The organism is Rahnella sp. GSA61A, assembly GCF_019969905.1.
Lineage (GTDB): Bacteria > Pseudomonadota > Gammaproteobacteria > Enterobacterales > Enterobacteriaceae > Rahnella > Rahnella aceris.
Genome location: NZ_JAHXYO010000026.1, coordinates 1 through 57,671, shown reverse-complemented (window position 1 = coordinate 57,671; position 57,671 = coordinate 1). Strand labels below are relative to the sequence as shown.

General features: G+C 53.1%; 47 protein-coding genes (1 of these 47 running past the window's edge). 28 read left to right on the top strand and 19 right to left on the bottom strand.

What is annotated here, in order from left to right:
• Positions 1-1,008: the start of a DNA translocase FtsK gene (locus LC431_RS23320; RefSeq protein WP_013574776.1), read on the bottom strand. 2,439 nt of this gene lie to the left of the window's left edge; 1,008 of the gene's 3,447 nt are visible here — the first part of the coding sequence; the start codon lies at positions 1,006-1,008; its stop codon lies off the left edge, out of view.
• Between the two features lie 120 nt (positions 1,009-1,128).
• Complete coding sequence (gene lrp, locus LC431_RS23315) at positions 1,129-1,623, bottom strand: leucine-responsive transcriptional regulator Lrp (protein WP_013574775.1); 495 nt, start codon at positions 1,621-1,623, stop codon at positions 1,129-1,131.
• A 732-nt stretch (positions 1,624-2,355) separates the two neighbouring features.
• On the opposite strand from lrp, the gene trxB reads away from it, so the two are divergent.
• The 5 genes from trxB (at position 2,356) to infA (ending at position 8,061) form a co-directional block, all read left to right on the top strand.
• Complete coding sequence (gene trxB, locus LC431_RS23310; RefSeq protein ID WP_015689578.1) at positions 2,356-3,324, top strand: thioredoxin-disulfide reductase; 969 nt, start codon at positions 2,356-2,358, stop codon at positions 3,322-3,324.
• A gap of 148 nt (positions 3,325-3,472) precedes the next feature.
• The gene (gene cydD, locus LC431_RS23305; RefSeq protein ID WP_223510374.1) at positions 3,473-5,239 is read left to right on the top strand and encodes a cysteine/glutathione ABC transporter permease/ATP-binding protein CydD; all 1,767 of its coding nucleotides are present in this window, start codon (positions 3,473-3,475) and stop codon (positions 5,237-5,239) included.
• A 2-nt stretch (positions 5,240-5,241) separates the two neighbouring features.
• Positions 5,242-6,963 carry a cysteine/glutathione ABC transporter ATP-binding protein/permease CydC gene (gene cydC / locus LC431_RS23300; protein WP_015689577.1) on the top strand — a complete coding sequence of 574 codons (1,722 nt, stop codon included), beginning with the start codon at positions 5,242-5,244 and terminating at the stop codon, positions 6,961-6,963.
• A gap of 51 nt (positions 6,964-7,014) precedes the next feature.
• Positions 7,015-7,749 carry a leucyl/phenylalanyl-tRNA--protein transferase gene (gene aat, locus LC431_RS23295; protein ID WP_013574771.1) on the top strand — a complete coding sequence of 245 codons (735 nt, stop codon included), beginning with the start codon at positions 7,015-7,017 and terminating at the stop codon, positions 7,747-7,749.
• Positions 7,750-7,842: 93 nt separating this feature from the next.
• Positions 7,843-8,061 (top strand): translation initiation factor IF-1, encoded by a 219-nt coding sequence (gene infA, locus LC431_RS23290; RefSeq protein WP_002211347.1) that lies wholly within the window; start codon positions 7,843-7,845, stop codon positions 8,059-8,061.
• A 221-nt stretch (positions 8,062-8,282) separates the two neighbouring features.
• Here infA and clpA read toward each other — a convergent pair whose 3' ends face one another.
• Together clpA and clpS are read right to left on the bottom strand one after the other, a co-directional pair.
• Positions 8,283-10,565 (bottom strand): ATP-dependent Clp protease ATP-binding subunit ClpA, encoded by a 2,283-nt coding sequence (gene clpA, locus LC431_RS23285; RefSeq protein ID WP_112151150.1) that lies wholly within the window; start codon positions 10,563-10,565, stop codon positions 8,283-8,285.
• A 27-nt stretch (positions 10,566-10,592) separates the two neighbouring features.
• A complete protein-coding gene (clpS, locus tag LC431_RS23280) occupies positions 10,593-10,913 on the bottom strand; it encodes an ATP-dependent Clp protease adapter ClpS (RefSeq protein WP_013574769.1) in 321 nt (106 codons plus the stop codon).
• Between the two features lie 393 nt (positions 10,914-11,306).
• Between clpS and cspD the strand changes: the two genes are divergently transcribed.
• Both cspD and LC431_RS23270 read left to right on the top strand, forming a co-directional pair.
• Positions 11,307-11,528, top strand: coding sequence for a cold shock-like protein CspD (gene cspD / locus LC431_RS23275; protein WP_013574768.1), 222 nt, complete (start codon positions 11,307-11,309; stop codon positions 11,526-11,528).
• Between the two features lie 292 nt (positions 11,529-11,820).
• Positions 11,821-12,810, top strand: a complete 990-nt coding sequence (locus LC431_RS23270) for a VirK/YbjX family protein (protein ID WP_037036068.1) — start codon at positions 11,821-11,823, stop codon at positions 12,808-12,810.
• Here the strand turns inward: LC431_RS23270 and LC431_RS23265 are convergent.
• Complete coding sequence (locus LC431_RS23265) at positions 12,807-14,540, bottom strand: ATP-dependent endonuclease (protein WP_223510373.1); 1,734 nt, start codon at positions 14,538-14,540, stop codon at positions 12,807-12,809. The two genes, LC431_RS23270 and LC431_RS23265, sit on opposite strands and share 4 nt — an antisense overlap.
• Before the next feature lie 189 nt (positions 14,541-14,729).
• Here LC431_RS23265 and LC431_RS23260 point away from each other — a divergent pair, with 189 nt between their 5' ends.
• The 7 genes from LC431_RS23260 to LC431_RS23230 all read left to right on the top strand — a co-directional run bounded on the left by LC431_RS23260 (position 14,730) and on the right by LC431_RS23230 (position 24,304).
• Entirely contained in the window at positions 14,730-15,629 is a 900-nt protein-coding gene (locus LC431_RS23260) for a lysine exporter LysO family protein (protein WP_013574765.1), read from the top strand.
• A gap of 166 nt (positions 15,630-15,795) precedes the next feature.
• Positions 15,796-17,448 (top strand): hydroxylamine reductase, encoded by a 1,653-nt coding sequence (gene hcp / locus LC431_RS23255; protein ID WP_013574764.1) that lies wholly within the window; start codon positions 15,796-15,798, stop codon positions 17,446-17,448.
• A gap of 6 nt (positions 17,449-17,454) precedes the next feature.
• On the top strand, positions 17,455-18,468 hold the full coding sequence (hcr, locus tag LC431_RS23250) for an NADH oxidoreductase (RefSeq protein ID WP_223510372.1): 1,014 nt from the start codon (positions 17,455-17,457) through the stop codon (positions 18,466-18,468).
• Between the two features lie 295 nt (positions 18,469-18,763).
• A complete protein-coding gene (gene poxB / locus LC431_RS23245; RefSeq protein WP_217244196.1) occupies positions 18,764-20,485 on the top strand; it encodes a ubiquinone-dependent pyruvate dehydrogenase in 1,722 nt (573 codons plus the stop codon).
• A 77-nt stretch (positions 20,486-20,562) separates the two neighbouring features.
• Positions 20,563-21,576, top strand: a complete 1,014-nt coding sequence (gene ltaE / locus LC431_RS23240; RefSeq protein WP_013574761.1) for a low-specificity L-threonine aldolase — start codon at positions 20,563-20,565, stop codon at positions 21,574-21,576.
• 82 nt (positions 21,577-21,658) lie between these two features.
• Positions 21,659-23,113: a DUF2867 domain-containing protein gene (locus LC431_RS23235; RefSeq protein WP_112151154.1), complete on the top strand. Its 1,455-nt coding sequence runs from the start codon at positions 21,659-21,661 to the stop codon at positions 23,111-23,113.
• Positions 23,114-23,269: 156 nt separating this feature from the next.
• The gene (locus LC431_RS23230) at positions 23,270-24,304 is read left to right on the top strand and encodes an NAD(P)-dependent oxidoreductase (RefSeq protein WP_013574759.1); all 1,035 of its coding nucleotides are present in this window, start codon (positions 23,270-23,272) and stop codon (positions 24,302-24,304) included.
• A gap of 22 nt (positions 24,305-24,326) precedes the next feature.
• Here the strand turns inward: LC431_RS23230 and LC431_RS23225 are convergent, their stop codons facing one another.
• Together LC431_RS23225 and LC431_RS23220 are read right to left on the bottom strand one after the other, a co-directional pair.
• Complete coding sequence (locus tag LC431_RS23225; protein ID WP_255611247.1) at positions 24,327-25,175, bottom strand: N-acetylmuramoyl-L-alanine amidase; 849 nt, start codon at positions 25,173-25,175, stop codon at positions 24,327-24,329.
• Positions 25,172-25,498, bottom strand: coding sequence for a heavy metal-binding domain-containing protein (locus LC431_RS23220; protein WP_013574757.1), 327 nt, complete (start codon positions 25,496-25,498; stop codon positions 25,172-25,174). Before LC431_RS23220 ends, LC431_RS23225 begins: the two co-directional genes overlap by 4 nt.
• A 187-nt stretch (positions 25,499-25,685) precedes the next feature.
• Between LC431_RS23220 and LC431_RS23215 the strand changes: the two genes are divergently transcribed.
• The 9 genes from LC431_RS23215 (at position 25,686) to sanA (ending at position 34,409) form a co-directional block, all read left to right on the top strand.
• Positions 25,686-26,267, top strand: a complete 582-nt coding sequence (locus tag LC431_RS23215) for a lipoprotein (protein WP_013574756.1) — start codon at positions 25,686-25,688, stop codon at positions 26,265-26,267.
• A gap of 210 nt (positions 26,268-26,477) precedes the next feature.
• Positions 26,478-27,206: an arginine ABC transporter ATP-binding protein ArtP gene (gene artP, locus LC431_RS23210; RefSeq protein WP_015689572.1), complete on the top strand. Its 729-nt coding sequence runs from the start codon at positions 26,478-26,480 to the stop codon at positions 27,204-27,206.
• A 47-nt stretch (positions 27,207-27,253) separates the two neighbouring features.
• Positions 27,254-27,985, top strand: coding sequence for an arginine ABC transporter substrate-binding protein (gene artJ, locus LC431_RS23205; RefSeq protein ID WP_013574754.1), 732 nt, complete (start codon positions 27,254-27,256; stop codon positions 27,983-27,985).
• A 12-nt stretch (positions 27,986-27,997) separates the two neighbouring features.
• Positions 27,998-28,714 carry an arginine ABC transporter permease ArtQ gene (gene artQ, locus LC431_RS23200; RefSeq protein ID WP_013574753.1) on the top strand — a complete coding sequence of 239 codons (717 nt, stop codon included), beginning with the start codon at positions 27,998-28,000 and terminating at the stop codon, positions 28,712-28,714.
• Entirely contained in the window at positions 28,714-29,382 is a 669-nt protein-coding gene (gene artM / locus LC431_RS23195; RefSeq protein WP_112151156.1) for an arginine ABC transporter permease ArtM, read from the top strand. The genes artQ and artM overlap by 1 nt, the downstream gene beginning before the upstream one ends.
• Before the next feature lie 227 nt (positions 29,383-29,609).
• On the top strand, positions 29,610-30,344 hold the full coding sequence (locus LC431_RS23190) for an arginine ABC transporter substrate-binding protein (protein WP_013574751.1): 735 nt from the start codon (positions 29,610-29,612) through the stop codon (positions 30,342-30,344).
• 173 nt (positions 30,345-30,517) lie between these two features.
• On the top strand, positions 30,518-31,402 hold the full coding sequence (cdd, locus tag LC431_RS23185) for a cytidine deaminase (RefSeq protein ID WP_015689569.1): 885 nt from the start codon (positions 30,518-30,520) through the stop codon (positions 31,400-31,402).
• Between the two features lie 158 nt (positions 31,403-31,560).
• A complete protein-coding gene (locus LC431_RS23180; protein ID WP_013574749.1) occupies positions 31,561-33,258 on the top strand; it encodes an NAD-dependent malic enzyme in 1,698 nt (565 codons plus the stop codon).
• Positions 33,259-33,485: 227 nt separating this feature from the next.
• Complete coding sequence (gene sanA / locus LC431_RS23175; protein ID WP_223510371.1) at positions 33,486-34,409, top strand: outer membrane permeability protein SanA; 924 nt, start codon at positions 33,486-33,488, stop codon at positions 34,407-34,409.
• A 139-nt stretch (positions 34,410-34,548) separates the two neighbouring features.
• Here sanA and mglC read toward each other — a convergent pair whose 3' ends face one another.
• The 7 genes from mglC to LC431_RS23140 form a co-directional block, all read right to left on the bottom strand.
• Complete coding sequence (gene mglC / locus LC431_RS23170) at positions 34,549-35,559, bottom strand: galactose/methyl galactoside ABC transporter permease MglC (protein WP_013574747.1); 1,011 nt, start codon at positions 35,557-35,559, stop codon at positions 34,549-34,551.
• Between the two features lie 18 nt (positions 35,560-35,577).
• Positions 35,578-37,110: a galactose/methyl galactoside ABC transporter ATP-binding protein MglA gene (mglA, locus tag LC431_RS23165; protein ID WP_112151158.1), complete on the bottom strand. Its 1,533-nt coding sequence runs from the start codon at positions 37,108-37,110 to the stop codon at positions 35,578-35,580.
• Between the two features lie 226 nt (positions 37,111-37,336).
• Positions 37,337-38,335: a galactose/glucose ABC transporter substrate-binding protein MglB gene (mglB, locus tag LC431_RS23160; RefSeq protein WP_013574745.1), complete on the bottom strand. Its 999-nt coding sequence runs from the start codon at positions 38,333-38,335 to the stop codon at positions 37,337-37,339.
• A gap of 250 nt (positions 38,336-38,585) precedes the next feature.
• A complete protein-coding gene (gene galS / locus LC431_RS23155) occupies positions 38,586-39,617 on the bottom strand; it encodes an HTH-type transcriptional regulator GalS (RefSeq protein ID WP_015689566.1) in 1,032 nt (343 codons plus the stop codon).
• Between the two features lie 270 nt (positions 39,618-39,887).
• A complete protein-coding gene (yeiB, locus tag LC431_RS23150) occupies positions 39,888-41,042 on the bottom strand; it encodes a DUF418 domain-containing protein YeiB (RefSeq protein ID WP_015689565.1) in 1,155 nt (384 codons plus the stop codon).
• Positions 41,043-41,217: 175 nt separating this feature from the next.
• Positions 41,218-41,883 (bottom strand): GTP cyclohydrolase I FolE, encoded by a 666-nt coding sequence (gene folE, locus LC431_RS23145; RefSeq protein ID WP_013574741.1) that lies wholly within the window; start codon positions 41,881-41,883, stop codon positions 41,218-41,220.
• Positions 41,884-42,008: 125 nt separating this feature from the next.
• Positions 42,009-43,136, bottom strand: coding sequence for a YbfB/YjiJ family MFS transporter (locus LC431_RS23140; RefSeq protein ID WP_013574740.1), 1,128 nt, complete (start codon positions 43,134-43,136; stop codon positions 42,009-42,011).
• 198 nt (positions 43,137-43,334) lie between these two features.
• Between LC431_RS23140 and LC431_RS23135 the strand changes: the two genes are divergently transcribed.
• From LC431_RS23135 to fghA, 3 genes are read left to right on the top strand one after another with little or no spacing between them, the layout of a single operon-like run.
• Complete coding sequence (locus LC431_RS23135; RefSeq protein WP_013574739.1) at positions 43,335-44,264, top strand: LysR family transcriptional regulator; 930 nt, start codon at positions 43,335-43,337, stop codon at positions 44,262-44,264.
• A 43-nt stretch (positions 44,265-44,307) separates the two neighbouring features.
• Positions 44,308-45,432, top strand: a complete 1,125-nt coding sequence (locus tag LC431_RS23130) for an S-(hydroxymethyl)glutathione dehydrogenase/class III alcohol dehydrogenase (RefSeq protein WP_013574738.1) — start codon at positions 44,308-44,310, stop codon at positions 45,430-45,432.
• Positions 45,433-45,443: 11 nt separating this feature from the next.
• Positions 45,444-46,301: an S-formylglutathione hydrolase gene (fghA, locus tag LC431_RS23125; RefSeq protein ID WP_013574737.1), complete on the top strand. Its 858-nt coding sequence runs from the start codon at positions 45,444-45,446 to the stop codon at positions 46,299-46,301.
• Between the two features lie 63 nt (positions 46,302-46,364).
• Here the strand turns inward: fghA and gsiD are convergent, their stop codons facing one another.
• The 5 genes from gsiD to LC431_RS23100 all read right to left on the bottom strand — a co-directional run bounded on the left by gsiD (position 46,365) and on the right by LC431_RS23100 (position 52,821).
• Positions 46,365-47,285 carry a glutathione ABC transporter permease GsiD gene (gsiD, locus tag LC431_RS23120; protein ID WP_037036082.1) on the bottom strand — a complete coding sequence of 307 codons (921 nt, stop codon included), beginning with the start codon at positions 47,283-47,285 and terminating at the stop codon, positions 46,365-46,367.
• Between the two features lie 8 nt (positions 47,286-47,293).
• On the bottom strand, positions 47,294-48,214 hold the full coding sequence (gene gsiC, locus LC431_RS23115; RefSeq protein WP_015689564.1) for a glutathione ABC transporter permease GsiC: 921 nt from the start codon (positions 48,212-48,214) through the stop codon (positions 47,294-47,296).
• A gap of 108 nt (positions 48,215-48,322) precedes the next feature.
• Positions 48,323-49,879 (bottom strand): glutathione ABC transporter substrate-binding protein GsiB, encoded by a 1,557-nt coding sequence (gene gsiB, locus LC431_RS23110; RefSeq protein WP_223510370.1) that lies wholly within the window; start codon positions 49,877-49,879, stop codon positions 48,323-48,325.
• Between the two features lie 72 nt (positions 49,880-49,951).
• Positions 49,952-51,820, bottom strand: a complete 1,869-nt coding sequence (locus tag LC431_RS23105; protein ID WP_013574733.1) for a dipeptide ABC transporter ATP-binding protein — start codon at positions 51,818-51,820, stop codon at positions 49,952-49,954.
• Complete coding sequence (locus tag LC431_RS23100) at positions 51,817-52,821, bottom strand: isoaspartyl peptidase/L-asparaginase family protein (protein WP_153375101.1); 1,005 nt, start codon at positions 52,819-52,821, stop codon at positions 51,817-51,819. The genes LC431_RS23105 and LC431_RS23100 overlap by 4 nt, the downstream gene beginning before the upstream one ends.
• A 277-nt stretch (positions 52,822-53,098) precedes the next feature.
• On the opposite strand from LC431_RS23100, the gene tsgA reads away from it, so the two are divergent.
• Together tsgA and LC431_RS23090 are read left to right on the top strand one after the other, a co-directional pair.
• Positions 53,099-54,298 carry an MFS transporter TsgA gene (tsgA, locus tag LC431_RS23095; protein WP_013574731.1) on the top strand — a complete coding sequence of 400 codons (1,200 nt, stop codon included), beginning with the start codon at positions 53,099-53,101 and terminating at the stop codon, positions 54,296-54,298.
• A gap of 402 nt (positions 54,299-54,700) precedes the next feature.
• Positions 54,701-57,520 (top strand): autotransporter outer membrane beta-barrel domain-containing protein, encoded by a 2,820-nt coding sequence (locus LC431_RS23090; protein WP_223510369.1) that lies wholly within the window; start codon positions 54,701-54,703, stop codon positions 57,518-57,520.
• The last annotated feature ends 151 nt before the right edge of the window (positions 57,521-57,671 follow it).

The window sequence follows — 57,671 nt, the reverse complement described above, 5'->3', positions numbered from 1 at the left end:
AGGCGATTGCTGAACGGGCTGCGGATGGCGCGGAACTGGTGTTTCTTCCGGGATCTCGAAATTGTATAACGGCGGAATGGCCGTTGCCGGTGCTGGCTGCGGTGAAATATTAGCAACCGGCGGCTCAGCAGCATAAGGATCCGCTGCCTGTACCGGTTCAGCAACAGCCGCGCTCGCAGCAGGTGCGGTAGCCTCAGAAGAGGCCTGCGCCACAGGTTCATTCACCGAAGGCGCAGAGAACAGCACGTCATCTTCATCAGCTTCGGAAGCGGCGGCAGTTGCAGGAGCCGCTGCAGCAGCGACGGCCGGCGCGACTTTAGCAGCCGGTTTTGCGTCATCGTCTTCCAGTAGCGGAGCGTCCTCCTCGTCGTAATCATAATCATCGTCACGACGGGACCGGTTGGTCACGATATTCGTTACACCCAGCACGGCACCACCGATCTTTTCGGCGATCGTCAACCAGGACCAGCCGGTAAATAAGGTCAGGCCCGCAGCCCAGACGCATAACAGCACCAGAGTCGCCCCCACATTATTAAAGTAAGGTGTCATTGCGGTACTGAGCAAACTGCCGATTACACCGCCGGAAGCGAAGTAATACAGGTCATCAACATTGACGGCAGCAAGACCACAAGACGTGACAATGAGCGCCAGCGTGCCAATAAGGCGCAGCGAAAGGGCAAAATAATCGACGAAATCCTGTTTATCCCGCTGACGGAAAGCCGCCCAGCAGAGACACAGAATAATAGGTGGAATAGCGTAACCAAATACGCCAAAGATGAAGAACAGCGTGTCGGCCATCCATGCACCTACACCACCGCCCCAGTTATGAATTGGCCCATGCCAGGCTGTCTGAGACCAGCTTGGATCAGAGGGGTTAAAACTCACCAATGCCGCCATTAAATAAGCAGCAAAAATCGCTACCACAACCAGCAAAGCCTCCAGAAGACGGCGGCCATTGCTCAGTTTTTTCAGGGTAACTTCTTTATCTTCTGTATATTCCTGGCTCAAGAAAGGCTCTCCAGGTTCCTGTGAACTGAGAAAAAGCAACAGCGCCGAGACTCCCCGGCGCCATAGCTGTATAGATACACAGGAGTGTAGCTAAAATGACAAGGTTTTGCACCAGAACAATTACCGGGTCTTAATGACCAGGCGATTTGTCTGTTTCACTTCTTCCATCACCACGTAGGTGCGGGTGTCGTTAACACCTGGCAGACGAAGTAAAGTCTCACCTAACAGCTTACGGTAAGCAGACATATCAGGTACGCGGGTTTTCAACAGGTAGTCGAAGTCCCCTGAAACCAGATGACACTCCTGAATATCTTCGAGTTTTTGTACTGCCGCATTGAACTGTTCAAACACATCCGGGGCGCCGCGATTGAGGGTAATCTCAACAAATACCAGCAACGATGCGTCCAGATAATGCGGGTTGAGCAATGCAGTATAACCATTGATGAAGCCCTGACGTTCAAGACGACGAACGCGCTCCAGACATGGAGTTGGAGATAATCCCACACGTTTGGAAAGCTCGACGTTTGAAATCCGGCCATCCTTTTGCAATTCGTTGAGGATGTTACGGTCAATACGGTCGAGATCTTTTCCCGGACGTTTTTTGTTGTCTACCATTATTATTGTCTCTCTGCTGTCCTTCCCTGCACCTGCCATACCCCAGCCAACTTCAATGTCTAAGGGTTGTCCCAAGCGAAGACCCGATGATTAAGGTTTACGCATCCAAAAGCCGCGTTGATCCCCTGTCAAAAGGAACACGGCCATAAAACGGATACTCAAAAGAAATAACCTTGTGAAATTAATAGATTGAAAACCACCAACCTGATTCACTAAACCCTGCTGCAACATAAAAACCAAAAAGCAATACCAGGACGGGTCCGTAGCAGCCAATTGCATAAATTCAAGTCACAGACAGGCAGTTAATTTCTTCTTCCCCTGATGTTTTCGCAAATGCACAGCGGATTGTCAAAGTAAAAGAAGCAAAATCAGAAGAACGTGCCAGATTGAAAAGCGGACGCCCCCTTTTTAGCTGTCTTTTATCTATGAACAATAACAACGCATCTCACCCATTATTTCGGCCAAATCCCTACAAACAATCCTGAATTGTGGCTAAATTAACGCGTTCTGATGAACAACGTTCACAACGATCGGTCGCCGGAATGCTGGTTTTTCATCCTATCCATCAAACAGTTATCTGCCTCATCAATATTGGCGAAATCCTTTTTACGCGGGTTACGCAGTAAAAACTATCAGACAAATCGTTAACAACATCTGAGTTTACTTTTTTTACTGCGCCGTTTTCCCTACAATCGGTTTATCGCTTGTCGCCATCGCGGAGATGAATTACGCATGAGTACGGTTAAACACAGTAAGTTATTGATCTTGGGTTCCGGTCCGGCGGGTTATACCGCAGCGGTTTATGCTGCGCGTGCAAACCTCAATCCGGTATTAATTACCGGTGTGGAAAAAGGCGGTCAGCTGACCACCACTACCGAAGTGGAAAACTGGCCAGGCGATCCGGAGGGTCTGACCGGTCCGGGCTTAATGGAACGTATGCATGAGCATGCCACCAAATTTAATACTGAGATCATTTTCGACCACATCAACAAAGTCGATTTGCAGAACCGTCCGTTCCGCCTGACTGGTGACAGCGGTGAATACACCTGTGACGCGCTGATCATCGCAACCGGCGCTTCAGCACGTTATATCGGTCTGCCTTCTGAAGAAGCTTTTAAAGGTCGCGGCGTGTCAGCCTGCGCAACCTGTGATGGCTTCTTCTATCGCAACCAGAAAGTCGCGGTTGTCGGCGGTGGCAACACCGCTGTTGAAGAAGCTCTTTATCTGGCCAATATTGCCTCTGAAGTGCATCTGATTCACCGTCGTGACAACTTCCGAGCGGAAAAAATTCTGGTGGATCGTCTGAACGACAAAGTGGCCAGCGGCAATATCGTTCTGCATACCCATAAGACCCTGAATGAAGTGGTCGGCGATCAGATGGGTGTGACAGGCGCGAGCCTGCTCGACGTGCGCACTGATGAGAAATCGCAAGTGGATGTGGCGGGCGTGTTCATTGCTATCGGTCACAGCCCGAATACCGGCATTTTTGAAGGCCAGCTGGAACTGAAAGATGGCTACATCAAAGTGCAGTCCGGCTCTCATGGCAACGCCACCCAGACCAGTATTCCGGGCGTCTTCGCAGCGGGCGATGTTATGGATCATATCTACCGTCAGGCGATCACTTCTGCCGGAACCGGTTGTATGGCCGCACTGGATGCAGAACGCTATCTGGACGGTTTATCTCAAGCCCCGGATTTATAATTACGCCTGCGGCTAGTTATCGGACCAAGAGTCCATACAAAGAGTAACGAATAAGGCGGCTTAATTGCCGCCTTATTGTTTTCAGTGTTGAGCCAAGCATGTAACATGAGCGCCCTCCCATCCGGATTGCTGCACAGACTGATGCCTGATGAATAAAACACGACAACAAGAACTTATCCGCTGGTTAAAACAACAAAGCTCACGCGCCAAAGGCTGGATCCGTCTGTCTATGATGCTGGGTTTACTTTCCGGTTTGCTGATCCTCGCGCAAGCCTGGCTGATGGCCGGATTACTGCACAGCCTGATCATTGACCACACACCGCGTGATGCCCTGCTGCAAAGTTTCCTGTTAATGGCGCTGACGTTTGTTCTGCGCGCTGTAGTCACCTGGCTGCGTGAACAGGTGGGCTTTATTTGCGGACGTGTTATCCGTCAGGAAATGCGCAAGCTGGTGCTGGATCGTCTCGAGAAGCTGGGACCTGCCTGGATCCAGGGAAAACCGGCGGGCAGTTGGGCCAGCATTATTCTTGAACAAATCGAAGATATGCAGGATTACTATTCCCGTTATCTGCCGCAGATCGCTCTCGCAGGTATTATTCCCCTCCTCATCCTGGTCAGTATTTTCCCGATTAACTGGGCCGCCGGGCTTATTTTGCTGGTGACAGCGCCGCTGATCCCGCTGTTTATGGCACTGGTCGGTATGGGGGCCGCTGATGCGAACCGTCGTAACTTTGTCGCGCTGGCGCGTCTGAGTGGGAATTTTCTCGACAGCCTGCGCGGTCTTGATACGCTTCGCCTTTTCCATCGCGGCACAGCGGAAATCGACCAGATTAAGCGTTCAACTGAAAACTTCCGCGCCCGCACGATGGACGTTCTGCGTCTGGCCTTTTTATCTTCCGCTGTACTCGAATTCTTCGCCTCTATTTCTATCGCCGTTGTCGCGGTTTACTTCGGCTTCTCCTATCTCGGTGAACTCAATTTTGGCAGTTACGGCACGCCTGTGACCCTGTTCGCTGGCTTTCTGGTACTGATACTTGCCCCTGAGTTTTTCCAGCCTCTGCGTGATCTGGGCGCGTTTTACCACGCCAAAGCGCAAGCCATCGGCGCAGCAGAAAGTTTAGTCACGTTTCTGAGCGCAGAAAGTGCCGATATGGGTGACGGCGAGCAACCCTGGCCAGCCGGGCAGACAGTGGCACTGGCAGCCCGCGACGTCATTATTCAGTCACCGCAAGGCAAAACGCTGGCCGGTCCGTTAACGTTTAGCATTCAGACCGGACAACGTATCGCGATTGTCGGCCTGAGCGGCGCGGGGAAAAGCTCCCTGCTCAACGCCCTGCTGGGCTTCCTGCCTTACCAGGGTTCCCTTATTGCCAGCGGTATTGAACTGAAATCATTGCGTAGTGACGAATGGCGTAAACAGCTGAGCTGGGTGGGCCAGAACCCGTATCTGCCCGAACTTACCCTGCGCGCCAACATTCTGCTTAATCAGCCGGAGGTCAGTGACGAACAGCTTCAGTCCGCCATTGAACGTGCGTATGTGAATGAATTTCTACCCTTGTTACCGCTGGGGCTGGAAACTGAACTGGGTGACAGTGCTGCGCGGTTATCTATCGGACAGGCGCAACGCGTCGCCGTTGCCCGCGCCCTGCTCTCACCATGCAGTTTGTTACTTCTCGATGAGCCGACCGCCAGCCTGGATGCGCACAGCGAAAAACGTGTAATGAGCGCGCTGAGCGAAGCCTCAAAAGCGCAGACTTCACTGCTTGTAACGCATCAACTGGAAGATACCCGTGACTACGACGAAATCTGGGTGATGGAGAAAGGCCTGATCGCTGAGCGTGGCACCTTCGCGCAACTGGTGACTCAGAACGGTTTATTCGCCAGTCTGCTTTCCCGGCGGAATAAGGAGCTTTAATGATGAAAACCCTTCTGCCTTATCTCGCCCTGTACCGCCGCCACGGGTTCCGTCTGTCACTGGGTGTCATTCTGGCCATCGTCACCTTACTGGCGAGCATCGGGCTGCTGACGCTCTCTGGCTGGTTCCTGGCAGCCTCGGCAGTGGCCGGTGTCGCCGGTTTATACAGCTTCAACTATATGCTGCCCGCAGCCGGTGTGCGCGGTGCTGCGATATTTCGTACCGCAGGCCGCTATGCTGAACGTCTGGTCAGCCACGACGCGACCTTCCGTGTGCTGGCGCATTTGCGGGTGTTTACATTCACAAAAATTCTGCCGCTGTCACCAGGGGGAATTGCACATTTCCGTCAGGCTGACCTGCTTAACCGCCTGGTCGCCGATGTCGATACGCTCGATCACTTATATCTGCGGGTCATTTCTCCGCTGGTGAGTGCGCTGGTGGTGATCATTCTGGTGACCTTCGGCCTGAGCTTCCTCGACGTGAAACTGGCGCTGACGCTGGGCGCGATTATGCTGGTGCTGATGCTGCTCCTGCCGGTGATTTTCTACCGCGCGGGAAAACCTGCCGGACGTGAACTGACGGCGCTGCGCAGTAACTACCGGATGCAACTGACATCGTGGTTACAGGGGCAGTCTGAACTGGTGGTTTTCGGCGCTCAGTCGCGGTTCCGCCAGCAACTCAATGATATCGAACAGCGTTGGATGTTGCGCCAGCAGCAGCAGGCAAAACTCACGGGCCTGTCTCAGGCAATGGTGATCGCGGCGGCCGGTCTGACCGTCACACTGATGCTATGGCTGGCTGCCGGTGGTATCAACCAGTTCCCGCAACCGGGCGCACTGATCGCACTGTTTGTCTTCACCCCGCTGGCGGCATTCGAAGCGCTGGGACCTGTAGCCGCCGCATTCCAGCATCTCGGGCAGGTTATCGCCTCAGCTCAGCGCGTCAGCCAGATCATCGACCAGCCCGCAGATGTGACCTTCCCGTCTCAGGGCCCGCTGGCCGGTGAACGGGTTAGTCTGTCGCTGAAAAATGTGACTTTCAGCTATCCGGGGCAACCCTTGCCGGTGCTGAAAAATATCAATCTGGATGTCCGTGCCGGTGAGCACATCGCCCTGCTTGGTCAGACCGGTTGTGGCAAATCCACCCTGCTGCAACTGCTGACTCGCGCCTGGGATATCAGCAACGGTACGTTGGAAATCAACGGTCATCCGGTTGCTGATTATGATGAAGCGACACTGCGCAAAATGATCACCGTCGTCAGCCAGCGTGCGCACGTCTTTAACACCACGCTGCGCGAAAACCTGCGCATGGCATCGCCGCAGAGCACCGACGAACAAATCGCCGATGCTCTGAAACAAGTTGATTTACATGTCCTGCTGGAAAACGAAGGCCTGAATGCCTGGCTCGGTGAAGGCGGACGTCAGCTTTCCGGCGGCGAACAGCGTCGTATCGGGCTGGCGCGAGCTTTGTTACATGACGCGCCACTGTGGTTGCTGGATGAACCCACGGAAGGGCTGGATGCAGAAACGGAACAACACATTTTGGCACTGCTGCACAAGCATTGTCAGAATAAGACGCTACTCTTAGTGACGCACCGTTTGCACGGTCTGGAAGCCCTCGACAGGATATGTGTTATGGAAGAGGGGCAGATTGTGGAACAAGGCGATCACCAGACGTTAACCGCGGCACAAAGTCGTTATGCAAGGTTCCTTGCCCGCGCCTGACGGGGTTGTTTGTGGTTTTACGGCGGACGTGTCCGCCGGATAAGGAGATCTATGCGGTTAGTTAAGCTTGAGGCCAATTCATTGAATTTCCCGGAACCTGAAACCGCATTGCAGGAGCCGAATGGCCTGCTGGCTATCGGGGGCGATCTTACCGCTCCCCGCCTGCTTTCCGCGTACCAGCATGGCATTTTCCCCTGGTTCGAGCCGGGGGAAATGATCCTCTGGTGGTCACCTGACCCCCGCGCAATTTTGGTCCCGGGAGAACGCCACGCCAGCCGCAGTCTGAAACGTTTTATGCGCAAGATGCCGTTTCGTTTCACCCTCAACCAGCAATTTGAGCAGGTGATCCATGCGTGCGCCATGCAGCGTGAAGATGGCACCTGGATCGGGCCGCTGGTGCAGCGTGGTTATCAGGAATTGCATGAAGCCGGACGCGCGCACTCGGTTGAAGTCTGGGAAGGTGATGAACTGGTTGGCGGTTTGTACGGCGTTTCTGTCGGCGGATTATTTTGCGGTGAGTCGATGTTCAGCCGGCGGGAGAATGCCTCTAAGTGCGCGCTTATGCTTTTTTGCCAACATTTTTCCCGCAATGGAGGAGAACTGATTGACTGTCAGGTGCTCAACCCTCACACTGCGTCGCTGGGTGCGAGAGAGATCCCCCGCCGCCAATTTTTGCAGCAGTTATCCGCACTTTCGCAACGCGCGTTAGCACCGGATTGCTGGTTGCCACAAGACTTATCCCCACATGATGAAGACCTGCCGGTGTTCCCGAAGGATAGGGAATAGGTGCGGTCATGGACCATACTTCTTTACATAATGTGGGTTTTTCGGCATTATCTTGCCGGTTAAAAACTATGGTAGTTAGACCTAGAGGATTCGATGGCCAAAGAAGACAACATTGAAATGCAAGGCACCGTACTTGATACGCTGCCAAACACTATGTTCCGTGTAGAATTAGAAAACGGACACGTAGTTACCGCTCACATCTCCGGTAAAATGCGTAAGAACTACATCCGCATCCTGACGGGCGACAAAGTCACTGTAGAGCTGACCCCGTACGACCTGAGCAAAGGCCGCATTGTCTTCCGTAGCCGTTAATAAGCGGCTCACTCATCGCTGATTTTCCGGCGATACCTGAGGATACCCTTTTCGCCCTTCCTGCTGTTGCAAGGGCGTTTTGTGGTATCCGCAATCCGGCGTTTTGTTCCATTATCCTTTCTGAAATCCCTCACTAATTACTGCAATTAAATAAAGAATTTCAGAAAGAAAAAAGGCGATGTTTTCACATCGCCTTTTGTTTTTTCATGCTTTATGAAAAATTAATGCACCGCACCTTCCGGTTTTTTCTTCTGCGCACTCATAAAGTGATAAGTGAGCTTGTCAGCCGCCTTATCCAGTGCCACAGAGACGGAACCGCCATCCACCAGTGAACCAAACAGCAGCTCGTTAGCGAGTGGTTTTTTCAGGTTTTCCTGAACGGTACGGGTCATCGGACGCGCACCCATCGCACGGTCATAGCCTTTCACTGTCAGCCAGTCGCGAGCCTCGTCGCTGACTTCCAGAGAAACGCCTTTCGCATCCAGCTGCGCCTGCAGTTCGACGATAAACTTGTCGACAACCTGCTGGATAACTTCCGTAGACAGATGGTTGAACCAGATAACGTTGTCCAGACGGTTACGGAATTCCGGCGTAAAGGTCCGTTTGATCTCTTCCATCGCATCAGGGCTGTTATCCTGATGCACCAGACCAATCGATTTACGTTCCGTTTCACGCACACCGGCGTTAGTGGTCATCACCAAAATCACGTTACGGAAATCTGCTTTGCGACCGTTGTTATCGGTGAGCGTACCGTTGTCCATTACCTGCAGCAGCAGGTTGAAGACATCCGGATGCGCCTTCTCTATTTCATCAAGCAGCACGACGGCGTGCGGATGTTTAATCACCGCATCCGTCAGCAAACCGCCCTGATCAAAACCGACATATCCCGGAGGCGCACCGATCAGACGGCTGACCGTATGACGTTCCATGTATTCCGACATATCAAAACGCAGCAGTTCGATATCCATCGCTTTCGCCAACTGAACCGTCACTTCGGTTTTCCCCACCCCGGTTGGACCGGCGAACAGGAACGAACCGACAGGCTTGTGATCCTGACCCAGACCGGCGCGGCTCATCTTGATCGCTTCGGTCAGTGCTTCAATGGCCGGATCTTGTCCGAAGACCAGCATTTTCAGGCGGTCGCCCAGACTTTTCAGGACATCACGGTCTGTCGCAGACACAGTTTTTTCCGGAATGCGGGCAATACGCGCTACGACACTTTCGATATCGCTGACATTCACGGTTTTCTTGCGTTTGCTGACCGGCATTAACCGGCTACGTGCGCCCGCTTCGTCAATCACGTCGATGGCTTTGTCCGGCAGATGACGGTCATTAATGTATTTGACCGACAGCTCGACCGCCGCACGCACCGCTTTTGCGGTGTAGCGCACATCGTGATGCGCTTCGTACTTGGTTTTCAGGCCGTTAATAATCTGGACGGTTTCTTCAACGCTTGGCTCAGTAATATCAATTTTCTGGAAACGCCGTGCCAGAGCGCGATCTTTCTCAAAGATATTGCTGAATTCCTGATAGGTAGTCGAACCGATCACGCGGATTTTGCCGCTCGACAGCAACGGTTTGATGAGGTTTGCCGCGTCCACCTGACCACCTGACGCCGCACCGGCACCGATAATCGTGTGGATTTCATCAATAAACAGAATGCTGTTTTTATCCTGCTCCAGCTGTTTCAGCAGAGATTTGAAACGTTTCTCGAAATCACCGCGGTATTTGGTACCCGCCAGCAACGAACCAATATCCAGAGAATACAGGGTGCATTCTGCCATCACTTCCGGCACATCGCCCTGCTCGATTCGCCATGCCAACCCTTCGGCAATGGCCGTTTTACCTACGCCGGATTCGCCCACCAGCAGCGGGTTGTTTTTACGGCGACGGCAGAGCACCTGAATGGCGCGCTCCAGTTCTTTGTCACGGCCAATCAGCGGATCGATACCACCTACGCGCGCTAACTGGTTAAGATTAGTGGTGAAGTTCTCCATACGATCTTCCCCCGCCGACTGTTCTTCGTTAACTGGGTTTTCCGCATTGTTTTGCGCCTGGCTACCCGATTCATCTTTACGGGTGCCGTGCGAGATAAAGTTCACCACATCAAGGCGGCTGACATCATGTTTACGCAGTAAGTAGGCAGCCTGAGATTCCTGTTCGCTGAAAATCGCGACCAGAACGTTGGCGCCGGACACTTCACTGCGGCCAGAAGATTGCACGTGGAATACCGCACGTTGCAGAACGCGCTGGAAACTCAGCGTAGGCTGGGTGTCACGTTCCTCTTCACTGGCAGGTAAGGTGGGTGTGGTTTGCTCGATGAAGGCTTCCAGTTCCTGGCGCAGGGCCACTAAATCAACTGTACAAGCTTCGAGCGCTTCACGGGCAGCAGGGTTGCTGAGCAACGCCAGCAACAGGTGCTCCACGGTCATAAACTCATGCCGGTGCTCACGGGCTCTTGCGAAAGCCATGTTGAGACTGAGTTCAAGTTCTTGATTGAGCATAGGCACCTCCCAAATAGATTGCCTTAATCAGGCTTTTTCCAGCGTACACAGCAACGGATGCTCATTCTCCTTGGCGTACTCATTTACGTGTGCGACCTTGGTTTCCGCGACTTCGGCAGTATAAACGCCGCATATCGCTTTACCTCTGTAGTGCACCTGGAGCATCAGTTGCGTTGCACGTTCAATATCATAAGAAAAGAACTTTTGCAGAACGTCAATCACAAATTCCATTGGAGTGTAATCGTCGTTGTTTAATATAACTTTATACATAGATGGCGGTTTTACCTCATCCTTTTGCTTATCCGCCGCCAAATGTTCAAAATTTAGCCAGTCTTGATTATTACCCATTGCCTGTTCATCACCTGTGAAGATCGTATTGGAAGCCAAATACACAAACGGGAAGACTTTCTGCAGAGCCTCGCGCTGTTATTACCGTATTTTACCATCTCTGGCCTCACCTTGCCGCTGCACAAAATGTCTACGTACGTCAGACAACGCCGGGCAAAACTTAACAAAATATGTCAATAGCGTTACCTGCTTCAAACTTTGGTTATCTGCTCCCCCGCGACAAATGCCGTTTCCTTGACGTCTAACTCTATTCCACTAGAGTGTAAATTCGTGAGCTGAACGGAGTTTAAACCGGCCTGAACAGACGCTTATCCGCCGTGTTCCGGCCTTCGGGCTCACTCAACTGGCTTTATCTATTTACTACCAGACTAGTCATGAGAGGGATGTAGAAGCATGCAGACGGGTACTGTTAAATGGTTCAATAATGCTAAAGGCTTTGGCTTCATTTGCCCGCAAAATGGCGGTGAAGACATCTTCGCTCACTACTCCACAATCCAGATGGAGGGTTACCGGACTCTGAAAGCCGGCCAGCAGGTCAATTTCGACGTTCATGAAGGCCCAAAGGGGAATCATGCCAGTCTCATTATTCCAGTGGAAAGTGAAGTGGTCGCCTGACCGGTTCAGCATCACGCATCAGATAACGCTTCAACTGCAAATGCCGGTCACTTACTGACTGGCATTTTTATTTATGGGGGAGAATGCTTCCGGCTTCAAGTCCTGAGCGTGAAAAAAAGTACATTTTTTAGACACAAATTGCTAAGACACATCATATGAGGATGTAAATCTAAACATCATCTCAACAAATTACATGCAATTTCTCCATAATTCCCACCGTTGTATACCTGTTTATTCTTGGCCTGATGAAATAGCCACCACAAAACTCTGGCTCACGACAACAGGTATTTCCATGACTACTTTCAGCTACCCTTCTGTAGAAAAGGCGCCACTTACCGGCCTTCAGTTAATGAAGGCATTGCTCACCCGTCAGATAACGCCGGGGCCATCATGGGAATTACCACGCTATCGCCTCAAATTCCTCTTCCGCACGCTGGCGCACCCGCGCAGAACGTTTGGGATGCTTGATTATCTGGCACAGCATCCGCAGCGCGACGAAATCCTGACCGCCATGCCCAGCCTGCCTTGTAAGCTGCACCGGGCGTATCAGTCGGCAAATATCACGCCGCAACAGGCGATGAAACGCATCACTGATCACTACGATATGATTGGTCATTGCCTGCCCGACGCGATTAATCACGGTTATCTGAATAAAAAGCCGATGGCGATCGCCACGCTGACAGGCAAAGAGGGGCAACATTTTTTTGTCGCCTTTAATGCCATCAGCCGTCTCGATAAAGAAGGCGAAGCCACCCTGACATTTAATACTCCGCAGGGTGAACCGATTGCGATCGTGACGTTTTCGTTTATTGAATATCAGGGGCGTCCTACGCTGTTTATCGGCGCGTTACAGGGGCCACGCGCGCACGTGGATCATCTGGAAATACAAACAGCGACCAAAGCCTGCCACGGTTTATTCCCTAAACGTCTGGTGATTGAAGCGCTGACCACACTCGCGGACGTCACCGGCATGCAGCAAATCGTGGCGGTGGGAAATCACACCCATATTTATGAAAACCCGCGCTACAAAAAACGCAAAGGCATGGTGTTTGCCGATTACGACAGTTTTTGGGAAACGCTGGATGCTAAACCGGGCGATGACGGTTATTTCCATTTACCTTCACAGATTGCCCATCGCCCGCTGGAAGAAATCGCCAGTAAACGACGCTCGGAATACCGTCGCCGTTACCAGCTGTTAGACGATCTGGAAACGCAGATCCGTCACACTTTTTCCAGCGGACATGGCAACCCCGTGATAACCGAAAACAGCCACGCCGCTTAATCCGCCCTGCCGCGTGCCAGCCATGCCACGCGGGAAAACATTTGCCGCAGCAGCGGAGGAATAGACGAGGTTCCCCGCAACGAGGCCGCAAGTGCCACATCAATCGCCAGATCTGGCTTCGAACTGCGGTGAATGGCTTTATCGATAATTCTTCTCGGCGACATCGGCACATTGTCCGGTATCGTCGCATTCTTGCGGTAAACGTCTTCGAAACCCTCGCGATACAGGAAGTGTTCGATATCCTGCGACGGCAACGCCGTCAGGCGATATCGCAGCGTATCGTTGTGGTTTTCCACGTTCGCAATCACTGTTGCAGCATATTTGCGACCGGCTTCGTCACCGTCGACCAGCGCATGCCATTCGATGCCCATTTGCCGCGCAAAACGCAGCAGAGGCTTCAGGCCACATTGTGCAAACTCAATAACCTTTATCCCTTCCGATTCAAAATGATAACCACACTGACGCGCCAGCTGGTTCAGCAACCAGACTTCGGTCTCGCCTTCCACCAGCAGCCAGCAGCGGGCGAATAAAGACGAGGGACGGTTAAAACGGATATGGAAAGCGATGCGGCGGCTGTCTTCCATACTCAGCCCTTCAGGACCGATGGCGTAAGCCGCGACGCGGCCGGACTCACGCACCAGTCTGCATATTTGCTCAACGGGCACCAGCGACAACAAATCGCCGGAGTTGGTGGTGGTGATACGCTGCAACGGCAACTGATCCAGTAATCCCCAGGCCACCGATAGCATGATCGGATGCAAACGGGTTTCGGGGTCTTCAATGAGTAACAGTGGCCGGGCATCCGGATGCAGCACCACCGAGCCTTTCGCCTGTAACAATGTCGAGAACATGCCAAGCAGCATCACCCGCATACTGCGGCTGTTGGGTTCGGCAATCATGCGATTGATGTTATCCAGCGAACGCCATGCGCGGCGGCTCTCCGCCCGGCCATGACGCTTTTGCTGCCAGGGTGCGCTGCTGGACGTCCCCTGCTCGGCAAAATAGTGTTCCAGCAACTGTCGCATCGCCGACAGGCCACTGCGCAGTTCACTGTTTTTCAGCGTCTGCGGGCTGTGAACCAATTCGCGCGTCAGTTCATCAAGCTGTTTTGCCAGCTCTTCATTATTGACTGCCAGCCGCGGCGCCAGTGTTTCGCTGCGCAGACGGCGAATAAAGCGCGCATCGCGTAAGCGTAATACCGGGTTCAGGCGGATCAACGCCTGCGCAAGCGGGTCAATCGTCGTCAGATTTAAAGGCTGACCGTTGGACGACAGAAAACTGCGCAGCGTCATCACGCTGCCATCGTCGTCCAGCTCTCCTTCAAGACGATAATAGATACGGTTCAGCTTATCGGCACATTTCACCCAAAGCGGTGAGAGCGGATTAAAGCGCGGCGACATATGATGACCGGCCTGGTTCTCGCAAAATGTAAACACCACGTGCAGGTACTGTGATTTGGCCTCCTCTTCGCCTGCCGGGAAATAGAAATCCTCCTCTTTAAAGCAGTACAATTTAGATTCGGGGGAAAGCAGCAGAGTTAACGCATCGAGCAGGCTGGATTTCCCCCAGGCGTTCTCGCCGATTAACACGGTGTTGGTCAGAAAGGATTCGGCCTGCCCCTGATGGGCAGAACCGGTAATCGATGCGCCACGTTGCGCGGGCTGCGTCAGCGTCAAAGACAGGCGGTTAATCCCGCGAAAACCGACAATATCAACACGTTCCAGATACATCAGACGCCTCCTGTGCGCTCAAAACTTTCCTGAGCATGGCGTTAAAAATCGGTTCAGGTCAAGCTCGCAGAGATATCTCTGCGTGCCGAAGCTGCTTTACAGTCAGATAACTTTTCGTTAGCGTGGCGGGCGGCATTTTATGTGCTGCACGCCACTCATGGGATCTTACTTTTCAGGGACTTTTGCATCATGTACTCCGGGCTGTTAATTATTCTTTTGCCGCTGATTGCCGGCTACCTTATTCCGCTCAAAAACCGTGCCCTGTTGCATCTTGTCAACCAGTTACTGAGCTGGATGGTGTACGTCATCCTGTTCATTATGGGCATCAGTCTGGCTTTCCTGGACAATCTCAGCACCAATTTGCTGCTGATTTTCAAATATGCCGCCGTCTGTTTCCTGTGCATCTTCGTGATGAACTACGCCGCGCTGTGGTTGCTGGAACGCCGCAAGCCCTGGAAAACGCAGTATAAACAGGAAAAATTGCCGTCCCGCATTCACATGGCACTGGAATCACTGAAACTGTGCGGCGTGGTGGTCGGGGGTTTTGCGCTGGGCCTGACACAATGGCACTGGCTTACCTTCGCGTCGCAGGCCAGCGAAATCGCGTTGTTATTCCTGCTGGCGCTGGTCGGTCTGCAACTGCGCAACAGCAGCATGACCCTGCGCCAGATTATCCTGAACCGTCGCGGCATGATGGTAGCAATCGTGGTGGCCCTCAGCGCCCTGATTGGCGGTGCACTTGCCGCACTGCTGCTGGGTTTACCGCTGAAAACCGGGCTGGCCATCGCCTCCGGTTATGGCTGGTATTCACTTTCAGGCATCGTTCTGACAGATTCTTTCGGACCGGTGATTGGCAGCGCGGCCTTCTTTAACGATCTTGCCCGCGAACTCTGCGCCATCATGCTGATTCCGACACTGGTGCGCAGCAGCCGTTCGACGGCTCTCGGCCTGTGCGGCGCGACATCCATGGACTTTACCCTGCCGGTGTTACAGCGCAGCGGCGGACTGGATATGGTGCCTCCGGCCGTGGTGCACGGCTTTATCCTCAGCCTGATTGCCCCGGTCTTAATGGCCTTTTTCTCTGCCTGATCCCTGCCCGTCCCGCTGCCATCCCGCAGCGGGAACCGCCCGGCAAAACTTGCGGTAAATCAACTCCGCGTCACTTTGTCTTAAAAATCCCTTCATTTCTGTCTCAGCCAGCTCTAGGCTTGCATCAAAACAAGCATTTCAAATGCAACTTTAAAAGGACCTCATTATGTTTTGTGTGCAATGTGAACAAACAGTCCGTACCCCGGCGGGCAATGGTTGCGCGTATGCGCAAGGTATGTGTGGCAAAACAGCCGAAACTTCTGATTTACAAGACTTACTGGTCGCGGTGTTAGAAGGTTTATCTGCCTGGGCACTGACCGCACGCGGGTATGGCATCATTGATGAAGAGATCGACAGCTTCGCACCCCGCGCCTTTTTCTCCACGCTGACCAACGTAAACTTCGATTCTGAGCGTATCGTCGGTTATGCCCGTGAAGCCGTTCTTTATCGCGAATCGCTGGCTACCCGCTGCCGTCTGATGGATGCGGAAATCACCATTAACCATCCGCTGGCCGCACTGGAACTGGTGAGCGATAATCTCAGCGAGCTGCAACAGCAGGCACAGCAATTTGCGCTCAACGGTGACAAAGCGCAGATCGGTGATGACATTCACGGCCTGCGTATGCTGTGCCTGTATGGCCTGAAAGGTGCAGCGGCGTATATGGAGCACGCGCATGTTCTGGGCCAGTCTGATAGCGCCATTTACGCCGAATATCATCGCCTGATGGCGTGGCTGGGCACGCAACCGTCCGACATGGGCGAGCTGCTCGCGAACGCGATGGCAATCGGCAAAATGAACTTTGGCGTGATGGCCATTCTGGACAAAGGTGAAACCGACGCTTATGGTCATCCGCAACCGACGGCGGTCAATGTCCGTCCGCTGGCAGGTAAAGCGATTCTGATTTCCGGTCATGACCTGAAAGATTTACAGATGCTGCTCGAGCAAACTGTCGGCACCGGTATCAATATTTACACCCACGGCGAAATGCTGCCGGCGCACGGTTATCCCGAACTGAAAAAATTCCCGCATCTGGCCGGTAACTATGGCAGCGGCTGGCAAAATCAGCAGGTGGAGTTCGCCAAATTCCCCGGCCCTGTCGTCATGACCTCGAACTGTATTATTGACCCGAATGTCGGCAATTATGGCGACCGCATCTGGACCCGCAGCATTGTCGGCTGGCCGGGCGTGCAGCATCTGGAAGGCGAAGATTTTGCGCCGGTCATTGCGCAGGCATTGCAGCTTCCGGGCTTCCGTTACAGCGAGATTGAACAGGAAATTACCGTCGGATTCGGCCGCCAGACCTTACTCAGCGCAGCAGACACCGTCATCGATCTGGTTGCCGCAAAAAAACTGCGCCACATCTTCCTGATCGGCGGGTGTGACGGCAGTCGCGGAGAACGCAGCTACTTCACCGATCTGGCGCTTAGCGTACCGCAGGACTGCCTGATCATGACGCTGGCCTGCGGCAAATACCGCTTCAACAAACTGGATTTCGGTACGCTTGAAGGCCTGCCTCGTCTGCTGGACGTCGGCCAGTGTAACGATGCCTATTCCGCCATTATTCTGGCCGTGAATCTGGCCGAGAAATTAGGCTGTGGTGTGAATGATTTACCGCTGAGTCTGGTGCTGTCGTGGTTTGAACAGAAAGCGATCGTGATCCTGCTGACCCTGCTGTCGCTCGGCGTAAAAAATATCGCCACCGGCCCGACGGCACCGGCCTTCCTCACCGATAACCTGCTGGCGATCCTGAATGAAAAATTTGGCCTGCGCGCAATCACCTCGGTTGAGCAGGATCTGAAAACCATGCTGCCGGAGTAAGCTGACATGAAATTTCCTTTATTTCCCGATCAGCCGACCGCGTTGTGCCAGAACCGCATGCAGGTGTATTCCGTCACACAGGAAACGCCGGATGTCCGCACACTGTCGCTGATTAATCACGATGTGTATTCGTACCGTCCCGGCCAGTTTGCTCTGGTGAATATTGGCCAGCGTGGTGACGTACAGCGTGCCTATACACTGTCTTCCACACCGGGCAATAGTCGCTTTATTCAGCTGACGGTGCGCCGCATCGGGGACGGCGTAGGTTCGCCATGGCTGACGCAGCAGGTTAAAGCCGGTGATTATCTCTGGCTGAGCGATGCGCAGGGGGAATTCACCTGCGATACGCCACAGCCTTTGTTGCTGCTGGCGGCTGGCTGTGGCGTGACGCCGGTTATGTCGATCACGCGCGATATTCTGGCGCATCATCCGGCGCAAAGCGTGCAGGTGTTTTACAGCGTGCGCAGCCCGCAGGACATCATTTTTGCCGAAGAATGGCAGCAACTGGCCGCAGCGTATCCGCAGCTTAATCTGACTCTTCTTGTGGAACAGGATGCAAAACCCGGCCAAATCGCCGGTCGCCTGAGCCAGGATCTACTGCAAAGTCAGGTGCCGGATATCCGTGAACGTCGGGTAATGATTTGCGGCCCTGCGCCTTATATGCAACTGGCCGGAGAATGGGTGAAACAACTGGGCGCAGTGGCAGAGAATATCGTCAAAGAGCAGTTTCAGGCACAGCAAACTGAAGTGTCTGCCGACCAGCAACTGACGCTGACCCGCCTGACACCGTTACAGAATTACCGCGTACCGGTGGGAACGACATTGCTGGCAGCCATGGAACAGCACAGTTTGCCGGTCACCGCAGCCTGCCGTGCAGGCGTCTGCGGCAGTTGTAAAACCCGGATACTTTCCGGTGATTACCAGACCACCAGCCGCATGACGCTGACCGACGAAGAGGTCGCTCAGGGTTATGTACTGGCCTGTAGCTGTCAGCTCCAGGGCGATGTCACCCTCGCCTGATCCCCCGCAGTAACTCACTGCCCGCTCATGACTTTTTACAGTCTGCGCGGGCAGATTTACAATTCTTCACCTCCCTCCTCCGCATATTTTTGTATGGTTTAAGGCTGAACATTCAAGGATGTAATCAGTGGACTATGCTTAATCCACTTATTTGAAAATTAGCCCTAAATCATTCGAGTTGGATCAAGGCGGCAACTGAGTGAATCGCCGGGAGCATACATAAGTATGTGACCGGGTTCGCGAAAGCAGCCAACGCAGAGGCAGCTCGAAGGATGACGGGCGCACCGGAGGGACTATGAAACAAAGCGTAGCAGCATACCTGGCGAAAACTCTCGAGGCAGCAGGCGTAAAAAGGATCTGGGGCGTCACCGGCGATTCCCTGAACGGGTTAAGCGACAGCCTGAACCGCATGGGTACCATCGAATGGCTGGGTACGCGCCATGAGGAAGTGGCCGCATTCGCCGCCGGAGCCGAAGCACAAATCACCGGCGAACTGGCGGTGTGCGCCGGTTCTTGTGGCCCGGGCAACCTGCATCTGATCAACGGCCTGTTCGATTGCCATCGCAATCATGTGCCGGTTGTCGCGATTGCCGCGCATATCCCGTCGAGTGAAATCGGCAGCGGTTACTTTCAGGAAACCCACCCGACCGAATTATTCCGTGAATGCAGCCATTACTGCGAACTGATCAGCAATCCCGAGCAACTCCCTCAGGTACTGGCGATCGCCATGCGCAAAGCCATTCTCAACCGTGGCGTATCAGTGATTGTGCTGCCGGGCGATGTGGCGCTCAAGCCTGCGCCGGAAGATGCTAAAGTCAGCTGGTATACGCCTGTGCTGCCAAAAGTCACGCCACAGCCTACAGAACTGGAAAAGCTGGCGGAACTGCTGAACGGCGCGACCAACATTACGATGATGTGTGGCAGCGGCTGCGCGGGTGCGCACGATGAAGTGATCAGACTGGCTGAAACCCTGAAAGCGCCGGTGGTGCATGCACTTCGCGGCAAAGAACATATCGAATGGGATAACCCGTACAGCGTCGGTATGACCGGGCTGATCGGCTTCTCTTCCGGTTATCATGCCATGCTCAATGCCGACACGCTGATCCTGCTCGGCACGCAATTCCCGTATCGCGCGTTTTATCCAACCGATGCCAAAATCATTCAGATTGATATCAATCCGGGCAGCATCGGTGCACATTGCCATGTGGATATGGCGCTGGTCGGCGACATAAAATCCACCCTGACCGCCCTTCTGCCGCAGTTGCAGGTAAAAAATGAACGCAAGTTCCTCGACAAGGCGCTGAAGCATTACGAGGAAGCGCGCAAAGATCTCGACGGGCTGGCGACGCCGAACGACAAGCAACCGATCCACCCGCAATATCTGGCGCAGCAGATTAGCCGCTTTGCCGCTGCCGATGCGATTTTCACCTGCGACGTCGGCACGCCGACCGTCTGGGCGTGTCGTTATCTGCAAATGAACGGCCAGCGCCGTTTGCTCGGCTCGTTCAATCACGGCTCGATGGCCAACGCCATGCCGCAGGCGATTGGTGCGCAGGCCATTGACCGCTCACGTCAGGTTGTGGCGCTGTGCGGCGACGGCGGATTTGCCATGCTGATGGGGGATTTCCTGACGCTGGCGCAGCAAAAGCTGCCGGTGAAAATCATTATTTTCAATAACAGCGTACTGGGCTTTGTCGCAATGGAAATGAAATCCGGCGGTTATCTGACGGATGGCACCGAGCTGAAAAACCCGGATTTCGCCGCTATCGCTGAAGCTGCAGGCATCAAAGGCATTCGGGTTGAAAAATCCTCCGATATCGACACCGCCTTGCAGGATGCGTTCGCCTACGAGGGGCCGGTGCTGATCGATGTGATCACCGCCACTGAAGAACTGGCGATGCCACCGCAGATAAAATTCGAACAGGCAAAAGGCTTCAGCCTGTACATGCTGCGCGCGGTGATCAGCGGCCGGGGCGACGAAGTGGTCGAACTGGCAAAAACCAACTGGCTGCGATAACCCCGACAGGGCTATAGTGCATGATTAAATAATCATACCTGCCCCCTTAAGGGGCATTCACCCAGAAGGAAGCCACGTTGATCGACTTACGCAGTGATACCGTAACCCGCCCCAGTGAAGCTATGCGTCAGGCCATGGCCCGCGCTGAAGTCGGCGATGATGTCTACGGCGATGACCCAACGGTAAATGCTTTACAGGACATGGCGGCAAAGTTGTGTGGCAAAGACGCGGCGCTGTTTTTACCAACCGGTACGCAGGCCAATCTGGTGGCGTTGCTGACGCACTGCCAGCGTGGCGAAGAATATATTGTTGGCCAGAAAGCTCACAATTATATGTATGAAGCAGGTGGAGCCGCGGTGCTCGGCAGTATCCAGCCTCAGCCGCTGGACATGGATGCTGACGGTTCTATCCCGCTGGATAAGATCGCGGCAGCCATCAAGCCCGATGATATCCATTTTGCCCGGACCCGTCTGCTGAGCCTGGAAAACACCCACAGTGGCAAAGTGCTTCCGCTGGATTATCTGCAAAAGGCGTTCGCCTTCACCCGTGAAAAAGGGCTGGCACTGCACATTGATGGCGCGCGTATCATGAATGCGGCAGTGGCACTGAACGTGGAATTACGTGAGATCACTCAGTATTGCGACACGCTGACCATCTGCCTGTCGAAAGGTCTGGGCGCACCGATTGGTTCCCTTCTGGTCGGCAGCAAAGAGTACATCCAGCGTGCTAACCGCTGGCGCAAAATGACCGGTGGCGGTATGCGCCAGTCCGGTATTCTGGCCGCAGCAGCAATTTACGCGCTGGAAAATAACGTTTCACGTCTGCAAGATGACCACGACAATGCACAGTGGCTGGCACAGGAACTGCGCAAAATCGGCGTAGAAATCGCTGAACCCGGTGCCCAAACCAATGTGCTGTACATTAAACAAAGCGCAGAACTGGCAGCCAAAATGGGGCCGTGGATGCAGGAGCGCGGTGTGATCATCAGTGCGGGGCCGGTCACACGCGTGCTGACGCATATCAATATCAGTCGTGAAGATCTGCAAAAAGTCGTGGCGCTGTGGCAGGAATTCCTGCATCAGCACGCCTGACAATCCGGTTGACGGCGATAGCCTGCGCGGGTATCGCCGTACTTTCTGCTTTATCTCCCTTACACTGACCGAGCAAATGGAAATGCCAATCACGACACACACTGGCCGGATCGTCGTTCTCGGTGCCAGCGGGTATATCGGACAACATCTGACGGCGCATCTGAGCCAGCAAGGTTTCAAGGTCACGGCCGCCGCACGCCGTATCGAATGGCTGCAACAGCAAAAATGGCCAAACGTCCGCTGCTGCTTCGCGGATGTCTATCAGAGTAAAACGTTGGCTGCCGCCTTTGAAGGCGCTGACGTGCTGGTGTATCTGGTTCACGCCATGGCAGAAGATGATGATTTACTGGAAAAAGAACGGCAGGCGGCGCAGCACACTCTGCTGGCACTGAAAGATTCCTCCATTAAGCACATTGTTTATCTCGGCTCAATGCAGCCGGAAGGCAATCATTCAGCGCATTTGCAGGCGAGAAAACTCACCGGCGATTTGCTGCGCATGAGTACTATTCCGGTGACGGAAATGCGCACCGGCATCGTGATTGGTGCCGGTTCTGCCGCGTTCGAAGTGATGCGTGACATGGTGTACAACCTGCCGGTGCTGACGCCGCCGCGCTGGGTTCGCTCAAAGTCGTCGCCCATTGCACTGGAAAATCTGCTTAATTATTTACAGGGGCTGGTGACACTGCCCGCCACTGAAAATCAGATTCTGGAGGCGGCGGGGCCGGAATACATCAGCTATCAGACGCTGTTTAAACGCTTTATCGCGATGAGCGGTAAACGCCGCTGGCTGCTCCCCGTTCCCCTGCCAACATCTTTTGTTTCGGTATATTTTCTCAGCCTGATCACCTCCGTGCCGACGTCACTGGCAAAAGCGCTGATCCAGGGGCTGAACCACGATTTACCGGCCGACAGTGAGAAACTGCAAAAGCTGATCCCGCAAACACTGATCCCCATTGATGAGGCGATCCGCAGTACGCTGGAAAAAGAACAGCAACAGATCATGGATTCACCGGACTGGGGATACGATCCTGACGCCCGTGCGCGCTGGCGTCCAGGCTACGGTTATTATCCGAAACAGGCGGGTTTCACGTTGGAAACGTCGGCGTCAAAAGCCGCATTATGGAAAGTCATTCAGCAGCTTGGGGGCGCTGAAGGGTATTTCTATGCCAACGGTTTGTGGAAAACGCGGGCACGGATCGACGATTTACTCGGCGGCGGCGTGAAATACGGCCGTCCGGATCGTGATTTCCTGAAACCTGGCGATAAAATTGATGGCTGGAAAGTGATCGGCCTGAAACCTCAGCGCGAACTGGCGCTGTTATTCGGCATGAAAGCGCCGGGGCTCGGTCGTTTAACGTTCACGATTACCGACCACGGTGAAAGCCGCAGCCTGGATGTGCGCGCCTGGTGGCATCCGGCAGGGTTCAGCGGCCTGCTTTACTGGTTCAGTATGATGCCCGCTCATCAGTTTATTTTTCGTGGTATGGCAAAACGCATCGCCAGCCTTGCCCGGCAGAAAGACCGTTGCGGACGCTAAAGAGGGTCATTTAATCTGCTTTCAGACACAGCTTTCCCCCTTTCCCATTGCAACCCGCACAATTTCACGAAAGAATGGCACCCTTATTGCTGAGGGGTGCCAGAACCCCGACGCTGACAACAATTTTTCTCTATTTATGAAGGCATTGGCCTGTATATGAAGGTTTTGGTTACCGGTGCGAGCGGCGGTCTTGGAAGAAATGCCGTTGAGTTTCTGCGAAATAAAGGCATCAAAGTCAGGGCGACGGGACGGAATGCCGCCATGGGATCGCTTTTGCAGAAAATGGGCGCAGAATTTATTCACGCCGATCTCACCACGCTGGTGTCTGCTCAGGCCAAAGCCCTGCTGGCAGATATCGATACCGTCTGGCACTGCTCAGGGCTGATGTCGCCGTGGGGCAGTGAACAGGAATTCGAGCTGGCGAATGTGCGCGCCACACGGCGTCTGGGCGAATGGTCCGCGGCATATGGTGTGGAAAACTTCGTGCATATTTCGTCACCGGCGATCTACTTCGATTTTCACCATCACCGTGATATTCAGGAAGACTTTCGCCCGCACCGTTTCGCCAACTCCTTTGCACGCAGCAAAGCCGCCGGTGAACAGGTGATCCACACGCTGGCATTGTCGAATCCACAAACGCATTTCACCATTTTGCGACCGCAGGGCATTTTCGGCCCGCACGACAACGTCATGATGCCGCGTTTGCTGCAAATGCTGAAATATGGCGGAACACTGATGCTGCCACGCGGCGGAGAAGCGCTGGTGGACATGACCTACGTTGAGAATGCCGTGCATGCAATGTGGCTGGCGACGCAGTCGCAGGCAACAGAATCAGGTCGCGCGTTCAATATTACAAATCAGCAACCGCGTCCGCTGTGTACGTTGGTGAAACAACTGATGGAAAATCTGGATATCAAATATCGCATCCGTTCGGTACCGTATCCGCTGCTGGATATGATGGCGCGGGGCATGGAGCGCATCAGCAAAAGCTCGCAGAAAGAACCGGTGCTGACGCATTACAGTGTGGCAAAACTCAATTTCGATCTCACGCTCGACACACAGCGTGCGCAGAAAGAACTCGGTTATGTGCCGGTGATTTCACTCGATCAGGGGATTATCCGCACCGCCGACTGGTTACGCGATCACGGTAAACTTCAGGGGCTGCACGGCATCGGTCCGAAACGCGACTGACCGTACAGGTCAGTCGCTGGTTTCAGTCGTTCTTCTCCGGAAACTGCTGTAACAGCGCCCGGACGATCGCTTCAGTTTCAGCATCCGCATGGCCGCGATAATCACTCTGGCGGAAATGCATCTGGAATGCCGCAATCACCCGACGCTGCTGACGCGGCGTCATATTATCTTCCACTGAATATCCGTACGCTTTCAGCAACACCAGCAACTGCGCCTGATCGACAGGCTGTTGCGGATTACGTCCCGCCAGATACTGATTCACCCGCGCCGCATCCGGCCACGCGCCAATCCCACGTTCGGCCATTTCCTGCCAGGGGAACAGCGGACCGGGGTCATCTTTGCGCTGCGGCGCGATATCGCTGTGCGCCACCACATTGCGCGGTTCTATCTGATAACGCGCGACAATCTCCTGGCTCAGATTAGCCAGTAAATCTATTTGCGCAGGCGGGAACGGATAGAATTTTTTGCCGAGCAAATAGTTGCTGTAGCCTTTGTTCTCCAGTTCGATGCCCACCGACGTATCGTTAAGATTGGTACGCCCGCGCCAGCTGCTGGCACCGGCATGCCAGGCGCGCATATTTTCAGGCACCAGTTGCCACGCCACCGGTTTACCCGCTTCAAGTGGCGGTTGCGCCGGGATCAGATAATGTGCGCTGACGTGCTCATCTGTAAGCGTATTTAATGCGTTGTCGAAATCTTCAGCGGTGTAATGGATCACCAGAAAACGGATCCGCTGATCTGCGCCCTGCGCCTGTCGCGCCGTTTCCAGCCGGAATGGCGCATCCGCGCGCTGCTGGCTGGCGTGCTGACAACCCGCCAGCATGAGTAATGCGACGGTGAACAGACCCTGTTTCACACGCTGACAGATCATTTGCGATGCACAATCACTGCGGTGCCGGACACGCTGACCATCAGCATGCTGCTGTCTTTGCCCACGGTTTCATAATCGATATCAATACCGACAACCGCGTTCGCACCGCGCTCTTTCGCCTGTTCTTCCAGTTCACGGAAAGCAATTTCACGCGCCTTGCGCAGCTCTTTTTCATAAGCGCCGGAACGCCCACCGACGATATCGCGCACACCAGCAAAGAAATCACGAAAAATATTTGCCCCTAAAATCGCTTCGCCCGTCACTACGCCGCAATATTCAGCGATGGTGAAACCTTCGAGGGTCGGAGTGGTTGAAATTTGCATGCGTATTCCTTATCAGTTGTCGTCCAAATCCTGGCAATAATGTCATTAATAGCATAAACCCTGCGTGAGAGATCAAGGTATTACCTTTGACTGATTTCTCTTCGTCATGCATTAAGCCAAATCGGTTTTATACTGTATGGTAAAGAACGTCATGGTGAAAATGTTCAATCTTTCAGTAAGGAATACAATGAAAAAGAAAACCCTTGTCGCCGCCATCCCGCTGGTACTGATGTTAAGTGCCTGCACCACGGTAGAACCTGCATATAAGGACATTGGCAGCCGCACCGCACCCTGTGTCGATGGCGGCCCTGACAGCGTTGCTCAGCAATTCTATGATTTTCGCATTAAACAAGGCGGCAGCGGATTACCCAATTCCAGCCAACTGGCCGCATACCGACCTTATCTGAGCACCGCATTGTATGATGCGCTGCTGAAAGCGCAGTCACATCCGAAAGTCGATATCGCCGCCTCACCGAACGAGAAAACGGGTGCTGGTTCTGGCGATGGTGACATTTTCTCCAGCCTGTTTGATGGACCGACGTCTGCCTCCGTAGACAGCGCCTCCACCATACCGAACACCGACGCCCGTAACATTCCCCTGCGCGTCACCTTCACACATGAGAAAGACAAAGGCGCATCGACAAGCTGGAAAGATGAAGTGCTGATGGTGCGTGAAGGCCAATGCTGGACGGTTGATGATGTGCGTTATATGGCAAACCTCGATTTCGCTTCAAGTGGCACACTGCGCCAGGTTTTAGAACACCAGTAAGCCATTCCTTTCTCTAAAATAGCGGTTGCATAATGTGGGTCAGTGATGAATATCGTCATTGACCAACATCCCCGTCACAGCGGTTTAACAATATGATGTGCTACACTTTGGCATTCCTGCGGTAACACATAATTTTTAAGCCGCGATCGTTGCATAACTATGCTGCGGAAGTTACCATCTGCGGCATCAATGGCTATTCACTATTTGCGCATGAGTATTCAACTTAATAGCATCAACTGCTTCTACGGCGTGCATCAGGCGCTTTTTGACATTCAGCTCGACTGCCCTGCCGGTGAAACTCTGGTTTTACTCGGCCCAAGTGGTGCAGGCAAAAGCTCCCTGTTACGTGTTCTGAACCTGCTGGAAATGCCGCGTTCAGGCACTTTGCAGATCGCCGGTAATACCTTCGATTTCACCCGCAAACCGGATGAAAAAGCCGTTCGCGAATTGCGTCAGAACGTCGGCATGGTTTTCCAGCAATACAATCTGTGGCCGCACCGCACGGTGCTCGACAACTTACTGGAAGCGCCTATGCGAGTGCTGGGGCTGACCAAAGACGTTGCGCTCGCGCGTGCCCAGAAATTGCTGACCCGTCTGCGTCTGACCGATTACGCCGATCGTTTTCCGTTGCATCTTTCCGGTGGCCAGCAACAGCGTGTGGCGATTGCCCGTGCGCTGATGATGGAGCCTCAGGTTCTGCTGTTTGATGAACCTACCGCCGCGCTTGACCCGGAAATCACCGCCCAGATCGTCAGCATTATTCGCGAACTGGCCGGCACCGGCATTACTCAGGTTATCGTGACCCACGAAGTTGAAGTTGCGCGTAAGACCGCCAGCCGCGTGGTGTACATGGAAAATGGCCGCATTGTCGAGCAAGGCGATGCCTCCGTTTTCGCACAGCCGCAAACCAAAGAGTTTGCCAGCTACCTTTCCCACTAAACTGTATTTCTATCAATACATTGATTGATGTTTCTACGGAGTTTGCGATGAAAAAATTAGTAATTGCCGCGGTTCTGGCTACCGTCAGTTTGTCTGCCAGCGCTGCTGATACCATCCGTTTCGCGATGGAAGCGTCTTATCCTCCGTTTGAGTTTGTAGACTCCAGCAATCAGATCCAGGGCTTTGACGTCGATCTGGCGAACGCCATGTGTAAAGAGATGCAGGCAACCTGTACGTTCACCAATCAGGCGTTCGACAGCCTGATCCCGAGCCTGAAATTCCGCCGTTTTGACGCGGTGATTTCCGGTATGGACATCACGCCTGAACGTCAGAAACAAGTGGCATTCACCAACCCGTACTACGATAACTCTGCTATTTTCATCGCCCATTCTGGTCAGTTCACTGACGTTGCTGCGCTCAAAGGCAAACGTGTCGGTATGCAAAACGGCACGACTCATCAGAAATACCTGATGGATAAGCACCCTGAAATCACCGCCGTACCTTACGACAGCTATCAGAATGCCGTACTGGACCTGAAAAACGGTCGTCTGGATGCCGTATTCGGTGACACCGCCGTGGTGAATGAATGGCTTAAACAGAACAAAAATCTGGCCGCTGTGGGTGACAAAATCACTGACCCGACTTACTTCGGTACCGGCCTGGGTGTTGCGGTTCGTCAGAACAATACCGAATTGCTGACTAAACTGAATGATGCTCTGGCAAAAGTGAAAGCAGACGGCACTTACAAAACGCTGTATTCAAAATGGTTCCAGCAATAAGTTTGCCTATCAATGACTGAATTCCAACCTTTAGCAAGCGCCGCCGGGATGACCGTCGGCCTTGCCGTTTGTGCGCTGATCCTCGGCCTGGTGCTGGCGATGATTTTCGCAGTCTGGGAATCCGCGCCGTGGAAGCCGCTTAGCTGGCTGGGCACCGCGTGGGTTACCGTGCTGCGCGGTCTGCCGGAAATCCTGGTGGTACTGTTCATCTATTTTGGTTCCTCACAGCTGCTGATGGTGCTGGCCGATGGCTTCAGCATCAATCTTGGCCTGTTCGCCATCCCGATCAAGTTGCCGATTGAGAACTTCGAAGTCAGCCCGTTTGTGTGTGGTGTGATCGCCCTTTCCCTGCTGTATTCGGCTTATGCATCGCAGACATTGCGCGGCGCACTGAAAGCCGTGCCGCAAGGGCAATGGGAGTCCGGTCAGGTGTTGGGCATGAAAAAGTCGGCGATTTTCTTCCGCCTGATCATGCCGCAGATGTGGCGTCATGCGTTGCCGGGGCTGAGTAATCAGTGGCTGGTGCTGCTGAAAGATACCGCGCTGGTATCCCTTATCAGCGTGAACGACCTGATGCTGCAAACCAAAAGCATTGCGACCCGTACGCAGGAGCCATTTACCTGGTATGTGATTGCGGCGTGTATCTATCTGCTTGTTACCCTGTTCAGCCAGTTCGTGATTAAACGTATCGAACTGCGTACCACACGCTTTGAACGGAGTGCATCCTGATGTGGGAATATTTACCTGAAGTCCTGAAAGGATTGCACACCAGCCTGACACTGACCGTGGCGGCACTGATTGTTGCACTGTTGCTGGCGATGATTTTCACCGTCGTTCTGACGCTGAAAGTGCCGGTTGCCAGCCAGATCGTTAAAGGTTACATCACGCTGTTTACCGGCACACCGTTGCTGGTGCAAATCTTCCTGATTTACTACGGACCGGGCCAGTTTCCGTCGATCCGCGAAATTCCGTGGTTATGGGAAGTCCTGTCGCAGCCGTGGCTTTGCGCGATGTTTGCATTGGCGCTGAACAGCGCGGCATATACCACACAGTTGTTTACCGGTGCGGTACGCGCTATTCCGTCCGGCCAGTGGCAGTCGTGCGAAGCACTTGGCATGTCGAAGCCGCAAACCTTGCGCATTCTGTTGCCGTACGCCTTTAAACGCGCGCTGTCATCGTATTCCAACGAAGTGGTGCTGGTGTTTAAAAGTACCTCGCTGGCCTACACCATTACTCTGATGGATGTGATGGGTCACAGCCAGCTGATGTACGGTCGTACGTATGACGTGATGGTATTCGGTGCGGCCGGTGTGGTTTATCTGTGCGTGAACGGGTTGCTGACCCTGATGATGCGCCTGATTGAGCGTCGTGCACTGGCATTTGAACGCCGTAACTGATAGCCAGAGAAGAATCTGAAGGGACGAGAAATCGTCCCTTTTTTTGTGCCGGAAAAAACATCCCCTTGTTTCAATTTATAATTTTTTAATCAAATTTATTGCATATAAATTCATTTAGTGGCACTTTATTCTCAGGTTTCACTTCCTGCCAGTTACCCGATTAGATTAATAAAATCAGTAAACTGTACCATGAAGGGAATGTCATTTTTTGAACAGGAATGTATTGCATGAAAAAGCTGATCCTCGCCGCCCTCTTGTCTGCCACGGTTTTCACTGCCACCGCTGCGGACACCATTCGTTTCGGTACTTCCGCCACGTATCCGCCGTTTGAATCTATCGGCGCTGACAACCAGATTATTGGTTTTGATATCGACCTGGCGAACGCGCTGTGTAAGCAAATGCAGGAAACCTGTACCTTCACCAATCAGCCGTTTGATGGTCTGATCCCGGCACTGAAATTCCGTCGTTTCGATGTGATTATTTCCGGTATGGATATCACGGAAGAGCGCAGTAAACAGGTGACGTTCACCCAGCCTTACTACGCTAACACGGCGATGATTATCGGGCCGAAAGGCAAGTTTGCTTCTATTGCGGACCTGAAAGGTAAGCGTGTTGGCCTGGAAAATGGCACCACGCACCAGAAATACCTGATGGAAAAGCATCCTGAAATCACTACCGTCGGTTACGACAGCTATCAGAATGCGATTCTGGATCTGAAAAGTGGTCGTCTGGACGGGCTGTTAGGCGACACCGCCGTGCTGAACGGCTGGCTGAAATCCAACCCGAATCTGGGTGAAGTCGGCGAGCTGATTAAAGATCCGCAATACTTTGGTACCGGCGTCGGCATGGCGGTGCGTCCTGATAATAAGGAACTGCTGGCGAAGCTGAACACAGCGCTGGAAGGGATCAAAGCTAACGGCGAATTTAAAAAGATCAATGACAAGTGGTTCCCGGCTCACTGATTCCCCGTCATCCTTTTTTAACAGCCGTCTGGAAAGGCGGCTGTTCTGCGTAACATCTCCCAAATATGCAACGAAGCAGAACTTATTACATCGAAAAAGTGACATTCATCACACTACATTCATGGAATGACTTTTACACTGTTCAACCGTAATCACTGCGAGATCGAATGTTTATGCACGCACGTTTTCACACCGCCTTTGCGGCACTCCCTGAAAATTTATCCTCCGCGCTTGAGCCGTTTTTGCGTCATGATGACTTCCCGGCAATGCTCACTGCGGCTGATGTTGCGCAGATAAAACAGGCGACCGGACTGGACGATGACGCGCTGGCATTTGCCCTGCTGCCTCTGGCCGCAGCCTGTTCCGTTACGCCTATCTCTCATTTCAATGTCGGTGCGGTTGCACGCGGAATTTCAGGCAATTTGTATTTCGGTGCCAACATGGAATTCGCCGGTGCACCGATGCAACAAACGGTTCACGCTGAGCAATCCGCAGTCACGCACGCCTGGCTGCGTGGTGAAACCCGTCTGGCCTCCATCACCGTGAATTACACCCCTTGCGGGCATTGTCGTCAGTTTATGAATGAGCTGACCAGCGGCACAGCGCTGGATATCCATCTGCCCGATCGTGATGTAGCAACACTTGGCGATTATCTGCCGCACTCCTTCGGCCCGAAGGATCTGGACATCACCACCCTGCTGATGGACCAAGTGAATCACGGTTACACACTGGAAAGCACCGACTCCCTGGCACTCATGGCACTGGATGCCTGCAATCAAAGTCATGCGCCTTACAGTAAGTCGCACAGTGGTGTGGCGCTGGAAACCCATAACGGCAAACAGTTCGGTGGCCGTTACGCCGAAAACGCCGCATTCAATCCGAGCCTGCCTCCTTTGCAGGCCGCGTTAATCCTGCTGAATATGTCAGGTGAAGATTGCCTGAAAGTGCGCCGTGCAGTACTGGTCGAGCAAAAAGATGCGTTGATCACGCAAAACGATGCCACGCGTGCCACGTTAAAAGCACTGGGCTGCAAAGATATCACCACGCTGACCTGCTGATAGTGTGAGCCGGTTAACACTAAAGACTCTGTTTCCGGAGTCTTTAGTTACATAACATTGTCATTACATTTGTCATTTGAAATCCTTATTTCCTCTCTGTTACCCTCACCGCTCCGAAATATAAAAAACAACATTCTGAAAACCGGAAGAGTAAAACGATGGAACTTGAATACGAAAGTAAACGCCCCCTGTACATTCCCCACGCTGGCCCGATCCTGTTAGAGTTTCCGTTACTGAATAAAGGCAGCGCTTTTACTGAAGAAGAGCGCAGCAACTTTAACCTTCACGGTTTACTGCCGGAAGCGGTGGAAACCATCGAAGAACAGGCTGACCGTGCCTACCGCCAGTTTCAGAATTTCAAAACCGACATCGATAAACACATCTATTTGAGAAACATTCAGGACACCAATGAGACACTGTTCTACCGTCTGCTGGACAACCATCTCAGCGAAATGATGCCGGTGATTTATACCCCGACCGTCGGCGAGGCCTGCGAACACTTTTCCGATATCTACCGCCGCGCCCGTGGCCTGTTCATCTCTTATCCCAACCGCGCCCACATCGATGACATGTTGCAGAACGCCACCAAACAACACGTAAAAGTGGTGGTGGTGACTGACGGCGAACGCATTCTCGGCCTGGGCGACCAGGGCATCGGCGGCATGGGCATTCCGATCGGTAAGCTTTCCCTGTATACCGCCTGTGGTGGCATCAGCCCGGCGTATACCTTGCCGGTGGTTCTGGACGCCGGCACCAACAATCCGCAGTTACTCAACGACCCGCTGTACATGGGCTGGCGTCATCCGCGCATTACGGGTGAAGAATATGAAGCGTTTGTTGATCAGTTCATTCAGGCCGTAAAAATCCGCTGGCCAAACGTGCTGCTGCAGTTTGAAGATTTCGCACAGAAGAATGCCATGCCGATCCTCGAACGCTACCGTGATGAACTGTGCTGCTTTAACGACGATATTCAGGGCACAGCGTCCGTGGCGCTGGGTAGCCTGATTGCCGCCAGTAAAGCCGCCGGGGGCAAACTGAGCGATCAGACAGTCGCCTTCCTCGGTGCGGGTTCTGCCGGTTGTGGTATCGCAGAACAAATCGTTGCGCAGATGAAATCTGAAGGTCTGAGTGAAGAAGAAGCCCGCGCCAAAGTCTTTATGGTCGACCGCTTTGGTTTGCTCACCGATAAACTGCCTAACCTGCTGGATTTCCAGAGCAAACTGGTGCAGAAAAGCAGCGCACTGGCCAGCTGGGGCATGGAAAGCGACAGCGTTTCCCTGCTGGATGTGGTGCGTAACGCCAGGCCAACCGTGCTGATCGGCGTTTCCGGCCAGCCGGGGCTGTTCACCGAAGAAATTATCCGCGAAATGCACAAACACTGTGCACGTCCGGTGGTGATGCCCCTGAGCAATCCGACGTCCCGCGTGGAAGCCACACCTGCCGATATCCTGAACTGGACAGACGGCGCCGCGCTGGTCGCCACCGGCAGCCCGTTTGCACCGGTGAGCCACAAAGGCAAGCTCTACCCTATCGCACAGTGCAACAACTCCTTCATCTTCCCGGGGATCGGGCTGGGTGTGATTGCCTCGGGCGCCACCCGCGTTACCGACGGGATGCTGATGGCCGCCAGCAGAACACTGGCAGAGTGTTCGCCGCTGGCCACAGAAGGCACAGGCTCGCTGCTGCCGGACGTTGACGATATTCAGGGCGTGTCTAAATGCATCGCGATGGCCGTCGGTAAGGCCGCGCAGTTGCAGGGCGTGGCGATGGTAACGTCAGAAGATTCTCTGTCGAAAGCCATTGAGCACAACTTCTGGGCACCGCAGTACCGAAGTTATAAGCGCACGTCTTTCTGATCCGACGGTAGTAAAAGAAGTCCGGCTATGATCCAGACCAATGCCTTATGCATTGGTCTTTTTTTTTCGTCCAAATTGCAGTACGTCGCGCAGATTAAGAAGTAATTCACTGAAAAGTGCTGAAAAAAGCTGCGAAGCCTGTGGATGCAGAGTCCAACGTATTGCGAACCCCGAACAGGTAAAGTAGCCTTGGATCCGATTTCCATCCGGTCATAACAGGGATACCTATGATTAAGCGACTTATAGCTGGCGTTTTCGGCATCATTATTCTGATGCTGGCTGTCGCTATTGGGCTTGATCAGTGGATAAGCTTACGTACCCAGCCCTACATTTATGACGAAGTACAAACCCTGCCGCACCGTCAGGTCGGCGTGGTGCTCGGAACAGCGAAGTATTACCGCACCGGCGTCATTAATCAGTATTACCTGTACCGGATTCAGGGCGCGATTAATGCCTACAACAGCGGCAAGGTAAAATATCTGCTGCTGAGCGGTGACAATGCACAGCAAAGTTATAACGAGCCGAGCACCATGCGCCGCGATCTGATTGCCGCCGGTATTCCCGCCAGCGATATCGTGCTCGACTACGCCGGATTCCGTACGCTCGACTCCATCGTGCGTACCCGTAAAGTCTTCGACACTAACGATTTCATCATTATCACCCAGCGTTTCCACTGCGAACGCGCGCTGTTTATCGCGCTGCACATGGGCATTCAGGCACAATGTTTCGCCGTACCATCGCCAAAAAATATGCTCAGCGTGCGCAGCCGCGAGATCTTCGCCCGCCTCGGCGCGCTGACGGATTTGTATCTGCTTAAACGCGAACCCCGCTTCCTTGGCCCGCTAATCCCTATTCCTGCGGTACACACCATTCCGGACGATGCCCAGGGCTACCCGGCGGTAACACCGGAACAACTGCTGGCATTACAACAGCAACTTGAAGCCGAGAAGAAAGCCGCTATCGCCAAAGCCGCGGCAGATAAGGCAGCAGCGGATAAAGCTGCTGCGGAAAAAGCGGCCGCAGACGAAGCGGCCAGAGTCAAAGCGGAGCAGGAAGCCAATGACGCCGCTCAGGATGAAACCGAGCATGCCGCACCGGCACCGCAACCTGAACCACCGAAACCGGTGGGCAGAAATCCTTTCCAGCAGTAAGAACCGGACTGCGCCTCCCCTTCGAAAGGGTTTGGCCTTTAGCGCCTCACCCTGCGAAAGGGGAGGGAGCAGTCCGGTTCCGAATTTACGACAGCAAAAAGGCCGCGTATGCGGCCTTTTGTTTTTACTGCCCGATAACTTATTTCTTCTTGGCGTATTTCAAAGAGTCCAGCGCCACCGCGAAGATGATGATGCTGCCCTTGATAATGTACTGCCAGTAAGGGTTCACGCCGATGTAGGTCAGGCCGTAGTTGATGACGGTGAAAATCAGCACCCCTGTCACCACCCCTGCCACAGAACCCACACCACCGGCGAATGACACGCCGCCGACCACACAGGCTGCGATGGCATCGAGTTCATACATAAAGCCGAGGTTGTTGGTCGCACTGCCGATACGCCCAGCTTCCAGTAAACCGCCGAACGCGTAGAACACACCAGACAATGCATAAATCATAATCAGGTTTAACGGGACGTTAACGCCGGAAACTTTCGCAGCTTCAGGGTTACCACCGATAGCAAAGATGTTTTTACCGAAGCGGGTTTTGTTCCACAACACCCAGACAAAGGCGATCGCAATCAGCGCGTAGAACGTAATGTAGGAAAGCTTCAGACCACCTAAATGGATAAAGCCTTGTGCAAACTGGGAGAAGCCCGGGTCAAAGCCTGCGACCGGTGAAGAACCAACATAATCGTAATACAGGGAGTTAATCCCGTAGACGATAATCATCGTGCCCAGCGTGGTAATAAACGGCGTTACGTTCAGGTAAGCGATAATAATACCGTTCAGCAAACCAATTAATGCACCAACAATACACACGGTCAGAATAACCAGCGGAATGGGCACCACTTCCAGATTCGGGAATACTTTGTTGACGTTGTCCATCGCCTGCAACATGGTGGCCGCAACAACCGCTGCTAACCCGACCTGACGCCCGGCTGACAGGTCAGTACCCTGGGTGACGATAAGCCCTGCCACGCCCAGTGCGATAATAACGCGCACAGATGACTGAGTCAGAATGTTACTTAAGTTGACGAGACTGAGGAAGCTCGGATCCTGGATGATAATAATGGCCAGTAAGACCAGCAGGACCACATAAATCCCGCCCTCTTTTAAATAAGTGAGCACACTTTTCTTATTTAATGCTTTCATAATAAGAACCCTTAAAAATTAGAGATGCAAGGAAGCCAGGCGTAATATTTCGTTCTGCGAGGTATTTTTAGTTTCAACAATACCTGCAACCTGTCCATTACTCATAACCAATATTCTGTCAGTAATACCCAGCAACTCCGGCATTTCAGAGGAGATAATAATGATCCCCTTCTCTTTTTTCGCCAACTCGGTGATTAACTGGTAAATTTCAAACTTAGCGCCAACATCAATGCCGCGCGTCGGTTCGTCCAGCATTAATATCTCAGGGTTGGTTAATAACCAGCGCCCGATAATAACTTTTTGCTGATTACCGCCTGACAATGAACCAATGCTGGTTTTATGTCCCGGCGTTTTCACCCGCATGGAATCGATAACCCATTGGGTATCGCTTTTCATCCGGGCAGTGTCGAGTAAACCGGCTTTATTTTTATATTGACGAATATTAGAAATCAGCGAGTTAAAGCCGATGTCCAGATATGCATAAATACCGGTGGAACGACGTTCTTCCGTCACCAGTGCAAAACCATGGTTAATGGCTTCATTGGCACTGTGATTATTAATTTTTTTGCCGTGTAATTTAATGGTTCCGGCGACTTTCTCGCGGATACCAAATAACGTCTCGACGATATCTGTACGTTTTGCACCGACTAAACCGGCAATTCCGAGGATTTCCCCTTTGTGTAAATCAAAGGAAATATCACGAATGGAAGGCTGGCGCAGCGAGGTCAGATTACGGACTTCGAGGATAACTTCACCCGGTACGTTCTGGCGGTCAGGGAAACGCTGGCTCAGTGAGCGGCCGACCATCATGGAAATGATTTTATCCATGTCCAGGCCTTCCAGCGGCTGAGTAATAATCCACTGACCGTCGCGCAGAATGGTTATCTCATCGCACAGCTGGAAGATTTCTTCCATCTTATGCGAGATATACACAATGCCGCAGCCACGATCTTTCAGCTTACGGATGATGGTGAACAGATGGTTCACTTCCTTTTCCGTCAGCGAGGACGTCGGTTCGTCCATAATGACGATTTTTGCATTGTAGGAAAACGCCTTAGCGATTTCGATCATCTGCATCTGCGAAACGGACAACTTACCGACCTTGTCGCGCGGGTCGATATCAATATCCAGTTCGTCGAAAATCGCCTTGGTGTCTTTGTACATTTTGTCCTGATCGACAAATAGTCCTTTGGTCGGATAACGTCCCAGCCACATGTTGTCCATGACCGTACGTTGCAACACCAGGTTTAATTCCTGATGGACCATCGACACGCCTTGTTCCAGCGCTTCTTTCGAACTTTTAAAATTAACTTCCTGTCCCTGAAAAAGAATGGTACCGGAATCTTTGCTGTATATCCCGAAAAGGCATTTTAATAATGTGGATTTACCTGCGCCATTTTCACCCATCAGGGCGTGAATAGAATGAGGACGCACTTTTAAATTCACATTATCTAACGCCCTGACGCCAGGAAATGATTTATTGATACCACTCATTTCCAGAAGGAATTCGTCCGGTTTTGATGTTGTGTCAGATAACGTATTATCGGCCATAGTTATACCTGGCTAAAGATAAAAATAAACGGGTGTATTAATACCTGATGTCAGCCCTGCGTATGGCCGGTATACGCACCACACGCAGAGCGACATGACGTCCTGTCAGATAAGCATTAACGTCTAATCATACTTAGTCTTTATTTACGGCTTAACCGCAATTATTTTTGCCACTGCTTAGCTTTGTTTTTTATTGCTGTCTGTCGTTACTGCTGCCGTTGCATTCTTATTTCACGAAGGAAGACAGATTGTCTTTATCCACGGCGACATAAGGAATACGCACGACTTTGTTTTCGATTTTCCAGTTAGTCCCTTCGGCCGCTGGTTTACCGTCAGCCAGATTTCTCGCCAGATCAAACGTGGCTTTCGCCTGGTTGTTTGCATCGTTCAACACGGTACCGGCCATTGCGCCAGATTTCACCAGTGCCAGCGCTTCTGACAGGGCATCCACACCAAATACCGGAATGCTGGTTTTGTTATGGGATTTCAGCGCTTCTACAGCACCCATTGCCATCGCATCGTTGTTGGCGATAACCACTTCGATTTTGTTAGCGTTAGGACCGGATAACCACGCATCCATCTTGTCTTTCGCCTGTGCGGTATCCCACATGGCGGTATCAAGCTGCAGTTGTTGAGTTTTCAGGCCTTCTTTGCCATTCAGGGTGCTGATGACGTACTTAGTACGCGCTTCAGCGTCCGGATGGCCCGGCTCGCCTTTGATCAGCACGTATTGGATCACGCCGTCTTTGTTCAGATCCCAGGCCGGGTTAGCTTTCCAGTGTTTAGCAATCAGCTCACCCTGGATCACGCCGGATTCTTTAGAATCAGTCCCGACATAATAGGCTTTGTCGTAGCTGTCTAAATCTTTACGGGAAGGTTCTTTGTTATAGAAAACGACAGGAATGCCAGCACCGCGGGCTTTTTCAATGATGACCGGGGCAGCAGCCGGGTCAACCAGGTTAATGGCCAACGCTTTAACACCCTTCGCCAGCATAACGTCAACCTGGTCGTTCTGGGTAGACTGGCTGTTTTGCGAGTCATTCATCAGCAGTTGCACATCTGGAGTGGCTTTCGCATCTTTCTCAATGGCTTTACGAACTTCGGACATGAAGTTGTCGTCATATTTGTAGATGGTGACACCGATTTTAGTATCAGCAGCATGTGCGGCAAAACCAAACATCATGCTTGCAGCCAGAGTCGCCAGGGTGAAGACCTTCTTATTCATTTGTATCTCCGGTTATGTAGGGTGTTACAGAATTTGGCACCGGAAATCCCTGCGGGAGCAGTACAGCTCCACGTCACGATTGTGGGTGCCTGCCATCCTTGACTTATAACGTCCTGACTCGCTGTGAAACAAGTCCGGCAAACCGGACCCAAATTGAATCATATTGAAAACGAATGAATCATAATGCGCCCGATGTTAATAAACTGTGAAAGTTCTCACAGATTGAAAACGGTTACATCGCGTTATTTGATCAATAAGTGACGGGTGCCACATTTTGCCAGGGAGCTACCGAGTGGCGTCTGACCAGCGTAGGCATGAAGCAATGCGAAACGCCCGTAGCTAACTGTTCTGCCGCACCTTTTAAAGCCAGTTCAGTGGCAAGCGTCGCCATGGAAACGATCGGATAACGCACGGTGGTCATTTTCGGGCTGGTATAGCGGGCAATCGGAATGTCATCAAAACCGATCAGCGAAAAGTCATCGGGAATGTTAATTCCGTTTTCTTTCAACACGGCCATCGCCCCCGCAGCCATCGAATCGTTGTAGGCGAACACCGCGCTGAGGTGCAGATTACGCCCGAGCAGTTCCACCATCGCCGCTTCCCCGCCCTGCAGATCCGGCGAACTTTGCGCCCGCCATGCAGCAGGTGGCGCATCTCCGCTCTGATGTGCCTGCGTCATTGCCTGCGAATAGCCCTGGTAGCGCTGCAAATCGTCTTCGATACCATGACTTGAACCGATATAACCAATGCGCTGGTGCCCCTGAGACAGCAACAGGCGGGTTGCCATTTCCGCGCCACTGACGTTGTTAAGCCAGACACAGCGGTGCTCGTAGCCCGGAATGACACGGTTAATCAGCACCATGCCCGACACCTGATCCATAAATCGCGAAAGCTCGTCATCCCCCAGCGCCTTGGAATGCACAATGAGTGCGTTACAGCGCTGACGAATCAGAACTTCAATGGCGTACCTTTCTTTTTCAGCAATATGATAGCTGTTGCCTATCAGGACGTATTTCTGATGCTGCTGCGCGACGGTATCAACGGCTTTCACCAGCGCGCCAAAGAACGGGTCTGAAACATCCATCACCACCACGCCGATGGTATCGCTGCTTTGCGTCGCCAGTGCCTGCGCATTGGCATTGGGCCGGTATCCCAGCGTGGCGACGGCCTGTAACACCTGCTCGCGCGCTTCTTTGCTGGCAATAGACGGATTGTTCAGAACACGTGACACGGTGGCGACAGAAACCCCCGCCAGCCGGGCGACATCACGAATTGTGACCATGCGTCGCTCCGTGATCAGTCAGGGAATGGTACGGAGGAATACGGAAATTTTTGACCCAGGAGGTAAAGAAACCAGACAAAGAGAAGCGAGGTGAAGTGCGCATGGCGTTTCCTTTTTTAGTGTAGTGGTCATCGGAGAGGCACGACCGCTATCCTAAACATTTTGCGAAAACGCCTGCGTGAATCTCGTCACAGGAAAGAAAACGTTTACATACAAATATGCAACCTTCATCCCAAATCCATCATTTAGGATGATATATCAACGTCAGGTTCAGGCAGCTTTTAGTTCTTCACCCGCTGCTTTCGCCGTCAGTTGACGCCAGAGCCACTCCACCGGCCCCTGGCGGAAATGACGCAACCACAGCAATGTCACCAGCACATTGCACACCCAGACCAGCGGCACCAGTGCGACCAGTTGCAGGCGGTCGAAGTGCTGATAGAAGCCGAAAACATTGAAGAAGGTGATGCAGATGAGCGTCTGTAACAGGTAATTGGTCAGTGCCATGCGGCCAGTCTGCGAAATCCAGTGCGTTATGCGCCAGCGGGAAATCAGCGGCCAGAAGCCGTAGCACAGCGCCAGATAGCTCACCGCCTGCATCAGCGAGCCAATTTCACGCGGCACCTGCAACAGAAAACCGCTCCAGCGGTAGTCCCAGCCGGTACGGTATTGCAGATAAATCGCCGGGATCTGAATCAGCAATGAAAGCGGTAACAGTACGGCTGCGACCTTGCGGTAATGCGAGACGCGAAACGCACCTTTGAGCCATCCGCTGCGCATCAGGCCGGAGCCAATCAGCATGGCGCCCGCCAGTTCCCAGCCGTATTGCGCGCCAATCGCCAGCAAACTGGATGACAGTAAATCGAGCCGGTTGCGGATAGCTTCCCAACCCCCTTTCAGCCGCCAGTATTGTTCATACTGAATTTCCGCCGGTCCCGGAAGCCAGAAACTACCGGGCTTTGGCGAGGTAATAAATCCCAGCATCGCCAGCACGGCCACACCGATCAGATACAAAATGATGCCCGTTGAAATCAGCGACTGACTGCTGCGCCCTTCCCGCACCATCCTCCAGCACACCAGACCAATCAGCCCGTATGACAGCAAAATATCACCGTCCCACATCAGGGTGGCATGAAGAAAACCGCACAGTAATAAAATCGACAGCCGGGCCTGGATCCAGTGTTTGCCGCGCGGCAGCAATAAAAACAGACCGCCGCCAAACAGCATGGCGAACATCATCAGGAATTTGCCTTGCGCCAGCGCGTCGAGCACCGCCCAGGTCCAGGTATCAGAAGCTGAAGGCGTTCCGGCAAATGCCGGATTCAGGTAAGCGGCTTTCGGTAAACCGAAGGCGCTGATATTGAGCAGAAGAATGCCAAAAATGGCGAGACCACGGGCAAAGTCGAGCGTGGCAATACGTGAGCGCACCCTGACATTCCTTTTGAAGATTATTGAGATATTTAAGAATAAGGGAAGAAAATCAGGGTGGCTACCATCCAAGTAAATGAAGTTGCAGCATGGCAGCCAGCGAGAAGAACCCGATGAGCTGACTGATGTCAGTGATTCGGGTCTCCGAACGCAGCGAACACCGCTGCGGCTTTAGTTACGATGGATGGCGGACGGTTCTTAAAAATTCTTGACGCGTATTCTGGCTGGATTTGAAAAGACCACCGAGCGAAGTCGTCGTTGTTGCGCTGGTCGCGTCACGCACACCGCGCGCTTTCACGCAGTAATGCACCGCATCAATGGAAACCGCGACATTGGTGGTGCCGAGCAGGGTTTGCAGGGCAACCAGTATCTGCTGGGTCAGACGCTCCTGAACCTGCGGGCGCTGTGAGAAGAACTGCACGATGCGGTTGATTTTCGACAGGCCGATTACGGTGTCTTTCGGGATATACGCCACGGTCGCTTTGCCGTCGATGGTCACGAAATGGTGTTCGCAGGTGCTGGTCAGGGTGATATCGCGCACGGTGACCATTTCATCCACTTTCATCTTATTTTCGATGACGGTGATTTTCGGGAAGTTGGCGTAATCAAGTCCGGAGAAAATTTCATCCACATACATCTTGGCGATGCGGTGCGGCGTTTCCGCCAGACTGTCATCGGAAAGATCCAGATTGAGAAGCTGCATGATGCCGGTCATATGTTCCTGGATCCGCTGCTTGCGCGTTTCATTGTCGATCGGCAAAGCTTCACGCAGAGGGGTTTCCAGACCACGGGCTAACAGGGCCTCGTGAACCAAAATGGCTTCTTTACTCAGGATTGGCATTCTTTCTTCTCCGGCAGATGTAATCACTTTGACGCAGATCACGCTAAAATGAGGTGGCTTACTGTAGTGGAGAGCCGGTTCAGAATCCAGTGAATGTGCTTCATGATGGATGAAATAGCTGCAACTTATCGTTTATGCCGGAAGACCAGCGCCCCGGCAATAATAAAACCGGCCAGCGCGACATACAGCGCAGGCTCCAGACGATGGGTCAGCGCGGTAGAAATCGCCGACAGAACCGGTCCGAATAACTGGCCAACAGCGTAACCGGTCGTCAGCAACCCGGCCATATAACGGCTGTGATTGGGTGCAAGCTCGCGGCTGTATTGTAAGGCCAATTGCACCACGCTGAGGAAACCACCGCCGGTCAGTAGCGCGCCAAGCACCAGACCACTGACGCCCGGCACCACTTCCGCGCACAAAATCCCCAGCCCCTGAATCCATAGTGTCAGCGCCAGGCGGGTATGCGTAGTCAGACAATGGCGGGTAAGAATACCGATGATGATGCCGATAACCGCAGCGCCGCCAAACACCGGCCAGACAAACTGTGCGAACAGACTGTCAGGAAAACGTGCACTCGCCATCTGTGATAAAAACGTCGCGGGCAGGATATAACCAAAGCCCGCCAGACTGTAACTCCACACCAGACGTTTCAGCGCAGGCGTCATCACCAGCGGCTCAGTCGCCATGTGCGAACGGTGCAGGTCGCCTTTGCGCGGCAGATTCGGCGTGATAATTGCCACGAAAATCAGCGCCAGCACGCCGTAAACACACCAGGCCTGCGCTGAGGTGAGCTGCAAACTGTGAATACCCACCGCTAACATGCCGCTGAGGAAAATCCCCGCGCCCGGCCCGGCAAACACCGCGGCACTCATTGCAGGACGGCCATAATGCGCCAGCCGTTCGTTACACCACGCTGATACCATGACCATCGCCCAGCCGCTGGTCCAGCCGATCAGGAAGCGCACAATACTGTGCAGCACTTCGCCGGAAATTACCGCCGACAGCAATGTCAGGATCACGCCGCCCCACACGCCCAGCCACAAACGGCGTTCAAGATGTTTGCTGGCACGCATGCCATCAAACGCGCCACACAGATAACCGAGATAGTTGAACGCGGCGACCAGCCCCGCGCCGGTCAGGCTGAACTGATGTTCAGCTATCATTAAAGGAACCTGCGGCGTAAAGGCAAAACGCCCGATACCCATCGCGACGACAAAAGCCAGAAAACCACTTAGCGCAATACGAAAAGCCATAACTGCTCCGTCAAAAGAAACCGCAATGCAACATATTAGAAACAGTGAGTAAACATACTCAAACCTGTCGCCGAAAACAGCAGATTTCTTAAAAGAAAGTTAATTGGAAGTTGTCGCTATGATGCCTTATGAGTACAATCACGGAAACTGAATAATACAAACCAACTTGTTTACGATTAGAGAACACAGGAACCCATCATGGATCTCACTCAGTTACGGATGTTTTGCTGCGTAGCGGAAACCGGTTCGCTGGCGCGTGCGGCAGAGCAACTGCATCGTGTCCCGTCGAACCTGACCACCCGCCTGCGCCAGCTCGAACTCGAACTGGGCACCGATCTGTTTATCCGCGAGAAGCAACGCATCCGCCTGTCCGCCATGGGCCATAACTTCCTCAACTATGCCGAGCGCATTCTGGCGCTGAGCGACGAAGCGATGAGCATCATGCATGCCGGTGAACCGGCCGGGAATTTCGCGCTGGGGTCGATGGAAAGCACGGCGGCAACACGCCTGCCTTCTTTGCTCGCCGCTTATCATCAGAAGTTTCCGCAAGTGGCGCTGTCGCTGGTGACGGCGACTTCCGGAGAAATCATCGACAGCGTGCGTGCCGGACGTCTCGCCGCAGCACTGGTTGATGGCCCGATCGATTTTGACGATATCAATGGCTGTATTTCTTTTCGCGAGCGCATGGTAGTGATTACCCCGCCGGGCGAGTCGCCGCTGGAAGTGCCTGCGGGTCGCAGCGGCCACACCGTTTTTGCATTCCGCCCCAGTTGTTCCTACCGCCAGCGTTTACAGGGCTGGATCAAACACATGAATGTGCCGGTCGCTAACACCCTGGAGATTCAGTCCTATCATTCCATGATGGCCTGTGTCGCCAGCGGTGCGGGTATCGCCATGATCCCGCGCTCTGTGCTGGAACAATTGCCCGGCCACGAGCGGGTAGAAATTCACGAAATGCCGGATGAATTCGCCGATACCGCCACCTGGCTTATCTGGCGCCGGGATGCGTTCAGTCCGAATGTCCGGGCGCTGAAAGAACTGATCATCGAACAGAATGACGGGGTGATCCCGTTACTGAAACATCCGCTCGCCGCAGAACACGATCCGGCGTTGCATCCGACTTATTAACTTAAAATCCGAATAAGTAAAAACACCTGACTGGAGCTAAAAAATGCAAATGATCAAAACACGTGCGGCCGTCGCCTGGGGCCCGAATCAACCTCTGTCCATCGAAGAAGTGGATTTGATGCCGCCGCAAAAAGGCGAAGTGCTGGTGCGTATTGTCGCCACCGGTGTTTGTCATACTGATGCTTACACGCTGTCCGGCAAAGATCCGGAAGGTGTTTTCCCGGCGATCCTCGGCCATGAAGGCGGCGGTGTCGTCGAAGCCGTCGGCGAAGGTGTCACCAGCGTGGCCGTGGGCGACCATGTGATCCCGCTGTACACACCGGAATGTGGCGAGTGTAAGTTCTGCAAATCCGGTAAGACCAACCTGTGTCAGGCGATCCGCACCACACAAGGTAAAGGCCTGATGCCGGACGGCACCACCCGTTTCTTTAAAGACGGCAAGCCGATTTTCCATTACATGGGCACTTCGACCTTCTCCGAATACACTGTGGTGCCTGAAATCTCCCTGGCGAAAATCAATAAAGAAGCGCCGCTGGAAGAAGTGTGTCTGCTCGGTTGTGGCGTGACCACCGGGATGGGCGCGGTCATCAACACCGCTAAAGTGAAAAAAGGCGACACCGTGGCGATCTTCGGTCTCGGCGGGATTGGTCTTTCTGCGATTATCGGCGCGGTGATGGCTGGCGCAGGCCGCATCATCGGTATCGATCTGAACACCAGCAAATTCGATCTGGCGCGTAAACTCGGCGCAACTGATCTGATCAACCCGAAAGATTTCGACAAGCCGATTCAGGACGTTATCGTCGAAATGACCGACGGCGGCGTGGACTTCTCCTTCGAATGTATCGGTAACGTCAATGTGATGCGTTCCGCACTGGAATGCTGCCACAAAGGCTGGGGCGAATCTGTCATCATCGGCGTGGCCGGTGCAGGCGAAGAAATCTCCACCCGCCCCTTCCAGTTGGTGACAGGCCGCGTATGGCGTGGTTCTGCTTTCGGCGGTGTGAAAGGTCGCAGCCAGTTGCCGGGCCTTGTGCAACGTTATCTGGACGGCGAATTCGCCCTGAACGATTTCATTACCCACACCCTGCCGCTGGAAGAAATCAACCAAGCCTTTGACCTGATGCACGAAGGGAAATCTATCCGTACGGTTATTCATTTTAATAAGTAAGGAATGTGTCAATGAGCAGCTCGATTGAACTACTCGAAGAACACCGGATGTTTGGCGGCTGGCAGCAGCGCTACCGCCATACCTCTGAGAGCCTGAATTGCAGCATGACGTTCAGCATTTATCTGCCTCCGGCGCAACACGACGCGCCGCCGCCGGTGCTGTACTGGCTGTCGGGCCTGACCTGTAATGATGAAAACTTCACGATCAAAGCCGGGGCGCAGCGCGTCGCGGCAGAACTCGGTGTGATTCTGGTGATGCCGGATACCAGCCCGCGCGGTGAAGGTGTCGCCAACGACGACGGTTACGATCTCGGTCAGGGCGCCGGTTTTTACCTGAATGCCACGCAGGCGCCATGGGCAGCGCATTACCGGATGTACGATTACCTGCTTGATGAACTGCCTGCGCTGATCAGCGACCATTTCAAGGTCAGCGAACGTCAGTCGATTTTCGGCCACTCAATGGGCGGCCACGGTGCGCTGATGCTGGCGCTGCGTAATCCGCAGCGTTTCTGTTCGGTGTCAGCGTTTGCGCCCATCGTGAATCCGGCTCAGGTGCCGTGGGGACGTAAAGCGTTCAGCGCGTATCTGGGGGATGACGAAAGTCAGTGGCTACAATACGACAGTTGCCACCTGCTGAGTTCATTGCCAGCGGATCAAAAACCGTTCCCGATTTTAGTCGATCAGGGCGATAGCGATCAGTTCCTGGCGGATCAGCTACAACCGGCAAAACTGGCGGAGATCGCCCGACAACGCGGCTGGCCGTTACAACTGCGGGTTCAGCCGGGGTACGATCACAGTTACTTTACGATTGCGTCATTTGTGGAAGATCACCTGAAATTCCATGCGGAGTTTTTGCACTCCCCTTCATGAGTGCAGGTTCCTAAAAATAGAAGCCATCTGCTTCTCCCCTGCGAAGGGGGAGAAGCAAAAATCTCAATTCTTCAATTTCGGATCCAACGCATCCCGTAATCCATCCCCCAGCAAATTAAACGCCAGTACGGTCAGAAAGATTGCCAGGCTCGGGAATATGGCGACGTGCGGTGCCATCACCATGTCGGCGCGGGCTTCGTTGAGCATCGCTCCCCACTCCGGCGTTGGCGGCTGTGCGCCCATGCCCAGGAACGACAGACTGGCGGCGGTGATGATCGAGGTACCGATACGCATGGTGAAATACACCACTATCGATGACAACGTGCCCGGCAGGATGTGGCGGAATAAAATCGTGGCGTCAGAGGCGCCAATGCTGCGCGCCGATTCAATATAGGTTTGCTGTTTGAGTACCAGCGTGTTGCCGCGCACCAGTCGCGCAAAGGCAGGAATGCTGAAAATCGCCACGGCAATAATCACGTTCGACATGCCATTGCCCATCACCGCCACGACGGCAATCGCCAGCAAAATACCGGGGAAAGCAAACAGGACGTCACAGACGCGCATGGTGATGCGATCCCACCAGCCTTCGTAATATCCCGCCAGCAAGCCGAATACCGTGCCGATTGCCGCGCCGAGCACCACAGAAAGGACACCAGCCGTCAGTGAAATCCGTGTACCCATCAGAATACGGCTGAAAATATCACGCCCCAGCGAATCCACACCCAGCCAGTGGATCAGCGACGGGCCTTCGTTCAGACGGTCGTAATCAAAATAATTTTCCGGGTCAAAGGGCACCAGCCACGGCGCAAGAATGGCCGCAGCAATCAGCAGCAGGATAAAAACTCCCGCAATCATCGCAATGTGCTGCCGTCGAAAACGACGCCAGAACGCTTTCCACGGTGTCCTTCCCGCCTGTGGTTGCACAGTTCCCGGCGTGATTACCGGTAAACCCGCGAGTACGGCATTTCGCCGCCAGTTTTTCATGCGCTTACTCACTTGTATCGGATGGAAGGGTTGATGACGGCGTACAGCATGTCCACCAGCAGATTGATGAGGATAAATTCCAGCGAGAACAACAGCACTTCTGCCTGAATCACCGGATAATCGCGCATCTCAACCGAATCGACCAGCAACCGCCCTAACCCCGGCCAGTTGAACACTTTCTCCACGACAATCGAACCGCCGAGCAGGAAGCCAAATTGCAGTCCCATCATAGTCACGACGGGGATCATCGCGTTACGCAGGCCATGTTTGACCACGACCACCGCTTCGTGCACGCCTTTGGCACGCGCAGTACGCATATAATCTTCCTGCATCACTTCGACAAAAGAGGCGCGGGTAAAGCGGGCCATGATCGCCGCCACCGCTGCACCGAGTGTGACAGAAGGGAGAATATAGTGCTGCCAGCTGTCAGCGCCCACCGTCGGCAACCAGCCCAGTTCAACAGAAAAGATTTGCATCAGCAGCATGCCCAGCGCGAAGGCCGGGAAGGAAATACCGGAAACGGCGAGCGCCATGCCCAGTCTGTCCGGCCAGCGGTTACGCCACACGGCGGATACCACGCCAATCACCAGCCCGAAAATCACCGACCACACCATGCTGGTCAGCGTCAGCCAAAAGGTCGGCATAAAGCGCGAACTGATTTCATCAATGACCGGGCGTTTTGAGACCATTGAGTGGCCGAAATCACCGGTCAGCGCATTGCCAAAGAAAGTGAAGAATTGCTGATAAAGCGGTTTATCCAGCCCCAAATCCTGACGCACCAGCGCCACTACGCTGGCATCGGCATCCTGCCCGGCCATCAGCCGCGCCGGATCGCCCGGCAGCAGATGCACAAATAAAAACACCAGCACGGCCACAATCAGCAGTGTCGGGATCAGTCCGAGTAATCGTTTTAAAAAATAATTAAGCATGATTCGCTGTCTGTGATTTCACGGTAGACATCCATGTTCCGGACCCGGAACACACGAGTTCAGGGCACGCACGCTGTGCGCCACGCGCCCTGAAAGCCTCACCGCCTGTTATTTCACATCTGCATTGTCAAAGCTGAAGGCCGTATCTGGCATCACATAGAAGCCGGTCAGACGTTTGTTTTTGGCTGAAACCAGACGTTCAGTGACCAGGAACGCCCACGGCGCATCGCTCCAGATTTGCTTCTGGGCATCAGCGTACAGTTTAGCTTTCTCGGCTTTGTCAGTCGTTTTCAGCGCATCGGTCAAATCTTTATCCACCTGCGCATTGCTGTAGAACGCGGTATTGAACTGCTTCGGTGGCGCGGCCTGTGTGGAGAACAGCGGAGACAACGCCCAGTCTGCTTCACCGGTAGACGCCGACCAGCCGGTGTAGAACATGCGGATGCCCGCCTCTTTCTGCCCCACATTCTCAACCTGCGCAGCACGCTGTGCGGCGTCCATGGCGGTAACCGTCACCTTGATACCGACCTGTGCCAGTTGTTGCTGGGTGAACTGCAACACTTTTTGCGCGGTACTATTGTTGTGTGAGGACCACAGCGTAGTGGTGAAACCATCCGGGTAACCGGCTTCTTTCAGCAATGCTTTGGCTTTTGCCGGATCATACGGCCACGGTTTAAATTTCGCGGCGTATTCGATGCCCTGCGGCAATGGCCCTTCAGACGGCACAGCATAACCGGCAAACGCCACTTTGATCAGCGCCTGCTTGTTAATCGCGTAGTTAATCGCCTCACGCACTTTCACATTATCGAACGGTTTTTGCGTGACATTGAAACTGATGTAGCGATGCAGAATCGACGGCGCCGTCACCAGATCCAGTTTGGCATTTTTCTCCAATAAGGCTGCCTGTTCGTAAGGCACCGGGAACGCCAGATCCGCTTCGCCGGTTTGCAACATGGCTGCCCGGGTGTTGTTATCAGCCACCGGACGCCAGGTAATGGTGTCGAGTTTCGGCTCGCCTTTTTTCCAGTAACTGTCGAACTTCTTCACTTTCACAAAGTCAGTCTGGTTCCATTGTTCAAGCGTATACGGGCCGGTACCGACCGGATGGAAACCGATGTCTTTGCCGTATTTGGTCAGCGCTGCCGGGGAAATAATCACCGCAGACGGGTGCGCCAGAATGTTGATAAAGGCGGAGAACGGCGCTTTCAGCGTGATTTTCACCGTGGTGTCATCAACGGCTTCAGTGCTGGCGATATTTTTAAACAAGTTATAACGCTTGAGGTGACTGTCCGGGTTACTGGCGCGATCAAAGTTGACCTTCACCGCCGCCGCATTGAAATCGGTGCCGTCCTGGAATTTGATGCCCGGATGCAGTTTGATGGTGTAAACCAGACCGTCTTTACTGACGGTATAGCTGTCCGCCAGAACGTTTTCCAGTTTCATATCTTTATCAAAGCCAAACAGCCCCTGATAGAAAGATTTGGCGACCGCCTGCGATAAGGTGTCGTTAGCGTCATACGGATCAAGCGAGGTGAAGTTAGAACCTACGGCGATAACCACGTCTTTTGCCGCCCATGCAGAAGCCGACGCCAGCGAACCGAAAACAGCGGCAGCGAGCACGGCCTGACGGACAACGTTCTTACCTTTAGATTTCTGCTGATTCATGTCAGTTCCTTTTCCTGTCTTACCCGTTTGTCTTACTAAGAATTGACGACTCAAAATAAGCCGCCACAAAAATCAGTAAATACCCGCAATCGTATGTCTGGCGACGAAATGGCCTTCGCCCACCTTCACCAATGGCATCACCACCGGGTCATCGTGCAGCCCGCGGATCGGACTGGGGATTTCATCCACCAGCAGCGCCTGGTCTTTTCGCTTGTGCGCCGGATCGGCGACCGGTACAGCCGCCATCAGTTTGCGGGTATACGCATGTTGCGGTGTTTCAAATACCGCACGGCGCGAGCCGATTTCCACTATCTGCCCGAGATACATCACCGCCACGCGGTGGCTGATGCGTTCAACAACGGCCATATCGTGAGAAATAAACAAAAATGCCAGACCAAACTCTTTCTGCAAATCCATCAGCAGATTGATGATTTGCGCGCGGATAGACACATCCAGCGCCGAAACCGATTCATCGGCAATCACCACTTTTGGATTAAGGGCCAGCGCACGCGCAATGCAAATTCGCTGCCGCTGGCCGCCGGAAAACTCATGAGGATAGCGCTGCGCGTGTTCCGGCAGCAGTCCGACTTTTTCCAGCAACCACGCCACACGGGCTTCGGCTTCTGCGCCTTTTGCCAGATTGTGAACCAGCAGCGGTTCCATAATGGAATATCCTACCGTCAGGCGCGGATCGAGCGAGGCGTAGGGATCCTGAAAAATAAACTGGATATCACGGCGCAGATGTTGCAGTTCACTGCCGCCGATATCAGTCAGCGTCTGGCCGTTAAAGGTGATGGTGCCCCCCTGACTCTTCACTAGTTTTAGCAGCGAACGGCCGGTGGTGGATTTACCACAGCCTGACTCCCCCACCAGCGCCAGCGTTTCACCGGGATGCAAATCAAAACTGACTTTTTCCACGGCATGAACCCGGCGGGTCACGCGATTGAAAATGCCGCTGCGCAGGTCGAACCGCGTAACCAGATCACGCACCTGTAATATCGGGGGCACGCCTGGCGTCAGGGTGTTTTGAATCAGTTCCGGATCGCTTTCCTGTTGTGTGGGTGCCGGGAAGCGTGCGGGCAGCGGTTTACCCGCCATCGAACCGAGTTTTGGCACCGCCGCCAGCAACGTCTGGGTATAAGGCGCCTGCGGAGAACGGAATATCGCGTTCACTTCCCCCGTTTCCACACTGTTGCCCTGATGCATCACCAGCACACGATCAGCAATTTCGGCCACCACCCCCATGTCATGCGTGATAAAAATCACCCCCATCTGCATCTCTTTTTGCAGCACCCGGATCAGTTGCAGAATTTGCGCCTGAATGGTGACATCCAGCGCCGTGGTCGGTTCGTCGGCAATCAGCAACGCAGGTTTACAGGAGAGTGCCATCGCAATCATCACCCGCTGGCGCATACCGCCGGAAAGCTGATGCGGGTAACTGTCGAGAATATTTCTGGCTTCGGGAATCCGCACCAGATCCAGCATCCGTAATGCTTCCGCACGGGCTGCCCGGTGATCTTTATTTTGGTGCAAGCGGATCGATTCGGCGATTTGCTCCCCCACCGGGAAGACCGGATTGAGCGACGTCATCGGCTCCTGAAAAATCATCGCCATATCCGCGCCGCGCAGGTTACGCATGGCGGGCTGCGTGGCGTTCATCAGATCGACTATCTCACCGTTACGGCGGCGCAACTGCATTTCACCTTGTGAAATCTTCCCGCCGCCCTGTTCCACCAGCCGCATCAGCGCCAGTGAGGTCACTGATTTTCCGGAACCCGATTCGCCAACAATCGCCAGCGTTTCACCGCGTTTTACCTGAAAACTGAGATGACTGACCGCCTGAATGACCTGCCTTTCATGGGCAAACTGCACGCTAAGCTGGCTGACGGCAAGCACGTGTTCGGGCGGCAGAATAAGAGGACCGTTCATCGGGCTGTTCATGAACGGTAAATGCTGACGACGGGCGCATCGCCCACACGGGCGAATCCACGGTACATGCCTTCGCTGTTGAAAGGCAGCACCACATTGCCAAATTTATCCACCGCAATCATCCCGCCGCTTCCCCCCAGGGGCAGCAGTTTTTCCTGCACAACTTTATGTGTGGCCTCTTCCAGTGAAAGGCCGGCGTATTCGATAAGCGCGGCCACATCATAGGCCGCCACCGTACGCATAAACACTTCGCCGGTACCGGTGCTGGAAATCGCCACCGTATTATTGCTGGCGTAACAACCTGCGCCAATAATCGGCGAATCGCCGACGCGTCCGGCCTGTTTGTTGGTCATACCGCCAGTGGATGTGGCTGCCGCCAGATTGCCCAGCGCATCCATCGCCACCGCACCGACGGTACCGAATTTATGTTCAGGATCCAGCGGGTCAGCGTCGTTAAGCGAAGCGCCGTCGTGATCGAGCATGACACCCTGATCAGCGGCGATGGCCCGCTGCAACTGATCGTAACGTTCCTGGGTGAAAAAATAGTCCGCCCCGACCATTTCCTGGCCGTGCTCGCAGGCAAAGGCTTCCGCCCCCGCCCCGGTGAACATCACATGCGGACTGACTTCCAAAATTTTGCGGGCGGTCAGGATCGGATTACGGATATGATTCACGCCACTGATGGCTCCGGCATCGAGCGTCCGGCCATCCATAATGCAGGCGTCTAACTCATGCGTGCCCTGATGGGTAAAAACAGCCCCTTTTCCCGCATTAAATAACGGACACTCTTCGAGCAGACGCACCGCCTCGGTGACCGCATCCAGTGCACTGCCGCCGGAGGCCAGAATAGCCTGTCCGCAGGTGACTATTCTCTCCAGTTCGGCTAAATAAAGTCGTTCTTTTTCAGCGCTCATTGCCGCGCGGGTAATCGCCCCTGCACCACCGTGGATCGCAATAACCGGCCGCTTCTTGTCCGAAACGGAAGCCGCTGAATTATCAGTAGAAAAACTCATTAGCGCTGCACCTTTCGATGTTGTATTTATGTATAGGAAAATGTTGAGCTGTTTTTGACTATATTTAGCCCGCAACAGTATGTAAAGCGGAAATGTCGCACCATCAAAAAGTCGCTAATTGCTTAGATTGTTTAGGAAAAACAAATGCTGCAATTGAATATACCTGCGGGACAAATGACCAAAGAACAGCAATAATAAACGTCTTAACTACGGATAAAAGCATCTCTGGATAAGCTTTCCGCCGCTTTTTTATTTTCTCTTTTTAGGAAATCAGTTTATGGAAACTGTTTATAACCGCCGTCGGATTAATGTGATCTCATGGCTCAGCTATTTCTTTACCGGTGGACTGGTTTCCACTCTGGGCATTGTTATCGGGCCGGTGGCTACTGCATTTAACAAAGATCCGGGCTTTATCGGTCAAATGTTTTCCTTAATGAACATTGGCCTGTTCCTGCCCATTATGATCAGCGGCATTCTGATGCGTAAGTTTGATCTGGGCAAACAACTGATGACCGGCTCTTTCATTTCCGTGCTGGTGTGTATCGCGCTGTTTATCATGCCGTCTATTACACTGTTCGGCGTGGGTGTGTTCCTGATCGGCGCCACGGCGGGCCTGATGATGTCTATCGGCAGCTATCTGGTCGTACGTATTAATGACGATCCGAAAAAACGTTCCGCGAACCTGATCTTTACCGACTTCTTCTTCGCGCTTTCCGGTATGACGCTGTCGCTGGTGCTGGGTTTCCTGTTCAAACATGGCGCAAGCTGGCTGGCGATGTACGGCATCATGGGTGTCCTGAGCCTGCTGATGATTTTACTGTGCGCGGGTCAGAAATTCCCGAATGTTCCGCAACCGGTTAAAAACGAATCGACGCACAACGTGGTGAAAGAGCCATGGGGCATCGCGGTATTCTTCCTGTGTATTGCGCTGTTTGCTTTTGTCTTCACCGAGCTGGTCTTCACGCTGTGGATGCCAAGCTGGCTGCATGAGCACTTCAATATGGAAACGGACCGTGCCGCGATTTACATCACCACCTACTGGATGGTGAAAGCGATTGGCCTGTTCCTGAACCAGTTCACCGTGCGTTTCGTGAAACTGCGTACTTTCCTGCTGATTTCCGTGATTGTCGGCATGGCAAGCCTGGCGGTGCTGACCACCAGCAATTCGCCGACGCTGGTGCTCGTCGCCGTGGGTCTGTTCGGTTTCTGTAACTCAGGAATGTTCTCCGGTCTGATGAGCTACGGCAGCCTGCAGGTGAAAAACTCCCCGCCAACGCTGACCTCTGCGCTGCTGACCACCAGTTCCGTCGGCACGCTGATTTTCGCGTCCTTCTCGTCTTTCATCTACAACGAATACGGTTTGTTCTGGGCGCTGAATATCGCGACCATTTCCTATGCGTTGCTGGTGCTGATGGTGGTACTTGCCGGCCTGAAGAGCAAAGCAGAGAGAATTAACCACGAAGTCAGTGCACACTGAAAACGTTGTTTGAGTAATAAAAATCCGACCGCATTTTTGCGGTCGGATTTTTTGTGTCTATCCGTTCGATAATATATACACACCTCGAAACAATATTATCACCCCCTATTATTTAATCCCCATTATTCATTACGTTAACGCCCACATATTACACATTCATAAACATCTTAAATTAAGCATACCTTAATATACAATTAATAACTTAAAAAATAAATATGCGTAGAATGTCCGCCAGACTCTTTAAAAAATTCTGACGGGACGAAATATAAAATGGGAAATAATCCGGAAAAATGGAAAACTGTAGCACTTAGATTAATAAAGCTGACCCCTCTGGCGATATCTATCTCTCTGGCTAATTACGCGCTTGCAACAGATATTAGTGATAAAGATGAATTTGGCAATGTGACAAATTTACCCGTGTTAGATATCAGCGGAATGGTCCCCTTTGACCTTTCCACCGAAGGGTATCTGGATGGCGTAAATGCAACCACCTGGTCGGAAGGCATCACTTCCAGTATTCCTGCCTTTTATATTCATGATGGTGGCGCACTGACACAGTCAGTTGCGGCACCGGTGACGATCACCACTCAGGGCTCTTTAACTGATGCGATGCTCATTAACCGTGGCGGAAGCGTTGATTTACTCGGACCGCTTATTATCAACACTTACGGCCAAAGTAAAGGCATTATGATGGAAGGAATAGGAACCTCTTTCCTTTCTAAAAATGATGTTACCATAAATACCTATAATAACAGCACCCCCGGATTCACGGTGAATAATAATGCCACCGCGACGATTGCCGGCACTCTGTATATTAATTCAATGCAGAACGGCTCTGATGGTCTGGTTATCCAGAATGGGGCAAAGGGCACAATCAATAAAGTCAATATCACTACTGCGGGTGATTATTCAGAAGGCATTATTTTAAACAACATCAATTCCAGTCTGCACAAGAGGAACGACGTTCTTATCACGGGAAGTGGTAGCACAGTGACCACCCACGGTAAGCATACCAATGCCTTATATGCAGAAGATAACGGATTTATTCTGTTTTCTAATGACGCGATAATTACCACGACGGGCGAGGACTCGCGGGCGATTTATTCCACCCGTAATGCCGGTGTATTAATGAATGGAGGTTCTGCTAATACAGAATATGCAGGCAGTACGGCGATCGAAAGTAATCAAAACAGCTACGTCACCTTAGTGAACACTGACATCCATTCCGCAGGCACGGCGATAAGCTCAAACGACAACTCTGTTATCTCGGTATTCAATGGCAATATCAGCAGCGGCAATACCACCAGCGGCATAGAAATCAGTCATCAGGGCAACGTTAACCTTAACCAGGTCGTGATGGAAAATGCACTGTCGGACCAACCGCTGGTTGACCTGATCACTTCCTACGCCACACCTGATTATGCCTACGGTGGCACACTGGACGTCAAAAACTCCCGGCTTGCGGGTAAAACCCAGGGCGTACACGCCACCGAAGGCGAATGGGCCGTCACACTGGATAACAGTTCCCTGAATGCCGCCGATGCCTTTGTCGTTGCCGGAAGCAACAGCAACCAGATTGCCGACCTTTCGGTCAACGCCAGCAACGGCAGCATCATTAACGGTAACCTTATTGCGCTAAGCGCAGATGAAGACCCGATCGCCAGCCAGCTGACGCTCAATTTGCTTAACTCAACCTGGCAAGGCAGCGCGATGAATGGCACGGAATTTTCTTCTGCTTCTGCCGGTACGATTAATATTGATGCTCAGGACAGTCAGTGGCTGATGACCGATTCCTCGCGCATCGACTCACTCAACATGAATAACGCCAGCGTTCAGTTTTCTGGACAAGGTGATTATAAAACGCTGGAAACGCACAATCTGTCAGGCAAGGGTACGTTCTTTATGAATACGTCGCTGGAGCAGGATGCGCAGGGAAACAGCACTGGCGATCTCATTCATGTTACGGGCAACGCGTCCGGGCAGTTCGGATTACATATCTCTGCGTCGGGTAAGGCAGCACAGACAATTAACGACGGAATACGTGTCGCTCAGATTGATGATGCCAGCCGTCATAATGGCCTGTTCAGTCTGGAAAACAGCGTCAGTATCGGCGCTTACGACTATTATCTTTTTGAAGGGAGCAAGGATGCCACCGGCGATATGAATGACTGGTATCTGCGCGCTGAAATCCCAACACCTGACGCGCCGGTTCCTGATGTCCCAACGCCAGATAATCCGACACCGGATGTTCCTGCGCCAGCCCCGGCTACACCAGACACTTACCGTGGCGAAATCCCCAGTTATATCGCAGCACCTTATCTGAACTTGTATTATGGCATGCGTATTGCTGGCACGCTGCACGAGCGTATGGGCGATACAGAAACCTATGGCAAAGGCTACAACAATCGCGCATGGGCGAGAACCGGCGGAGAACACACTTCCTTCGATGCGGGACGTTTTGGGTACGACAGTGATTACTGGTTCGCGCAATTCGGAACCGACTTATATCAGGATGAACTGAAAAACGGCACACGCGTCCACGCTGGCATCATGGCGACATTGGGCAACCAGAGTACCGACACGCAGGATCAGGTGCGCACGTTGGCGGGGAAAAGTGCGAATGCTGGCTCAGTGCGCAGTGATGCCTACAGCGTTGGCAGCTATTACACCCGATATGCACAAGATGGCGCTTACGTTGACCTTGTCGGCCAGTTCACCTGGTATCGTAACCAGTATGAGAGCCTGCATGATGCGAAACAGGACAGCTACGGCGTATTGCTTTCTGCTGAAGCAGGTCAACCCTATGCCGTCAGCACCAACTGGAAAATCGAACCTCAGGGGCAGATCATTTATCAGTATCTGAATTCAGAAGATTTCAGCGATGAAATTTCTGATATCTCCGGCGTTTCAGTGAACCAGGGCACAGCGCGTGCCGGGTTGCGTTTGTTACGCGACCAGGCAGAAGATAAAGCCAGTGAAAAATTCAAACCTTACCTGACCGCCGATGTACTGAGTAATTTCTCGGATTCACCGGATATCAATGTCGGCGGAATCGATGTCAGTACAACGGATTTTTCCGATCAATACTGGCAGACCGGCGCGGGCATGACGGCGCAACTCGCACCGAATACCTCGGTGTATGCTGATGTGAAATACGTCAAAGGGTTTGACGGCGATATGGAAGGCTACGTCGGCCATATTGGGATCCAGGGGCGTTTTTAATTCAGGTCTCTGAATCACACGCATAAAAATCTATGGTCACCCCCTTTTTTGCAACGTTGATTTTGATTTATGATGGGCTTGCTTAAATCTATACGGCGTCTGATGGGCAACCTTACGTTGCCCGCGCCACGATGAAGTCCGCGCCTGCAGA

Excerpts from the sequence above, each read along its gene's own strand:
- tsgA (WP_013574731.1), top strand. The coding sequence starts at position 53,099 with ATGGAAACTGTTTATAACCGCCGTCGGATTAATGTGATCTCATGGCTC.
- sanA (WP_223510371.1), top strand. The coding sequence starts at position 33,486 with ATGATTAAGCGACTTATAGCTGGCGTTTTCGGCATCATTATTCTGATG.
- hcp (WP_013574764.1), top strand. The coding sequence starts at position 15,796 with ATGTTTTGTGTGCAATGTGAACAAACAGTCCGTACCCCGGCGGGCAAT.
- hcr (WP_223510372.1), top strand. The coding sequence starts at position 17,455 with ATGAAATTTCCTTTATTTCCCGATCAGCCGACCGCGTTGTGCCAGAAC.
- LC431_RS23180 (WP_013574749.1), top strand. The coding sequence starts at position 31,561 with ATGGAACTTGAATACGAAAGTAAACGCCCCCTGTACATTCCCCACGCT.
- artQ (WP_013574753.1), top strand. The coding sequence starts at position 27,998 with ATGACTGAATTCCAACCTTTAGCAAGCGCCGCCGGGATGACCGTCGGC.
- fghA (WP_013574737.1), top strand. The coding sequence starts at position 45,444 with ATGAGCAGCTCGATTGAACTACTCGAAGAACACCGGATGTTTGGCGGC.
- LC431_RS23220 (WP_013574757.1), bottom strand. The coding sequence starts at position 25,498 with ATGCAAATTTCAACCACTCCGACCCTCGAAGGTTTCACCATCGCTGAA.
- LC431_RS23140 (WP_013574740.1), bottom strand. The coding sequence starts at position 43,136 with ATGGCTTTTCGTATTGCGCTAAGTGGTTTTCTGGCTTTTGTCGTCGCG.
- cydC (WP_015689577.1), top strand. The coding sequence starts at position 5,242 with ATGAAAACCCTTCTGCCTTATCTCGCCCTGTACCGCCGCCACGGGTTC.
- lrp (WP_013574775.1), bottom strand. The coding sequence starts at position 1,623 with ATGGTAGACAACAAAAAACGTCCGGGAAAAGATCTCGACCGTATTGAC.
- LC431_RS23130 (WP_013574738.1), top strand. The coding sequence starts at position 44,308 with ATGCAAATGATCAAAACACGTGCGGCCGTCGCCTGGGGCCCGAATCAA.
- gsiB (WP_223510370.1), bottom strand. The coding sequence starts at position 49,879 with ATGAATCAGCAGAAATCTAAAGGTAAGAACGTTGTCCGTCAGGCCGTG.
- LC431_RS23135 (WP_013574739.1), top strand. The coding sequence starts at position 43,335 with ATGGATCTCACTCAGTTACGGATGTTTTGCTGCGTAGCGGAAACCGGT.
- mglC (WP_013574747.1), bottom strand. The coding sequence starts at position 35,559 with ATGAAAGCATTAAATAAGAAAAGTGTGCTCACTTATTTAAAAGAGGGC.
- folE (WP_013574741.1), bottom strand. The coding sequence starts at position 41,883 with ATGCCAATCCTGAGTAAAGAAGCCATTTTGGTTCACGAGGCCCTGTTA.
- aat (WP_013574771.1), top strand. The coding sequence starts at position 7,015 with ATGCGGTTAGTTAAGCTTGAGGCCAATTCATTGAATTTCCCGGAACCT.
- mglB (WP_013574745.1), bottom strand. The coding sequence starts at position 38,335 with ATGAATAAGAAGGTCTTCACCCTGGCGACTCTGGCTGCAAGCATGATG.
- trxB (WP_015689578.1), top strand. The coding sequence starts at position 2,356 with ATGAGTACGGTTAAACACAGTAAGTTATTGATCTTGGGTTCCGGTCCG.
- artJ (WP_013574754.1), top strand. The coding sequence starts at position 27,254 with ATGAAAAAATTAGTAATTGCCGCGGTTCTGGCTACCGTCAGTTTGTCT.
- infA (WP_002211347.1), top strand. The coding sequence starts at position 7,843 with ATGGCCAAAGAAGACAACATTGAAATGCAAGGCACCGTACTTGATACG.
- LC431_RS23270 (WP_037036068.1), top strand. The coding sequence starts at position 11,821 with ATGACTACTTTCAGCTACCCTTCTGTAGAAAAGGCGCCACTTACCGGC.
- LC431_RS23225 (WP_255611247.1), bottom strand. The coding sequence starts at position 25,175 with ATGATCTGTCAGCGTGTGAAACAGGGTCTGTTCACCGTCGCATTACTC.
- cdd (WP_015689569.1), top strand. The coding sequence starts at position 30,518 with ATGCACGCACGTTTTCACACCGCCTTTGCGGCACTCCCTGAAAATTTA.
- gsiC (WP_015689564.1), bottom strand. The coding sequence starts at position 48,214 with ATGCTTAATTATTTTTTAAAACGATTACTCGGACTGATCCCGACACTG.
- clpS (WP_013574769.1), bottom strand. The coding sequence starts at position 10,913 with ATGGGTAATAATCAAGACTGGCTAAATTTTGAACATTTGGCGGCGGAT.
- LC431_RS23235 (WP_112151154.1), top strand. The coding sequence starts at position 21,659 with ATGCCAATCACGACACACACTGGCCGGATCGTCGTTCTCGGTGCCAGC.
- LC431_RS23190 (WP_013574751.1), top strand. The coding sequence starts at position 29,610 with ATGAAAAAGCTGATCCTCGCCGCCCTCTTGTCTGCCACGGTTTTCACT.
- poxB (WP_217244196.1), top strand. The coding sequence starts at position 18,764 with ATGAAACAAAGCGTAGCAGCATACCTGGCGAAAACTCTCGAGGCAGCA.
- cspD (WP_013574768.1), top strand. The coding sequence starts at position 11,307 with ATGCAGACGGGTACTGTTAAATGGTTCAATAATGCTAAAGGCTTTGGC.
- LC431_RS23100 (WP_153375101.1), bottom strand. The coding sequence starts at position 52,821 with ATGAGTTTTTCTACTGATAATTCAGCGGCTTCCGTTTCGGACAAGAAG.
- LC431_RS23260 (WP_013574765.1), top strand. The coding sequence starts at position 14,730 with ATGTACTCCGGGCTGTTAATTATTCTTTTGCCGCTGATTGCCGGCTAC.
- mglA (WP_112151158.1), bottom strand. The coding sequence starts at position 37,110 with ATGGCCGATAATACGTTATCTGACACAACATCAAAACCGGACGAATTC.
- gsiD (WP_037036082.1), bottom strand. The coding sequence starts at position 47,285 with ATGAAAAACTGGCGGCGAAATGCCGTACTCGCGGGTTTACCGGTAATC.
- LC431_RS23265 (WP_223510373.1), bottom strand. The coding sequence starts at position 14,540 with ATGTATCTGGAACGTGTTGATATTGTCGGTTTTCGCGGGATTAACCGC.
- galS (WP_015689566.1), bottom strand. The coding sequence starts at position 39,617 with ATGGTCACAATTCGTGATGTCGCCCGGCTGGCGGGGGTTTCTGTCGCC.
- LC431_RS23215 (WP_013574756.1), top strand. The coding sequence starts at position 25,686 with ATGAAAAAGAAAACCCTTGTCGCCGCCATCCCGCTGGTACTGATGTTA.
- artP (WP_015689572.1), top strand. The coding sequence starts at position 26,478 with ATGAGTATTCAACTTAATAGCATCAACTGCTTCTACGGCGTGCATCAG.
- LC431_RS23230 (WP_013574759.1), top strand. The coding sequence starts at position 23,270 with ATGAAGGTTTTGGTTACCGGTGCGAGCGGCGGTCTTGGAAGAAATGCC.
- LC431_RS23105 (WP_013574733.1), bottom strand. The coding sequence starts at position 51,820 with ATGAACAGCCCGATGAACGGTCCTCTTATTCTGCCGCCCGAACACGTG.
- cydD (WP_223510374.1), top strand. The coding sequence starts at position 3,473 with ATGAATAAAACACGACAACAAGAACTTATCCGCTGGTTAAAACAACAA.
- clpA (WP_112151150.1), bottom strand. The coding sequence starts at position 10,565 with ATGCTCAATCAAGAACTTGAACTCAGTCTCAACATGGCTTTCGCAAGA.
- artM (WP_112151156.1), top strand. The coding sequence starts at position 28,714 with ATGTGGGAATATTTACCTGAAGTCCTGAAAGGATTGCACACCAGCCTG.